57 protein-coding genes and 1 pseudogene (1 of these 58 running past the window's edge) are annotated in these 54938 nt (G+C 60.2%); 28 read left to right on the top strand and 30 right to left on the bottom strand.

Translation table 11 applies throughout. The features are described 5' to 3' along the window. Window positions 1–14, top strand: partial view of a threonine/homoserine exporter RhtA gene (gene rhtA, locus ACODSJ_RS20115; protein ID WP_489103394.1) — the 3' end only. The gene continues 874 nt to the left of window position 1, outside the view; only the last 14 of its 888 coding nucleotides appear in the window; its start codon lies off the left edge, out of view; its stop codon occupies window positions 12–14. Between the two features lie 168 nt (window positions 15–182). Then, window positions 183–464, top strand: a complete 282-nt coding sequence (locus tag ACODSJ_RS20110; protein WP_489103393.1) for a hypothetical protein — start codon at window positions 183–185, stop codon at window positions 462–464. Window positions 465–520: 56 nt separating this feature from the next. Here ACODSJ_RS20110 and ACODSJ_RS20105 read toward each other — a convergent pair whose 3' ends face one another. The 3 genes from ACODSJ_RS20105 to ACODSJ_RS20095 form a co-directional block, all read right to left on the bottom strand. Further along, the gene (locus ACODSJ_RS20105; RefSeq protein WP_489103392.1) at window positions 521–2329 is read right to left on the bottom strand and encodes an aminopeptidase P family protein; all 1809 of its coding nucleotides are present in this window, start codon (window positions 2327–2329) and stop codon (window positions 521–523) included. A 61-nt stretch (window positions 2330–2390) separates the two neighbouring features. Then, a complete protein-coding gene (locus tag ACODSJ_RS20100) occupies window positions 2391–3005 on the bottom strand; it encodes a LysE family translocator (protein WP_489103391.1) in 615 nt (204 codons plus the stop codon). A 102-nt stretch (window positions 3006–3107) separates the two neighbouring features. Next, window positions 3108–3368 (bottom strand): hypothetical protein, encoded by a 261-nt coding sequence (locus ACODSJ_RS20095; RefSeq protein WP_489103390.1) that lies wholly within the window; start codon window positions 3366–3368, stop codon window positions 3108–3110. A gap of 265 nt (window positions 3369–3633) precedes the next feature. Here ACODSJ_RS20095 and ACODSJ_RS20090 point away from each other — a divergent pair, with 265 nt between their 5' ends. Next, window positions 3634–4095, top strand: coding sequence for a VOC family protein (locus tag ACODSJ_RS20090; protein ID WP_489103389.1), 462 nt, complete (start codon window positions 3634–3636; stop codon window positions 4093–4095). Window positions 4096–4229: 134 nt separating this feature from the next. Here the strand turns inward: ACODSJ_RS20090 and prpF are convergent, their stop codons facing one another. The 5 genes from prpF to ACODSJ_RS20065 form a co-directional block, all read right to left on the bottom strand. Next, window positions 4230–5423 (bottom strand): 2-methylaconitate cis-trans isomerase PrpF, encoded by a 1194-nt coding sequence (gene prpF / locus ACODSJ_RS20085; protein WP_489103388.1) that lies wholly within the window; start codon window positions 5421–5423, stop codon window positions 4230–4232. Between the two features lie 64 nt (window positions 5424–5487). Next, window positions 5488–8079 carry a Fe/S-dependent 2-methylisocitrate dehydratase AcnD gene (acnD, locus tag ACODSJ_RS20080; RefSeq protein WP_489103387.1) on the bottom strand — a complete coding sequence of 864 codons (2592 nt, stop codon included), beginning with the start codon at window positions 8077–8079 and terminating at the stop codon, window positions 5488–5490. A 137-nt stretch (window positions 8080–8216) separates the two neighbouring features. Next, a complete protein-coding gene (gene prpC, locus ACODSJ_RS20075; RefSeq protein ID WP_489103386.1) occupies window positions 8217–9344 on the bottom strand; it encodes a bifunctional 2-methylcitrate synthase/citrate synthase in 1128 nt (375 codons plus the stop codon). Between the two features lie 42 nt (window positions 9345–9386). Then, a complete protein-coding gene (prpB, locus tag ACODSJ_RS20070) occupies window positions 9387–10277 on the bottom strand; it encodes a methylisocitrate lyase (RefSeq protein ID WP_489103385.1) in 891 nt (296 codons plus the stop codon). After that, on the bottom strand, window positions 10274–10987 hold the full coding sequence (locus tag ACODSJ_RS20065; protein WP_489103384.1) for a GntR family transcriptional regulator: 714 nt from the start codon (window positions 10985–10987) through the stop codon (window positions 10274–10276). The genes prpB and ACODSJ_RS20065 overlap by 4 nt, the downstream gene beginning before the upstream one ends. Window positions 10988–11288: 301 nt before the next feature. Between ACODSJ_RS20065 and rloA the strand changes: the two genes are divergently transcribed. The 4 genes from rloA (at window position 11289) to pabB (ending at window position 15953) form a co-directional block, all read left to right on the top strand. After that, window positions 11289–11825 carry a retropepsin-like aspartic peptidase RloA gene (gene rloA / locus ACODSJ_RS20060; RefSeq protein ID WP_489103383.1) on the top strand — a complete coding sequence of 179 codons (537 nt, stop codon included), beginning with the start codon at window positions 11289–11291 and terminating at the stop codon, window positions 11823–11825. Between the two features lie 5 nt (window positions 11826–11830). Next, window positions 11831–13363: an osmotic stress tolerance membrane protein RloB gene (gene rloB / locus ACODSJ_RS20055; RefSeq protein WP_489103382.1), complete on the top strand. Its 1533-nt coding sequence runs from the start codon at window positions 11831–11833 to the stop codon at window positions 13361–13363. Continuing rightward, a complete protein-coding gene (locus tag ACODSJ_RS20050) occupies window positions 13363–14349 on the top strand; it encodes an alpha-L-glutamate ligase-like protein (protein WP_489103381.1) in 987 nt (328 codons plus the stop codon). Before rloB ends, ACODSJ_RS20050 begins: the two co-directional genes overlap by 1 nt. A gap of 260 nt (window positions 14350–14609) precedes the next feature. Continuing rightward, on the top strand, window positions 14610–15953 hold the full coding sequence (pabB, locus tag ACODSJ_RS20045; RefSeq protein WP_489103380.1) for an aminodeoxychorismate synthase component I: 1344 nt from the start codon (window positions 14610–14612) through the stop codon (window positions 15951–15953). A gap of 46 nt (window positions 15954–15999) precedes the next feature. Here pabB and thrH read toward each other — a convergent pair whose 3' ends face one another. Further along, on the bottom strand, window positions 16000–16617 hold the full coding sequence (gene thrH / locus ACODSJ_RS20040) for a bifunctional phosphoserine phosphatase/homoserine phosphotransferase ThrH (protein WP_489103379.1): 618 nt from the start codon (window positions 16615–16617) through the stop codon (window positions 16000–16002). Between the two features lie 172 nt (window positions 16618–16789). Between thrH and ACODSJ_RS20035 the strand changes: the two genes are divergently transcribed. The 3 genes from ACODSJ_RS20035 (at window position 16790) to ACODSJ_RS20025 (ending at window position 20298) form a co-directional block, all read left to right on the top strand. Beyond that, a complete protein-coding gene (locus ACODSJ_RS20035) occupies window positions 16790–17533 on the top strand; it encodes a phosphoadenylyl-sulfate reductase (RefSeq protein ID WP_489103378.1) in 744 nt (247 codons plus the stop codon). A gap of 452 nt (window positions 17534–17985) precedes the next feature. Continuing rightward, a complete protein-coding gene (locus ACODSJ_RS20030) occupies window positions 17986–19509 on the top strand; it encodes an NCS1 family nucleobase:cation symporter-1 (protein WP_489103377.1) in 1524 nt (507 codons plus the stop codon). A gap of 60 nt (window positions 19510–19569) precedes the next feature. Beyond that, a complete protein-coding gene (locus ACODSJ_RS20025; RefSeq protein ID WP_489103376.1) occupies window positions 19570–20298 on the top strand; it encodes an aspartate/glutamate racemase family protein in 729 nt (242 codons plus the stop codon). Window positions 20299–20445: 147 nt separating this feature from the next. Here the strand turns inward: ACODSJ_RS20025 and ACODSJ_RS20020 are convergent, their stop codons facing one another. Then, complete coding sequence (locus ACODSJ_RS20020; protein ID WP_489103375.1) at window positions 20446–21369, bottom strand: LysR family transcriptional regulator; 924 nt, start codon at window positions 21367–21369, stop codon at window positions 20446–20448. A 127-nt stretch (window positions 21370–21496) separates the two neighbouring features. Here ACODSJ_RS20020 and ACODSJ_RS20015 point away from each other — a divergent pair, with 127 nt between their 5' ends. Further along, window positions 21497–22243, top strand: coding sequence for a 3-oxoacyl-ACP reductase family protein (locus tag ACODSJ_RS20015; RefSeq protein WP_489103374.1), 747 nt, complete (start codon window positions 21497–21499; stop codon window positions 22241–22243). A gap of 83 nt (window positions 22244–22326) precedes the next feature. Here the strand turns inward: ACODSJ_RS20015 and ACODSJ_RS20010 are convergent, their stop codons facing one another. The 4 genes from ACODSJ_RS20010 to ACODSJ_RS19995 form a co-directional block, all read right to left on the bottom strand. Next, window positions 22327–23022, bottom strand: a complete 696-nt coding sequence (locus ACODSJ_RS20010; protein ID WP_489103373.1) for an HAD-IA family hydrolase — start codon at window positions 23020–23022, stop codon at window positions 22327–22329. A gap of 337 nt (window positions 23023–23359) precedes the next feature. Further along, window positions 23360–23563: a hypothetical protein gene (locus ACODSJ_RS20005; protein ID WP_489103397.1), complete on the bottom strand. Its 204-nt coding sequence runs from the start codon at window positions 23561–23563 to the stop codon at window positions 23360–23362. Window positions 23564–23963: 400 nt separating this feature from the next. Further along, window positions 23964–24374 carry a glycine zipper domain-containing protein gene (locus tag ACODSJ_RS20000; RefSeq protein WP_489103372.1) on the bottom strand — a complete coding sequence of 137 codons (411 nt, stop codon included), beginning with the start codon at window positions 24372–24374 and terminating at the stop codon, window positions 23964–23966. Between the two features lie 628 nt (window positions 24375–25002). Then, window positions 25003–27192, bottom strand: coding sequence for a GAF domain-containing hybrid sensor histidine kinase/response regulator (locus tag ACODSJ_RS19995; RefSeq protein ID WP_489103371.1), 2190 nt, complete (start codon window positions 27190–27192; stop codon window positions 25003–25005). Between the two features lie 310 nt (window positions 27193–27502). On the opposite strand from ACODSJ_RS19995, the gene ACODSJ_RS19990 reads away from it, so the two are divergent. Then, window positions 27503–27781: a short-chain dehydrogenase gene (locus ACODSJ_RS19990; protein ID WP_489103370.1), complete on the top strand. Its 279-nt coding sequence runs from the start codon at window positions 27503–27505 to the stop codon at window positions 27779–27781. A 196-nt stretch (window positions 27782–27977) separates the two neighbouring features. On the opposite strand, the gene ACODSJ_RS19985 is transcribed toward ACODSJ_RS19990, so the two are convergent. The 11 genes and pseudogenes from ACODSJ_RS19985 to ACODSJ_RS19935 all read right to left on the bottom strand — a co-directional run bounded on the left by ACODSJ_RS19985 (window position 27978) and on the right by ACODSJ_RS19935 (window position 36719). Continuing rightward, window positions 27978–28523, bottom strand: coding sequence for a DinB family protein (locus ACODSJ_RS19985; protein ID WP_489103369.1), 546 nt, complete (start codon window positions 28521–28523; stop codon window positions 27978–27980). Between the two features lie 146 nt (window positions 28524–28669). Further along, window positions 28670–29293, bottom strand: coding sequence for an SMI1/KNR4 family protein (locus ACODSJ_RS19980; RefSeq protein WP_489103368.1), 624 nt, complete (start codon window positions 29291–29293; stop codon window positions 28670–28672). Between the two features lie 83 nt (window positions 29294–29376). Continuing rightward, on the bottom strand, window positions 29377–29784 hold the full coding sequence (locus ACODSJ_RS19975) for an alpha/beta fold hydrolase (RefSeq protein WP_489103367.1): 408 nt from the start codon (window positions 29782–29784) through the stop codon (window positions 29377–29379). Window positions 29785–29835: 51 nt separating this feature from the next. After that, window positions 29836–30324: pseudogene (locus ACODSJ_RS19970) on the bottom strand (GNAT family N-acetyltransferase). Next, complete coding sequence (locus tag ACODSJ_RS19965) at window positions 30321–31349, bottom strand: sterol desaturase family protein (RefSeq protein ID WP_489103366.1); 1029 nt, start codon at window positions 31347–31349, stop codon at window positions 30321–30323. The pseudogene ACODSJ_RS19970 and the gene ACODSJ_RS19965 overlap by 4 nt, the downstream one beginning before the upstream one ends. Window positions 31350–31452: 103 nt before the next feature. Further along, complete coding sequence (locus tag ACODSJ_RS19960) at window positions 31453–32016, bottom strand: GNAT family N-acetyltransferase (protein WP_489103365.1); 564 nt, start codon at window positions 32014–32016, stop codon at window positions 31453–31455. Between the two features lie 3 nt (window positions 32017–32019). Then, on the bottom strand, window positions 32020–32715 hold the full coding sequence (locus tag ACODSJ_RS19955) for a tRNA (adenine(22)-N(1))-methyltransferase (RefSeq protein WP_489103364.1): 696 nt from the start codon (window positions 32713–32715) through the stop codon (window positions 32020–32022). A gap of 86 nt (window positions 32716–32801) precedes the next feature. Next, entirely contained in the window at window positions 32802–33758 is a 957-nt protein-coding gene (locus ACODSJ_RS19950; RefSeq protein ID WP_489103363.1) for a 2-hydroxyacid dehydrogenase, read from the bottom strand. A 32-nt stretch (window positions 33759–33790) separates the two neighbouring features. After that, window positions 33791–34549 carry an SDR family oxidoreductase gene (locus tag ACODSJ_RS19945; protein ID WP_489103362.1) on the bottom strand — a complete coding sequence of 253 codons (759 nt, stop codon included), beginning with the start codon at window positions 34547–34549 and terminating at the stop codon, window positions 33791–33793. Window positions 34550–34576: 27 nt separating this feature from the next. Next, complete coding sequence (locus tag ACODSJ_RS19940) at window positions 34577–35269, bottom strand: fumarylacetoacetate hydrolase family protein (RefSeq protein WP_489103361.1); 693 nt, start codon at window positions 35267–35269, stop codon at window positions 34577–34579. Window positions 35270–35369: 100 nt separating this feature from the next. Further along, window positions 35370–36719 carry an MFS transporter gene (locus ACODSJ_RS19935; RefSeq protein ID WP_489103360.1) on the bottom strand — a complete coding sequence of 450 codons (1350 nt, stop codon included), beginning with the start codon at window positions 36717–36719 and terminating at the stop codon, window positions 35370–35372. A 565-nt stretch (window positions 36720–37284) separates the two neighbouring features. Here ACODSJ_RS19935 and ACODSJ_RS19930 point away from each other — a divergent pair. Beyond that, window positions 37285–38217 (top strand): helix-turn-helix transcriptional regulator, encoded by a 933-nt coding sequence (locus tag ACODSJ_RS19930; protein WP_489103359.1) that lies wholly within the window; start codon window positions 37285–37287, stop codon window positions 38215–38217. Between the two features lie 54 nt (window positions 38218–38271). On the opposite strand, the gene ACODSJ_RS19925 is transcribed toward ACODSJ_RS19930, so the two are convergent. Both ACODSJ_RS19925 and ACODSJ_RS19920 read right to left on the bottom strand, forming a co-directional pair. Further along, a complete protein-coding gene (locus ACODSJ_RS19925; RefSeq protein WP_489103358.1) occupies window positions 38272–38901 on the bottom strand; it encodes a hypothetical protein in 630 nt (209 codons plus the stop codon). Between the two features lie 183 nt (window positions 38902–39084). Further along, complete coding sequence (locus ACODSJ_RS19920; protein ID WP_489103396.1) at window positions 39085–40284, bottom strand: MFS transporter; 1200 nt, start codon at window positions 40282–40284, stop codon at window positions 39085–39087. A 1224-nt stretch (window positions 40285–41508) separates the two neighbouring features. On the opposite strand from ACODSJ_RS19920, the gene ACODSJ_RS19915 reads away from it, so the two are divergent. The 3 genes from ACODSJ_RS19915 to ACODSJ_RS19905 are packed head-to-tail and all read left to right on the top strand — an operon-like array spanning window position 41509 to window position 42678. Then, on the top strand, window positions 41509–41772 hold the full coding sequence (locus tag ACODSJ_RS19915) for a type II toxin-antitoxin system HicA family toxin (protein WP_489103357.1): 264 nt from the start codon (window positions 41509–41511) through the stop codon (window positions 41770–41772). After that, window positions 41762–42208: a type II toxin-antitoxin system HicB family antitoxin gene (locus tag ACODSJ_RS19910; RefSeq protein ID WP_489103356.1), complete on the top strand. Its 447-nt coding sequence runs from the start codon at window positions 41762–41764 to the stop codon at window positions 42206–42208. Before ACODSJ_RS19915 ends, ACODSJ_RS19910 begins: the two co-directional genes overlap by 11 nt. After that, window positions 42205–42678, top strand: coding sequence for a hypothetical protein (locus tag ACODSJ_RS19905; RefSeq protein ID WP_489103355.1), 474 nt, complete (start codon window positions 42205–42207; stop codon window positions 42676–42678). The genes ACODSJ_RS19910 and ACODSJ_RS19905 overlap by 4 nt, the downstream gene beginning before the upstream one ends. Before the next feature lie 108 nt (window positions 42679–42786). Here ACODSJ_RS19905 and ACODSJ_RS19900 read toward each other — a convergent pair whose 3' ends face one another. Both ACODSJ_RS19900 and ACODSJ_RS19895 read right to left on the bottom strand, forming a co-directional pair. Beyond that, window positions 42787–43809: a phage portal protein gene (locus tag ACODSJ_RS19900; protein ID WP_489103354.1), complete on the bottom strand. Its 1023-nt coding sequence runs from the start codon at window positions 43807–43809 to the stop codon at window positions 42787–42789. After that, window positions 43806–45563: a terminase ATPase subunit family protein gene (locus ACODSJ_RS19895; protein ID WP_489103353.1), complete on the bottom strand. Its 1758-nt coding sequence runs from the start codon at window positions 45561–45563 to the stop codon at window positions 43806–43808. The genes ACODSJ_RS19900 and ACODSJ_RS19895 overlap by 4 nt, the downstream gene beginning before the upstream one ends. Window positions 45564–45706: 143 nt before the next feature. Here ACODSJ_RS19895 and ACODSJ_RS19890 point away from each other — a divergent pair, with 143 nt between their 5' ends. The 7 genes from ACODSJ_RS19890 (at window position 45707) to ACODSJ_RS19860 (ending at window position 50019) form a co-directional block, all read left to right on the top strand. Continuing rightward, entirely contained in the window at window positions 45707–46537 is an 831-nt protein-coding gene (locus ACODSJ_RS19890) for a GPO family capsid scaffolding protein (protein ID WP_489103352.1), read from the top strand. 31 nt (window positions 46538–46568) lie between these two features. Next, window positions 46569–47576 (top strand): phage major capsid protein, P2 family, encoded by a 1008-nt coding sequence (locus ACODSJ_RS19885; protein ID WP_489103351.1) that lies wholly within the window; start codon window positions 46569–46571, stop codon window positions 47574–47576. A gap of 10 nt (window positions 47577–47586) precedes the next feature. Next, complete coding sequence (locus ACODSJ_RS19880) at window positions 47587–48285, top strand: phage terminase small subunit (protein ID WP_489103350.1); 699 nt, start codon at window positions 47587–47589, stop codon at window positions 48283–48285. A 104-nt stretch (window positions 48286–48389) separates the two neighbouring features. Further along, window positions 48390–48851: a head completion/stabilization protein gene (locus ACODSJ_RS19875; RefSeq protein ID WP_489103349.1), complete on the top strand. Its 462-nt coding sequence runs from the start codon at window positions 48390–48392 to the stop codon at window positions 48849–48851. Beyond that, window positions 48851–49063: a tail protein X gene (locus tag ACODSJ_RS19870; RefSeq protein ID WP_489103348.1), complete on the top strand. Its 213-nt coding sequence runs from the start codon at window positions 48851–48853 to the stop codon at window positions 49061–49063. The genes ACODSJ_RS19875 and ACODSJ_RS19870 overlap by 1 nt, the downstream gene beginning before the upstream one ends. Window positions 49064–49087: 24 nt before the next feature. Then, window positions 49088–49564 (top strand): phage tail protein, encoded by a 477-nt coding sequence (locus tag ACODSJ_RS19865; protein ID WP_489103347.1) that lies wholly within the window; start codon window positions 49088–49090, stop codon window positions 49562–49564. After that, entirely contained in the window at window positions 49561–50019 is a 459-nt protein-coding gene (locus ACODSJ_RS19860) for a phage virion morphogenesis protein (RefSeq protein WP_489103346.1), read from the top strand. The genes ACODSJ_RS19865 and ACODSJ_RS19860 overlap by 4 nt, the downstream gene beginning before the upstream one ends. A gap of 32 nt (window positions 50020–50051) precedes the next feature. On the opposite strand, the gene ACODSJ_RS19855 is transcribed toward ACODSJ_RS19860, so the two are convergent. After that, window positions 50052–50882 (bottom strand): hypothetical protein, encoded by an 831-nt coding sequence (locus tag ACODSJ_RS19855; RefSeq protein WP_489103345.1) that lies wholly within the window; start codon window positions 50880–50882, stop codon window positions 50052–50054. 248 nt (window positions 50883–51130) lie between these two features. Between ACODSJ_RS19855 and ACODSJ_RS19850 the strand changes: the two genes are divergently transcribed. From ACODSJ_RS19850 to ACODSJ_RS19830, 5 genes are read left to right on the top strand one after another with little or no spacing between them, the layout of a single operon-like run. Further along, window positions 51131–51703 (top strand): phage baseplate assembly protein V, encoded by a 573-nt coding sequence (locus ACODSJ_RS19850; RefSeq protein ID WP_489103344.1) that lies wholly within the window; start codon window positions 51131–51133, stop codon window positions 51701–51703. Further along, window positions 51700–52044, top strand: a complete 345-nt coding sequence (locus tag ACODSJ_RS19845; RefSeq protein WP_489103343.1) for a GPW/gp25 family protein — start codon at window positions 51700–51702, stop codon at window positions 52042–52044. Before ACODSJ_RS19850 ends, ACODSJ_RS19845 begins: the two co-directional genes overlap by 4 nt. Beyond that, a complete protein-coding gene (locus ACODSJ_RS19840; RefSeq protein WP_489103342.1) occupies window positions 52041–52952 on the top strand; it encodes a baseplate J/gp47 family protein in 912 nt (303 codons plus the stop codon). Before ACODSJ_RS19845 ends, ACODSJ_RS19840 begins: the two co-directional genes overlap by 4 nt. Continuing rightward, window positions 52952–53578 (top strand): phage tail protein I, encoded by a 627-nt coding sequence (locus ACODSJ_RS19835; RefSeq protein ID WP_489103395.1) that lies wholly within the window; start codon window positions 52952–52954, stop codon window positions 53576–53578. The genes ACODSJ_RS19840 and ACODSJ_RS19835 overlap by 1 nt, the downstream gene beginning before the upstream one ends. Beyond that, window positions 53568–54785 carry a phage tail protein gene (locus ACODSJ_RS19830; RefSeq protein ID WP_489103341.1) on the top strand — a complete coding sequence of 406 codons (1218 nt, stop codon included), beginning with the start codon at window positions 53568–53570 and terminating at the stop codon, window positions 54783–54785. Before ACODSJ_RS19835 ends, ACODSJ_RS19830 begins: the two co-directional genes overlap by 11 nt. Window positions 54786–54938: the final 153 nt, after the last annotated feature.

Here is a 54938-nt window from a genome sequence, read left to right as displayed (position 1 = left end):
TCCCGGCAGATTGAGACAGGATTTAACGTAGCTCTGGCATTTGCCCCGCATTTAGGCCATGTTTAGGCCGGTAACCTAATGTCAGACATGGATTTTTTCATACAGGACGTCATGAACGCTTCAAGCAAGAGCGAGCACAATCGTACGTGGACATCAGATTTGCGGCGATTATAAGGACGGGAATGAAACGAATTTTGCTATTGGTCGTCGTGCTGGCAGTGGCGGGTTGTGCGGCGACAACGAAAACTGAAGTCAAGCGTGGCAAAAAAGGCTTGCACATCGACTGCTCCGGTTTGTCCTCCTCATGGGGTCAGTGCGCGGCCAGCGCGGCCAACTCATGCGCTCCCAAGGGCTACAAGGTGATCGCAAAATCCGGAGACTCCGTTGAGGAACCCGGAGACTACCCCTTCGGACTCAATCCTGCGGGCTACACCAGCCGCAGTATGATCGTCATCTGCAAATAGTCAGCGGGCGATCCCCGCTGACTATTTCTGTACCTTGCCCCCAAACCCGCAACGGGTTAGATGGCAGTTGTCCGCTCGTTCAACCATTGCAAGGCCTCGCCCGCCAGCAATGGGCTCAATCGGCGCCGGACCTCAGCGTGGTAGGCGTTGAACCAGTCTTTTTCTTCCCGGGTCAGCAGCGAAGCCTCCAGGCAGCGGGTGTCGATCGGGCATAGGGTTAGGGTTTCGAACTCAAGGAACTCACCAAACTCACTGTTCCCCGCTTCACGGTTCAACACCAGGTTCTCGATGCGCACGCCCCAGCGGCCCGGACGATAAGTGCCCGGCTCGATGGAGGTGATCATTCCAGGCTGCATGGCGGTTTGTGGTGCGGCAGCGGCTTGATAGGCAATCACCTGCGGGCCTTCATGGACGTTGAGGAAATAGCCAACGCCATGACCGGTGCCATGACCGTAATCCACCTGCTCGGCCCAGATCGGCGCACGGGCGATGGCATCGAGCAACGGCGAGAGAATGCCCCGTGGGAATTTGGCGCGGGATAAGGCGATCACGCCCTTGAGTACGCGGGTGCAATCGCGTTTCTGCTCAGCAGTTGGAGTTCCCACCGGCACCATGCGGGTGATGTCAGTGGTGCCACCCAAGTACTGGCCGCCGGAATCGATCAGCAACAAACCGTCTCCTTCGATGACGGCGTGGGCCTCTGGCGTCGCGTGGTAATGGGGCATGGCGCCATTGGCGTTGAACGCGGCAATGGTATTGAAGCTCAAGGAAACAAAATCCGGCCGGCGAGTACGGGCTGCGGTCAGGTGCTCATCGATCGTCAGCTCGGTAATGCGCTCGCGCGCCCAGGCACTTTCCAGCCAGGCAAAGAACTCACAAAGCGCGGCCCCGTCCTGCTCCATCGCACGACGGATATGTTCGGCGTCGGCCAGGCTTTTTCGCGACTTAGCCAGCGTCGTCGGGTTAAGCCCCTCGATCAGCTTTACGTCACTGCCCAGGTTATCCAACAAACCAACAGTAACCCGGGCTGGATCGATCTGCAGGCTCGCACCGCCGGGCACCTCCCGCAGCGCACTGGCCGCCTCGCTGTAGTCACGCACGCTCACGCCGTCTTGCTCAAGAGCGGCACGCAGTGACGCATCAACCTTGTCCAGCGCCACGAACAGCGTCGCCTGCTGCTGATTGATCAAGGCGAAGGAGACAAACACCGGATTGAACGACACGTCCGCGCCACGCAGGTTGAACAGCCAGGCGATGTCATCCAGGGTCGCGATGAAATGCCAGTCGGCACCGCGCTCCTTCAGGGATTGGCGCAGCATGGACAGCTTCTCGACACGGCTGACGGTCGCCTGGGGTGGCAAGTGTGCGTACACCGGTTGATCGGGCAAGCTTGGGCGATCGGTCCAGACCTCCTTCAGCAGGTCGATGTCGGTACGCAATCGCGCGCCGCGTTCCTCGAGCCGGGTGCCAAGGGTACGGGCCGATGCCACGGCCATGACGGCACCGTCGACCGCTACCACTGCGCCTTCAGGTGTCTGCTCGGCCAGCCAATCCAGTGGACCAGGCTGGCCCGGAATCAGTTTAACCAGCTCGATGCCACTGCCGTCGAGCTCCTTGGTGGCCTGCTCCCAGTAGCGGCTGTCGGCCCAGATCCCGGCGAAATCGCCGGTCACGATCAGCGTGCCCACCGAGCCATGGAAGCCCGACAGCCATTGCCGCCCTTGCCAATACCCCGGCAAGTATTCCGACAGGTGCGGGTCAGCCGATGGCACCAGCAACGCATGCACGCCCTCCCGGCGCATCCGTTCGCGGATGTGCGCCAGGCGCTGGGGAATCACTCCGTGAATCAAAGGCTCGGTGCTCATCGTTTCTCCTGCTTATCAGTTATTCCGCGAGCTTAGCAGGCATCGCATCGAAGCTCAGCCCTCAACCGAGGCTTTCGAGCAACAACGGATAGAGCGAGGCAACCAACAGCAACGCCATGCCCCAGTTGAACACCCGCAGCCAGCGGCGATCACGCAACAAGCTGCGCAACAGGCTGCCGCACACCACCCACACGCTCACACTCGGCAGGTTGATCAAGGCAAACACCGCCGCGATCACCACCACATTGAAGAAATAGCCTTGAAGCGGCGTGTAGGTGCTGATGGCACCGATGGCCATGATCCAGGCCTTGGGGTTGACCCATTGGAATGCGGCCGCGCCCCAATAGGTGATCGGTGTGCTTTTCCCCGCCTGGTTTTCCGAGACCGGACCAGATCGGGCAATTTTCCACGCCAGGTACAGCAGGTACGCCGCGCCCAAATAACGCAGGACGGTGTACAGCAACGGATAGGTCTGGAACATCGCGCCCAGGCCAAAGCCCACCGCCAGCACCAGGAAAAAGAAGCCGCAGGTGATACCCAGCATGTGTGGAATGGTGCGGTTGAAACCGAAATTGACGCCGGAAGCCAGCAACATGGTGTTGTTGGGACCGGGCGTGATCGACGTCACGAGGGCAAACAGGGCGAAGCCCAGCAGCAGGTCAACAGAGAGGGTCATGGCGGGTCTAATCCATCGGGCGGTCAGTCAAGCCATGACCCTACCCCACGTCCCCGTCCAAACCTATGAACAGTCAGGCGAAACTTCGAGCAGTACAGTCCCTCAGCTTGACCGGCCCGGCTGCTGCGCGACCTGCTCGGCACTCATCTGGCCCTGCTCGTCGAACACCGTGTTTTTTTGCGCGGTGCCAAGCAGTTCGGCTTTTTTCGCATGGTACTCATCGAACGACAGGCCCCTGCGGTTCAAGGCTTCAAGAGCCAGCTCCCTGGTTTCGTCAGCCGTGTAGGGACGCAGCTCCGGAGACGAAGCGGCACAACCACTCAAGAGGGCGGCCAGCAGCAAAACAGCAAGGGTACGGTTCATGGCGAGTGTCCGGGTTTCTAGCGTTGGGCGATGAACAAAGGCTACGCCCCGGCCCTGCGCAGCAGAAATCAACCCTCTCGATAGTGGCTATTACCTTTGCGGATCAGCCACCAGAAGCCCTGCTCGCCCCTTTCGCTGCGTTGAAGCGCCGCCCCGCCGTCAAGACGTTCGTCGGGACGGGCGCCCCTCCAGGCTTGCAGGCCTATAGTGGAGGACGCAAATGGACGAAGAGCCTCTTCCTCCCATAACAACAAGGAGAAACGTCATGGGCGTCAAAGCCATTCCCGAGGGTTTCCAGAACATCACGCCTTACCTGGGCATTCAAAAAGCTGCCGAAGCCATCGATTTCTACAAAAAAGCCTTCAATGCCACCGAAGTCATGCGCCTGGCCATGCCCGATGGCGGCGTGGGGCATGCCGAACTGCGGATCAACGGTTATCCGATCATGCTCGGCACACCGTGCGATCAAGGCCCGCTGAAGAACCCGGACTCATCGCCATCGGTCGGCCTGCATCTATACGTGGAGGACGTGGATCGCGCCTATGCCCAGGCCATTGCCGCCGGCGGCACGGTGATCTCCGAGGTCAAGGACCAGTTCTACGGTGATCGTACCGGGACCCTCAAGGATCCGTTCGGGCATGTGTGGTTCCTGGCGACGCACAAGGAGGACCTGAGCCAGGATCAGATCGAGCAGCGGGCCAGGGAGATGTTCCAGCAGCAGGGCTGATCATCTCCGACAGGAGGCTGACCTGTGGGCGAGCCGGCTCCGGGCGACGTTCCGACGATGAAGCCGGCACCTTCAACAGTTGCGTTGGCTGCACCACCGCCATCGCGAGCAGGCTCGCTCCCACAGGGTTCAACTCAATTCAGGACTTCTCCCGGCACCCGCACGAACCCTTCCATCAACACCCGAGCGCTGCGGCTCATGATGGCTTTGTTCACGGTCCATTCGCCGTTGACCTGGCTGGCCTCGGCGCCGACGCGCAAGGTGCCGGAGGGGTGGCCGAAGCGTACGGCGTTGCGCTCGGTGCCGCCGGCCGCGAGATTGACCAGCGTGCCGGAAATCGCGGCGGCCGTGCCGATGGCGACGGCGGCGGTGCCCATCATCGCGTGGTGCAGCTTGCCCATGGACAGCGCCCGCACCAGCAGGTCGACGTCCTTGGCCGCCACGGCCTTGCCGCTGGATGAAATGTAATCCGCCGGCGCGGCGACGAACGCCACTTTCGGCGTGTGCTGGCGCTGGGCAGCTTCGTCCAGGTGCTTGATCAGCCCCATGCGCAAGGCGCCGTGGGCACGGATGGTTTCGAACATCGCCAGGGCCTTGGGATCACCATTGATCGCGCCCTGCAACTCGGTGCCGGTGTAGCCGACGTCCCGGGCATTGATGAAAATCGTCGGGATACCCGCGTTGATCAAGGTCGCCTTGAGCGTACCCACGCCCGGCACTTCAAGATCATCCACCAGGTTGCCGGTGGGGAACATCGAGCCGCCACCGCCCTCTTCGTCCGCTGCCGGGTCCATGAATTCCAATTGCACTTCGGCCGCCGGAAAGGTCACACCGTCGAGTTCGAAGTCACCGGTTTCCTGTACCGCGCCCTCGGTGATCGGCACATGGGCGATGATGGTCTTGCCGATGTTGGCCTGCCAGATCCGCACCACGGCCACGCCGTTCTGCGGGATGCGAGCAGCGTCCACCAAGCCGCTGCTGATGGCAAACGAGCCCACCGCCGCCGACAGGTTGCCGCAGTTGCCGCTCCAGTCCACGAAGGGCTTGTCGATGGAGACCTGGCCGAACAGGTAATCCACGTCATGGTCGGCCCGGGTGCTCTTGGACAGGATCACGGTCTTGCTGGTGCTAGACGTCGCGCCGCCCATGCCATCGATCTGCTTCTCGTAGGGGTCGGGGCTGCCGATCACCCGCAGCAACAGCGCATCGCGCGCGGCGCCGGGAACGCGGGCCGCTTCGGGCAGCTCTTGCAGGCTGAAGAACACGCCTTTGCTGGTGCCGCCCCGCATGTAAGTCGCGGGGATCTTGATTTGAGGCGAGTGAGCCATGTGTGCTTGCTCCATTGAAGCCGGCGGCCAAAGGACTCAGGTTCCTTTGGCCGCGCGCAGAGGTTTAAACGGCAACCGCCGATTCGAGGAAGTCCTGGGCAAAGCGCTGCAACACGCCACCGGCCTCGTAGATCGACACTTCTTCGGCGGTGTCGAGGCGGCAGGTCACCGGCACTTCGACGCGCTCGCCGTTCTGGCGGGTGATGACCAGGGTCAGCGTCGCCCGTGGCGTGCGTTCGCCGATCACGTCATAGACCTCGCTACCGTCGATGCCCAGGGTCTTGCGGTCGGTACCGGGCTTGAACTCCAGCGGCAGCACGCCCATGCCCACCAGGTTGGTGCGGTGGATGCGCTCGAACCCTTCGGCGACGATGGCCTCGACACCGGCCAGGCGCACGCCCTTGGCCGCCCAGTCCCGCGACGAGCCCTGGCCGTAGTCGGCGCCCGCGACGATGATCAACGGCTGCTTGCGCTCCATGTAGGTCTCGATGGCCTCCCACATGCGCATGACCTTGCCTTCCGGCTCGACCCGGGCCAGTGAACCCTGCTTGACCTTGCCGTTTTCCTGGACCATTTCGTTGAACAGTTTCGGGTTGGCGAAGGTGGCACGCTGCGCGGTCAGGTGGTCGCCCCGGTGCGTCGCGTAGGAGTTGAAGTCCTCTTCCGGCAGGCCCATTTTCGCCAGGTACTCACCTGCAGCGCTGTCGAGCATGATGGCGTTGGACGGCGACAGGTGATCGGTGGTGATGTTGTCCGGCAGCACCGCCAGCGGACGCATGCCCTTGAGCGGCCGCGCGCCGGCCAACGCGCCTTCCCAATACGGCGGGCGACGGATATAGGTGCTTTGTGGGCGCCAGTCGTACAGCGGCGTCACTTTCGGCCCGGTGTCTTCCTGGATGGCGAACATCGGGATGTACACCTGGCGGAACTGTTCCGGTTTCACCGCGGCCTTGACCACGGCTTCGATTTCCTCGTCGCTCGGCCAGATGTCCTTGAGGCGGATTTCCCGACCGTCCACCACGCCCAGCACATCCTTCTCGATGTCGAAGCGAATGGTCCCGGCGATGGCATAAGCGACCACCAGCGGCGGCGATGCGAGGAATGCCTGCTTGGCGTACGGGTGGATACGACCGTCGAAGTTGCGGTTGCCCGACAACACGGCGGTGGCATAGAGGTCGCGGTCGACGATTTCCTGTTGGATCACCGGGTCCAGCGCACCGGACATCCCGTTGCAGGTGGTGCAGGCGAAGGCCACCACGCCGAAGCCCAATTGCTCAAGCTCAGGCGTCAGGCCGGCCTCGTCGAGGTACAGCGCCACGGTTTTCGAACCCGGTGCCAGCGACGACTTGACCCACGGCTTGCGGGCCAGGCCCAGGCGGTTGGCGTTGCGCGCCAGCAAGCCGGCGGCGATCACGTTGCGCGGGTTGCTGGTGTTGGTGCAACTGGTGATGGCGGCGATGATCACCGCGCCGTCAGGCATTTGCCCCGGCACATCGTCCCACTGACCGGAGATGCCCTTGGCCGCCAGGTCCGACACCGCGACACGGGCGTGCGGGTTGCTCGGGCCGGCCATGTTGCGCACCACCGACGACAGGTCGAAGGTCAGGCCGCGCTCGTACTGGGCGCCCTTGAGGCTGTCGGCCCACAGGCCCACCTGCTTGGCGTAGGTTTCCACCAACTGCACTTGCGCATCTTCGCGGCCGGTGAGTTTCAGGTAATCGATGGTCTGTTGGTCGATGTAGAACATCGCCGCCGTGGCGCCGTATTCCGGGGCCATGTTGGAGATGGTCGCGCGGTCGCCGAGGGTCAGGGCGCGGGCGCCTTCGCCGAAGAACTCCAGCCAGGCGCCGACGACTTTTTGCTTGCGCAGGAATTCGGTCAGCGCCAGCACCATGTCGGTGGCGGTGATGCCCGGTTGCAGCTTGCCGGTCAGCTCGACACCGACAATTTCCGGCAGGCGCATCCACGAGGCACGGCCGAGCATCACGCTCTCGGCTTCCAGGCCACCGACGCCGATGGCGATCACCCCCAGGGCGTCGACATGGGGCGTGTGGCTGTCGGTGCCCACGCAGGTGTCGGGGAACGCCACGCCGTCGCGCTGCTGGATCACCGGGGACATTTTTTCCAGGTTGATCTGGTGCATGATCCCGTTGCCCGGCGGGATCACGTCGACGTTCTTGAAGGCCTTCTTGGTCCAGTTGATGAAATGGAAACGGTCTTCGTTGCGCCGGTCTTCGATGGCGCGGTTCTTGGCGAACGCCTGGGGATCGAAGCCTGCGCTTTCCACCGCCAGGGAGTGGTCGACGATCAACTGGGTCGGCACCACCGGGTTAACCTGCGCCGGGTCGCCGCCCTGCTGGGCAATGGCGTCGCGTAAACCAGCCAGGTCCACCAGGGCGGTCTGGCCGAGGATGTCATGGCACACCACCCGCGCCGGGAACCAGGGGAAGTCCAGGTCACGCTTGCGCTCGATCAGTTGCAGCAGCGACTCGCCCAGTGTCGCCGGCTCGCAGCGGCGCACCAGGTTTTCCGCCAGCACGCGGGAGGTGTACGGCAGGCCGTCGTAGGCGCCGGGACGGATGGCCTCCACGGCCCCGCGAACGTCGAAATAATCCAGCGAAGTGCCGGGCAGCGGTTTGCGAAATTCTGTGTTCATCGTCAGGACTCAGGTCACGGTGGTTTCAGGAGGGGCGCGCAACCCTTGAAGTCAACTCGGGCCCCTGTGGGATCGCCGCACCGCCGCTCCCACAGGGTTTTTCGGTTTCTTCAGTGGTTACGCCAAGCCCCTCCCATTCAGCGGCGTTCGATCGGCACGAACTTGCGCTGTTCGACGCCGGTGTATTCGGCGCTCGGACGGATGATGCGGTTGTTGGCGCGTTGTTCGAACACGTGGGCGGCCCAGCCGGTCAGGCGCGAGCAGACGAAGATCGGCGTGAACAACTTGGTCGGGATGCCCATGAAGTGGTACGCCGAGGCATGGTAGAAATCGGCGTTGGGGAATAGCTTCTTCTGCTCCCACATGGTCTTGTCGATGGCTTCGGAGACCGGGAACAGCACCGTGTCGCCGACTTCAGCGGCGAGTTTCTTCGACCAGCCCTTGATCACCTCGTTGCGCGGGTCGTTGTCCTTATAGATCGCGTGGCCGAAGCCCATGATCTTGTCCTTGCGCGCCAGCATGCCGAGGGTGCCGTCGATGGCCTCCTGGGGTGAGCTGAAACGCTCGATCATTTCCATCGCCGCTTCGTTGGCGCCGCCGTGCAGTGGGCCGCGCAACGAGCCGATGGCCGCGGTGATGCAGGAGAACAGGTCCGACAAGGTCGAGGCACAGACGCGGGCGGTGAAGGTCGAGGCGTTGAATTCGTGCTCGGCGTAGAGGATCAGCGACACGTTCATCACCTTGACGTGCAGCTCGCTCGGCTTCTTGCCATGCAGCAGGTGCAGGAAGTGGCCGCCGATGGAAGGCTCGTCGCTGACGCAGTCGATGCGCAGGCCTTCATGGCTGAAGCGATACCAGTAGCACATGATCGCGGGGAACGCGGCCAGCAGGCGGTCGGTCTTGTCGTGCTGCTGGGAAAAATCCTCTTCGGGCTCCAGGTTGCCCAGGAACGAGCAGCCGGTGCGCATCACGTCCATCGGATGGGCGTCGGCGGGGATGCGCTCCAGCACTTCCTTCAGGGCCTGGGGCAAGTCCCGCAGTTGGCGCAGCTTGCCGATGTAGGCGTCCAGCTGGGCCTGGGTCGGCAGCTCGCCGTACAGCAGCAGGTAGGCCACTTCTTCAAATTGAGCATCCGCCGCCAGATCGCGAACGTCGTAGCCGCGATAGGTCAGGCCGGCGCCCGACTGGCCTACGGTGGACAATGCGGTCTGCCCGGCCACCTGGCCACGGAGCCCGGCGCCACTGAGTACTTTTGCTTCGGCCATTTGCTTGTCTCCATTTCTTGAATTTGTAGGGGGAGTCGCGCCTTACTTCTTCGCCGCGAACAACGCATCGAGCTTCTGCTCGAAGGTGTGGTAGTCGATGCGATCGTAAAGCTCCATGCGGGTCTGCATGGTGTCGATGACATTCTGTTGCGTACCGTCGCGGCGGATCGCGGTGTAGACGTTCTCGGCTGCCTTGTTCATGGCGCGGAAGGCCGACAGCGGGTACAGCACCAGCGACACGTCGGCACCGGCCAGCTGTTCGGTGGTGTACAGCGGGGTCGCGCCGAATTCGGTGATGTTGGCCAGGATCGGCGCTTTCACACGGTTGGCGAACAGCTTGTACATCTCAAGCTCGGTGATGGCTTCCGGGAAAATCATGTCGGCACCGGCCTCGATGCAGGCGGCGGCGCGGTCCAGGGCCGACTCCAGGCCTTCCACAGCCAGGGCATCGGTGCGGGCCATGATCACGAAACTGTCATCGGTGCGCGCATCGACGGCCGCCTTGATGCGGTCGACCATCTCCTGCTGCGAGACGATTTCCTTGTTCGGCCGGTGACCGCAACGCTTGGCGCCGACCTGGTCCTCGATATGAATGGCCGCCGCACCGAACTTGCTCATCGACTTGACCGTGCGCGCCACGTTGAACGCCGAGGAACCGAAACCAGTGTCCACGTCCACCAGCAGCGGCAGGTCACAGACATCGGTGATGCGGCGCACGTCGGTGAGCACGTCATCCAGGCCGGTAATGCCCAGGTCCGGCACGCCGAGGGAACCGGCCGCCACACCGCCACCCGACAGGTAGATCGCCTTGAAACCGGCGCGCTTGGCCAACAACGCATGGTTGGCGTTGATGGTGCCCACCACTTGCAGCGGGTGCTCGGTGGCGACCGCGTCGCGGAAGCGCTGGCCTGGCGTGCTCTTGCTGGAACTCATGACTCACCTCGTTCAGTGGTGGCGCTGTCCTGGTAATGACGCGCGATGTTGCGTTTGGAGGCGCCGATGTGCCGGCGCATCAATAATTCGGCCAGTTCGCCGTCACGGTCGGCGATGGCGTCGAGAATCCGGTGGTGCTCGGCAAAGGCCTGGCGCGGACGGTTGGGCGTGGTGGAAAACTGGATGCGGTACATGCGCACCAGTTGGTACAACTCGCCGCAGAGCATTTGCGTCAGGGTGCGGTTGCCGCTGCCCTGGATGATCCGGTAGTGGAAATCGAAATCGCCTTCCTGCTGGTAATAGCCGACACCGGCCTGGAACGCCGCATCACGCTCGTGGGTTTCCAGCACTTGGCGCAACTCGTCGATTTCTTCCACGCTCATGCGCTCGGCCGCCAGGCGGCAGGCCATGCCTTCGAGGGATTCGCGGATTTCGTAGAGTTCCAGCAGCTCGGCGTGGCTCAGCGACACCACGCGGGCACCGACGTGGGGCACGCGCACCAGCAGGCGCTGACCTTCCAGGCGATGGATCGCCTCGCGCAGCGGCCCACGGCTGATGCCATAGGTGCGGGCCAGCTCGGGCTCGGAGATCTTGCTGCCGGGGGCAATCTCGCCCTTGACGATGGCGGCCTGGATACGCCGGAAGACGTTCTCGGACAGGGTCTCCGAGTCGTCCTGGGCCATCACCGGGGTTTCGAGCTGATCGAGCATATTGTCGACACCTTGAAAATCAATATGGCAAAAACTAACCAATAGCCAGCGATACGTCAAAGCAAAAAACGATATTGTCGACAATCGTCTAATAGAGGGCGCAGTAATAACCGGCTGTCCCCCACCCTCGATAGCGCCCGGCCAGCGCTGGCGCCAGAAAACCACCGTGCTAGAATGCCGCCGCTATATTGGCTGCTCTCCTGCTCGTTCTTTTTATAGGGCATGGAGAAGGCCATCGAAGGAGCTTGTGCAGTAATGCCAGGGCCCGACCCGATACACGGAACGCTGCGCACCAGGATCTATGACACTCAAGCCCTTATCTGCTGCTTTTTATTTCATGTGCCTGCCGGGGCTTGCCGCGGCGGGTGAAAAAACCGTGTACGGTCTCAACGAATACGCCACCTTGCAGGGCATCGACCTGGAGGTCGCCGCCAAGCTCGATACCGGTGCCAAGACCGCCTCACTCAGCGCCCGGGACATCAAGCGTTTCAAGCGCAATGGCGAATCCTGGGTGCGGTTCTACCTGGCCATCGACGCCGCCCATTCGCACCCCATCGAACGCCCCCTCGCCCGTGTCAGCAAGATCAAGCGCCGCGCCGGCGACTACGACCCGGAAGAAGGCAAGAAATACACGGCCCGGCCGGTCATCGAACTGGACATCTGCATGGGCTCGGCCCTGCGCAGCATCGAAGTGAACCTGACCGACCGCAGCGCCTTCCAATACCCGTTGCTGATCGGCTCCGAGGCGCTCAAGCGCTTCGACGCGCTGGTCGACCCCAGTCTTAAATACGCTGCTGGCAAACCCGCCTGCGCCAATGCCGCTCAAATCGCAGAGTAATTCCAATGCGCTCGCTTACCCTCCATTTGAAAATACTGATCGCCATCCTGGTGGTGCTGGGCCTGTCGGTGACGGCCTATCAGATTTTCGTGCTCGGCATTCCAGTGACCGAAGACGCCACCGACGACTTGTGGAACATCGACGCCAAGGTCGAATTCGTACCCAACGCCAAGGATCCGGTGAAGATCCAGATGTTCGTGCCGCCCCTGAGCCGCGACTATGTCAGCCTCAACGAGAGCTTCATTTCCAATAACTACGGGGTGGCGGTCAACCGGGTCGACGGCAACCGCAAGGTGACCTGGTCGGCCCGTCGGGCCAAGGGCAACCAGACGCTGTACTACCGCCTGGTGCTGACCAAGCGCTACAGCGCCGAAAAAACCAAGATCAAGGGCCCGACCTTCCGCGACAGCATCGCCGTCGAAGGCCCTGAAAAGCTGGCCGCCGAAGCCCTGCTCGCGCCCATCCGCCAACATTCGGCCGACGTCGAAACGTTCATCAGCGAAGCGATCAAGCGGGTCAACAACCTCAATGACGACAACGTCAAGCTGTTGCTGGCCGGCGACCCTTCTTCGGTCAACAAGGCCCGAATCGTCGAACTGGTGCTGTCCATCGCCCACGTGCCGGTGGAAAAGGTCCACACCATCCGCCTGGTGGCCGATCAACCGCAGACGCCTGAACTGTGGCTGCGCAGTTTCAACGGCAACGACTGGCTGTACTTCAACCCGGACACTGGCGAACAGGGCCTGCCCACCGACCGCCTGCTGTGGTGGACCGGCGATGAAAACCTGATCACCGTCGATGGCGGCAAGAAAGCCACCGTGACCTTCAGCATGAACAACAGCGAAATGAACGCCATTCGCCTGGCCAAGCTGACGGACGAGAACACCGACGCCAACTTCCTCGAATACTCGCTCTACGGCCTGCCGCTGCAAACCCAGCAGACCTTCATGATCATGGTGATGATCCCGATCGGCGTGCTGGTGATCCTGATCCTGCGCAACCTGATCGGCCTGCAGACCCTGGGCACCTTCACCCCGGTGCTGATCGCCCTGGCTTTTCGCGAGACCCAACTGGGCTTCGGCATCATCCTGTTCACGCTGATCACCACGCTCGGCCTGTCGCTGCGCTCCTACCTCGAACACCTCAAGTTGCAGATGCTGCCGAGGCTTTCGGTGGTCCTGACGTTCGTCGTCGTGCTGATTGCCGCCATCAGCCTGTTCAGCCACAAGCTGGGCCTGGAGCGCGGCCTGTCGGTGGCCCTGTTCCCGATGGTGATCCTGACCATGACCATCGAACGCCTGTCGATCACCTGGGAAGAGCGCGGCGCCGGCCATGCGATGAAAGTCGCCATCGGCACGCTGTTCGCCGCGTCCCTGGCGCACCTGATCATGAGCGTGCCGGAACTGGTGTACTTCGTGTTCACCTTCCCGGCCATCCTGCTGATCCTGGTGGGCTTCATGCTGGCCATGGGTCGCTATCGCGGCTACCGCCTGACCGAGCTGGTGCGGTTCAAGGCCTTCCTCAAGGCTGACTCCTGATGTTCGGCCTCTGGAAGACCTGGAAGGCCCTGGAAGCCCGGGGCATCATGGGCATCAACCGGCGTAACGCCGACTACGTGCTCAAGTACAACAAGCGCAGCCTGTACCCCATCGTCGATGACAAGATCATCACCAAGGAACGGGCCATCGCCGCCGGCATCCACGTGCCGGAACTGTACGGGGTGATCTCCACCGAGAAGGAAATCGACAAGCTCGACGAGATCATCGGCGGGCGCACCGACTTCGTGATCAAGCCGGCCCAGGGCGCTGGCGGCGACGGTATCATCGTCATCGCCGATCGTTTCGAGGGCCGTTATCGCACGGTGTCCGGCAAGATCATCAGCCATGAGGAAATCGAGCACCACGTCTCCAGTATCCTCACCGGCCTGTATTCCCTGGGCGGGCACCGTGACCGGGCGCTGATCGAATACCGAGTCGTGCCGGACCAGATCTTCAAGAGCATCAGCTACGAAGGCGTGCCGGACATCCGTATCATCGTGCTGATGGGCTATCCGGTGATGGCCATGCTGCGCTTGCCGACGCGCCAGTCCGGCGGCAAGGCCAACCTGCACCAGGGCGCCATCGGCGTGGGCGTGGACCTCGCCACCGGCCTGACCCTGCGCGGCACCTGGCTGAACAACATCATCGCCAAGCACCCCGACACCACCAACGCGGTGGACGGTGTGCAACTGCCCTACTGGGACGGTTTCATGAAACTGGCCGCCGGTTGCCATGAACTGTGCGGGCTGGGCTACATCGGCGTGGACATGGTGCTGGACCAGGAAAAAGGCCCATTGATCCTGGAACTCAACGCGCGCCCGGGGCTTAACATCCAGATCGCCAACGACTGCGGCCTGACCCTGCGCACCCATGCAGTGGAAGCCCACCTGGAAAAACTCAAGGCCCGGGGTGTCGTCGAAACCGTGCAAGAGCGCGTGGCGTTTGCCCAGGAGCTGTTTGGGCATATTCCGCCGGTTGAGGGTTGAGGCTGAAGGTTGAACCCTTGTGGCGAGGGAGCTTGTTCCCGCTGGGTTGCGCAGCAACCCTAAAGCCCGACAACTCGGTGTATCAGATTGATCCCACTCAACTGCCCTAGGGGGTCGCTTCGCAACCCAGCGGGAGCAAGCTCCCTCGCCACGGGTCCATTGAGCTTTCGGACGTGTGCAATACCGACATCCCTCTAGGAGCAAATCCTACAGGGGATTACAATCGCTCCCCCCGCCTGAACGGCTGACCCGCCCCGCCCATGCCAACCTGTTCCGTACACCCACTGCCCTACCGCGCCAACCCCGCCGAGTACTTCGCGGCGATCCGCCATGCCCCCGGCAGCGTGCTGCTCGACAGTGGCCGCCCGAGTGCCGAACGCGGTCGCTACGACCTGCTCAGCGCCTGGCCGCTGGAGCAACTGGCGGTACTGCCGAACGAGCGCGGCGGCGCTTTCCTGCAACGTTTGCGCAACCAACTGACACAGCTGGGTGAAGCGGCACTGCCTGCCACGGTGCAATTGCCCTTCGCCGGTGGCCTGATCGGCTACCTGAGCTACGACTTTGGCCGACACCTCGAAGCGCTGCCGTCCCACGCCGTGGACGACCTGCAAATGCCCGACGCGCGTTTCGGTGTGTACGACTGGGCACTGGTCACCGACCACCAGGCCGGCACCAGCCAACTGGTGTTCCACCCCCATTGCGGCGAAAGCGAACGCCAGCGCCTGATCGCCCTGTTCAGCCCGGCCATTGCCGCGCCTGCTGGCACGTTCAGCCTCGCCGGCCCCATGACGCCCGACCTCAGCACCGACGCCTATCGACAGGCGTTCGAGCGCATCCAGGCCTACATCCAGGCCGGTGACTGCTACCAGGTCAACTTCGCCCAACGCTTCCGCGCACCTTGCCAGGGCGACGCCTGGGCCGCTTACCTGGCCCTGCGGGCGGCGTGCCCGACGCCGTTTTCCGGTTTCCAGAGCCTGCCGGACGGCGGCGCGGTGTTGAGCCTGTCGCCGGAACGCTTCGTCAAGGTCAGCCAAGGCCACGTGGAAACCCGGCCCATCAAGGGCACCCGGCCCCGTGGCGTCACGCCCGACGAAGATGCGGCCCACGCCGCCGAGCTGCTGGCCAGCCGCAAGGACCGCGCCGAGAACCTGATGATCGTCGACCTGCTGCGCAACGACCTGGGGCGCACCTGCCGCATCGGCTCAGTGCGCGTGCCGGAGCTGTTCAGCCTGGAAAGCTACCCGAACGTGCATCACCTGGTCAGCAGCGTGACCGGCGAACTGGCCGACGACAAGGATGCCCTGGACCTGATCGCCGGCAGTTTTCCCGGCGGCTCGATCACCGGCGCGCCGAAAATCCGCGCCATGCAGATCATCGACGAACTCGAACCGACCCGGCGCGGGCTCTATTGCGGCTCGTTGCTGTACCTGGACGTGCGCGGGGAAATGGACAGCTCCATCGCCATCCGCAGCCTGTTGGTCAAGGACGGGCAAGTGTGCTGCTGGGGGGGCGGCGGGATTGTCGCGGACTCGGATTGGGCGGCCGAGTATCAGGAGTCGATTACCAAGGTGAAGGTACTGTTGGAGACCTTGCAGAGCCTGTAACCCCGTCATGAATAACACATCCCCCCCTTGTGGGAGCGGGCTGGGTTTACAGGCTCAGGTTGCGGTTCGAAGCCTTGATGAATGCCTGCTTGAGCTCGGCAAAGCTGTGCACCGCCGGGAATTGCGGGAACTCGCGGATCACATTGTCCGGCGCATGGAACAGGATCCCGGCATCGGCTTCGCCCAGCATCGTGGTGTCGTTGTAGGAATCCCCCGCCGCGATCACCCGGTAATACAGGCTCTTGAAGGCCAGGACCGACTGGCGCTTGGGATCTTTCTGACGCAGTTGATAGCCGGTCACCCGCCCGCTGTCGTCGGTAACCAGGCGATGGCAGAGCAACGTCGGGAAGCCCAGTTGGCGCATCAGCGGCTGGGAAAATTCGTAGAAGGTGTCGGACAGGATCACCACCTGGAAGCGCTCGCGCAGCCAATCGACGAATTCGATGGCGCCGTCCAGCGGCTTGAGGGTGGCGATCACTTCCTGGATGTCGGAGAGCTTGAGGCCGTGCTCGTCGAGGACGCGCAACCGCTGCTTCATCAGCACGTCGTAGTCGGGAATGTCCCGAGTGGTGGCCCTGAGGGACTGAATCCCGGTTTTTTCAGCGAAGGCGATCCAGATCTCCGGGACCAGCACACCTTCGAGGTCCAGACAGGCAATTTCCACAGCACACTCCCCTTCTTTTGATGTTTATCGATTGTTCGAACAAGAGCTTGCCGACTCTAGCCATTCGCTTGCGTCCACGCAACGCACAGGGGCGCGCCAGCCCCGACAGCATTTGTTACCATCGGTCCTATATAGAGCGCCCAGCGCCACCGACCTGTAGGAAGCCGCCCTGATGAAGCCATCGTTTGACGTTGTGGAACTCGCCACCACCTATGCCAACAAGTCCGCCCAGGACATCCTCAAGCTGGCCTTCGCCGAATTCGGCGATGACCTGTGGATATCCTTCAGCGGTGCCGAAGACGTGGTGCTGGTGGACATGGCCTGGAAACTGAACAAGAACGTCAAAGTGTTCAGCCTCGACACCGGCCGCCTGCACCCGGAGACCTATCGCTTCATCGATCAGGTGCGCGAGCACTACAAGATCGACATCGAACTGGTCTCGCCGGACCATACGAAACTCGAACCGTTCGTGAAGGAAAAAGGCTTGTTCAGCTTCTACAAGGACGGCCATGGCGAATGCTGCGGTATTCGCAAGATCGAGCCGCTGCGCCGCAAGCTGAGTGATGTCCGCGCCTGGGCCACCGGCCAGCGCCGCGACCAGAGCCCCGGCACCCGCAGCCAGGTGGCCGTGCTGGAGATCGATACCGCGTTTTCCACCCCGGAACGCACCCTGTACAAATTCAACCCGTTGGCACAGATGACCAGCGAGGAGATCTGGGGTTACATCCGCATGCTGGAGCTGCCGTACAACAGCCTGCATGAGCGCGGTTTCATCAGCATTGGCTGCGAACCCTGCACCCGTCCGGTGCTGCCTAACCAGCACGAGCGCGAAGGGCGCTGGTGGTGGGAAGAAGCCACGCAGAAAGAATGCGGGCTTCACGCCGGCAATATCATCGCAAAAACCAAATCCGTGTAATTCCTCGCCGCACACCTGTACACAAAAATGTCACCTCAGGTGGCATTTTTGTGTGCACTCCCTGCCGCTGACGCCCTGAAAAGTTACACCGCTTCGCCTCTCCCGCCCGCCTCTCTCTTCCCCGCCCCGGCGCAAAAAATAAATACCTGTTCAAACGGTCAATTTATAAAGCTTTATTTTCAGTCAGTTACTCAAAACACATAACAAAACGAAATTAGCCATGTCGTCGATAGATCGATAAGTGGCACAGTTCTGGCTTGAGTCGACTCGTGTTTTGTATACAAACATAACAAAACATACACACACTTTAGATCCGACAGCCTGAAGCGCCCTATCCCGTACAGGCTGCAGATGCCCCATAACCAATGATGCTCACCCGCCGCGACGAAGATTTGTCGAGCCTCGCGCTCATGCACAGTCATCGCGGCCCCGAGAATCAGGAGCCTGCCGGAATGCGTACAAGTCTCTCTAATAACATCGCGCTGGATCTGCCCTCTCCCACCACACCGCTTGACGAAACAACGCGACAGACCTTGAGCCCAAGGTTGCACAACCAAGACCTGGCGCCGACCAAGGCCGAAGGTCGCCGCTGGGGTCGCTACAGCATCTTTGCGTTGTGGACTAACGATGTGCACAACATTGCCAACTATTCCTTCGCCATCGGCCTGTACGCCCTGGGCCTGGGGGGCTGGCAGATCCTACTGTCCCTGGGGATCGGGGCGGCGCTGGTGTATGGCTTCATGAACTTGTCCGGCTTCATGGGCCAGAAGACCGGGGTGCCGTTTCCGGTGATCAGCCGGATCAGTTTCGGCATCCACGGGGCGCAAATTCCGGCGCTGATCAGGGCCGTCATCGCCATTGCCTGGTTCGGTATCCAGACTTACCTGGCGTCCGTGGTGTTGCGGGTGCTGCTGACAGCGATTCACCCGGGCTTCGCCGATTACGATCACGACTCGATCCTGGGCCTGTCGAGCCTGGGCTGGGTGTGTTTCGTGGCGATCTGGTTCGTGCAACTGGTGATCCTGGCCTATGGCATGGAAACCGTGCGGCGCTACGAAGGTTTCGCCGGCCCGGTGATCCTGGTGACCGTCGCGGCCCTCGCCGTGTGGATGTACACCCAGGCCGGCGCAACCATTGCCTGGTCGATCCACGAGCCCCTGACCGGTGGCCCGATGTGGCGCAATATCTTCGCCGGCGGCGCGTTGTGGCTGGCGATCTACGGCACCCTGGTGCTCAACTTCTGCGACTTCGCCCGCTCCTCGCCGTGCCGCAAGACCATCGTCGTCGGTAATTTCTGGGGCTTGCCAGTGAACATCCTGGTGTTCGCCGCGATTACCGTCCTGCTCTGCGGCGCGCAGTTCCAGATCAACGGGCAAATCATCGAAAGCCCGACGCAAGTCATCGCCTCGATCCCCAACACCTTCTTCCTGGTGCTCGGCTGCCTGGCCTTCCTGATCGTCACTGTCGCGGTGAACATCATGGCCAACTTCGTCGCCCCGGCCTTCGTGCTCAGCAACCTGGCGCCCAAGTACCTGACCTTCCGCCGCGCCGGCCTGATCAGCGCAGGCATCGCCGTGCTGATCCTGCCATGGAACCTCTATAACAGCCCGCTGGTGATCGTGTATTTCCTCTCCGGCCTCGGCGCCCTGCTTGGGCCGTTGTACGGCGTGATCATGGTCGACTACTGGCTGCTGCGAAAAGGCCGCATCAACGTGCCGCAGTTGTACAGCGAAGACCCCGACGGGGCGTACTACTACAGCAACGGGGTCAACCTGCGCGCGTTGGTGGCGTTCATTCCGGCCGCGCTGATCGCCATCGTCCTGGCGCTGGTGCCCGGTTTCGACAGCGTGTCACCGTTCTCCTGGCTTATCGGCGCGTCGATCGCCGGGTTGTTGTACCTGATCGTCGCCAAGCGCCAGCCGTATTACGAAGACGTCAGCGGTGAGTCCATCGCGGTGGATAACGTCAGTCATTGATTGTTCAAAACGGCCCGCCCGGTGTGGGCCGCTTACTTCTATGCGTTAAGGAAACCGCTCATGCGAATTCTCGTGGTCAACGTCAACACCACCGACTCCATCACCCAGGCCATCGCCCGGCAGGCCCAGGCCGTGGCCGCACCGGGCACCGAGATCGTCGGGCTCACGCCGTATTTCGGCGCCGACTCCGTTGAAGGCAATTTCGAAAGCTACCTGGCCGCCCTGGCGGTGATGGACCGGGTGATGTCCTACGACCAACCGTTCGACGCGGTGATCCAGGCCGGCTACGGGGAGCACGGCCGCGAGGGCCTGCAGGAACTGCTGAACGTACCGGTGGTGGACATCACCGACGCGGGCGCCAGCACGGCCATGTTCCTCGGTCACGCCTATTCGGTGGTCACCACCCTGGACCGCACCGTGCCGCTGATCGAAGACCGCCTCAAGCTCTCCGGCCTGTTCGACCGCTGCGCGTCGGTACGGGCCAGCGGCCTGGCGGTGCTAGAACTGGAACAAGACCCGCAACGGGCGGTGGAAGCCATCGTGCAACAGGCCGAACAGGCCGTCAGCCAGGACAAGGCCGAGGTTATTTGCCTGGGCTGCGGCGGCATGGCCGGGCTCGATGAACAGATCCGCCAGCGCACCGGGGTGCCGGTGGTCGATGGGGTGACAGCGGCGGTGACCATCGCTGAATCGCTGGTACGACTGGGGCTGTCCACCTCGAAAGTGCGCACCTACGCGACGCCTCGGCCCAAGACCATCATCGGTTGGCCGGGGCGGTTTGGGCGGTGAGTTCACAGGTTTAGACCCCGCTGGCCCCTTCGCGAGCAAGCCCGCTCCCACAGCGCGCAGTGCAGCGAACTCACATTGTGTGATCGCCACATATCCCTGTGGGAGCGGGCTTGCTCGCGAATGCCATCACTCGGTCTGGAGCCAGGCTCAAACCGCACTGAACCGCCGCGCTAACCCCTGCTCGGCAAACTGTTCAATGATGAAATCCACGAACGCCCGGGTCTTGCCCGGCAGCAGTTTGTGCTCGGCGTAGTAGATGGAAATGTTGCCGTCGTCGACGTACCAGTCCGGCAGCACCCGCAGCAACGCACCGGATTCCAGATAGGGAACGGCGATCGGCATGCTCACCAGGCCGATGCCCAGCCCTTGGACTGCGGCGGCGCAGTCGGCTTCCGAGTCGCTCATGGTCATGCGTGTCTTGAGCATCAACGGGCTGTGTTGCCGGGCGCGACTGGTCAATTGCCAGGAACGGACGCGCCCGGTTTGTGGCGAGCGGATCAGGATGCCCTGATGCGCGGCCAGGTCCTCCGGCTCGGTCACGGCCGGGTGATCGCGCAGGTAAGCCTCGGACGCCACCAGCACCCGGTGGGCCACCGTCAACTTGCGCGCCACCACGCCCAGGGGCAACTCGAAACCGCCGCCGATAGCGGCGTCGAAACCTTGGCCGATGAGGTCGACCTGACGGTTGTCGAAATGCCAGTCCGGGTTGATCGCCGGGTACCGCCGCAGAAATTCGCCCAGTAGCGGGACGACAAACAAACGCCCGAACGCGGTGCCCATGCTGACCTTCAACGTGCCCGCCGGCTGCCCGCCGACGCTGGCCAGGTTGGCGACGGCGTTCTGGATGGTGTTGAAACTGGTGCTGACTTCCTTGAGGAACAATTGCCCGGCTTCGGTGAGCGTCAGGCTGCGGGTGCTACGCTGGAACAGGCGCACGCCCAGCCGCGCTTCCAGCTTGGCGACGCTTTTACCCACCGCCGCCGGAGTCACGCTCAAGCGGCGCGCGGCTTCGGCAAAGCTGCCGACTTCGGCGCTGCGCACAAAGCATTCGATACTACTGAACGTCTCCATAAGCCAGATTCCATACTTTTGGTTTACACAGACTATATCAACGGCGGCCTACACAGCCCATCGGCAAGACCTGATACTCACGTCCAACAACCGCGGCATCCCGCCCCGGCACTTTTTGGAAAACACCATGAACACTCAACCCTTGAGCGGTAAAGTCGCCTTGATCCAAGGCGGTTCGCGCGGCATCGGCGCCGCCATCGTCAAACGCCTGGCCGCCGAAGGCGCCGCCGTGGCCTTCACCTACGTCAGCTCGGGCGCCAAGTCTGAAGAACTGCAGAACAGCATCACCGCCGCGGGCGGCAAGGCCTTGGCGATCAAGGCCGACAGCGCCGACGCCGACGCCATCCGCAACGCCGTGGCTGCCACCGTCGACGCCTTTGGCCGGTTGGACATCCTGGTCAATAACGCTGGCGTGCTGGCGATGGGCCCGCTGGATGAGTTCAAGCTCGAAGACTTCGACCAGACCCTGGCGATCAACGTGCGCAGCGTGTTCGTCGCCACCCAGGCCGCCGCCCGGCACATGAACGAAGGCGGTCGCATCATCAACATCGGCAGCACCAACGCCGACCGCATGCCCTTCGCCGGCGGTGCCACCTACGCCATGAGCAAATCCGCCCTGGTGGGCCTGACCAAAGGCCTGGCCCGTGACCTGGGGCCACGCGGCATCACCGTCAACAATGTGCAGCCCGGCCCGGTGGACACCGACATGAACCCGGCCGACAGCGATTTCGCCTCCAGCCTGATGTCGCTGATGGCGGTCGGACGCTACGGCCACGTCGATGAAATCGCCAGCTTCGTCAGTTACCTGGCAGGCCCCGAGGCCGGCTACATCACCGGTGCCAGCCTGACCATCGACGGTGGTTTTGGCGCCTGATCCCGGCATCTAGAATGCCAGTCATGCTCCATTCCCTGTGGCGAGGGGATTTATCCCCGCTGGGCTGCACAGCAGCCCTTTTTTCAAGCCCACGCCAATTCCGGCAAACCGCAAAGGCCCGGCTGGAACAGCTTCAACGAGCGGATGATCCCGTCGGCGTGGGCATATTTTTCATCGGCCATGGCCGAGTCCGGAACGGCGATGGCGGTCATGCCCGCCGCCTTGGCCGCCGTCACACCGAACGGGGAATCCTCGAACACCAAGCAATCGCGAGGCGCCACACCCAGACGCCGCGCGGCCGTGAGGAAAATATCCGGCGCCGGTTTTGCCGCGCCCACCTCCGGATCATCCGCCGTCACGATGAAGTCGAACTGCGCGAACCAGTCGCGGTGCAAGGTGGTTTTAAGCGCGAACGTGTGACTGGACGAACTGGTGCCCACCGCAATCGGAACGTCATGGGCCTTGAGATGGCGCACCAGTTGCTCGGCTCCCGGCATGCCCAAAGCGTGGGGAAAACGCTCGCGCATCAAGGGCTCGCGGATGACCAGGAACTCTTCGGGCGTGATCGGCAACTCCAGCGCCTGGACGACGTAGTTGGCCAGGTCCGTGGCCCCGCGCCCGATGATGTTCTGCTTCACGCTCCAGTCGAACATGCGCCCGTAGCGCTCGGCGATGATGGACGTGACCTCGGTGTAGATGCCTTCGGTGTCCAGCAACAAGCCGTCCATGTCGAAAATCACGGCCTTGATCGGGCCAAACTCTTTTAGCGGTGCATTCATCGCATCTGATCCGTTATCAGCACAGGGTTTCAGGGAGGGCTCAGGTGCGGCCGAGGCAGCGTGTTTGCCTTAAAGGTTTCAGCAGCATAACGAGGGCGGATTGGAACAGGCAATGGGGGCGATGCGATCGGTGGAGGATGACTCGTGCGCCCGTAGAAGCTGCCGAAGGCCGCGATCTGTTGCTGCTTGATCCATGGCTCAAGATGCAGTGGGGAGAGGAAAGATCGCCGCCTCGGTGCACTCGGCGGCGCCTACTGGCTCGAACTGCTGCCGCCCGAACTGCCGCCGCTGTCGCTGGTGCCGGTGCCGGTGCCGGGAAATCGACAGGCGGGCCGGATCAGCTCGGTTTGCCGGACGCATCGTCACCGGCGATGTCCGGGTCGTCCGGGGTCGCCTCGACCTCTTCGTCGTCACTGGGCACTGGCTCCGCGCCCTCGTCATCGTCGGGAGGGCGCTGGTCGCGCCCCAGGGAGTTGGTGGGCGATGGCAGCGGGTATTCCGGGGTTTCATCGTCGATCAATGGAACCTGCGCGTCATCCATCAGCGAGCCGGGGTCTTCATTGCCCGGGTCGTTGAGGCCCGGATCATTGATGAAGGGAACGCCCGTCAGCCCTTTTTCTTCCTTGCCTTCGGTTTGCGGCGTCATGGCACACCTCGCAATTGCTGATGAATGTATGAATTCGAAGCTGGCCGGAAGTAAACGTTCAGATAAATACCTTACCCCTCTGGTGGTTGGGGGCAAGGACATTGCCCCCTGTGGCGAGGGAGCTTGCTCCCGCTGGCCTGCGAGGCAGGCCCCTACATAGCCTCAGGCAAATTTGCTCGTCCCCAAAAACGAAGCCCAAAAAAAACGGCGCCTTCCATCTCTGAAAGAAACGCCGTTTTCTCTAAGTGAGCAACACCCCGGCACAACGCCCGGGCTTCTCCACTCAAACATCCAATTAACGATGCCTTCTCTTGTGCTTGTACTTCTTGCCACCTGAGTGACGGTCGTTATCGTTGGACAAGTTGCTCCCCAACGCCCCACCGGCCGCGCCACCGATACCCGCACCAATGGTAGAACCGGTGGACCCGCCCAGACGGTTACCTACAATCGAACCACCCGCCGAACCCAGGCCGCCGCCAATAGCCGCTTCCGTACGGCTGCCCTTGCGAGCACCGACCGCACTGCCGGCTGCGCCGCCGACACCCGCGCCAATCGCGGCGCCTGTGCTGCCGCCCATTTGTTGGCCGACCACATTACCCAACACACCGCCCAGGCCACCGCCAATCGCGGCGGTGCCGTCGCCAGCAGCCATCGCACCCTGAGCAACCACAAGCCCAAGTACCAAGGTGGACAAAGTCAAACGCATGATGAAAACCTCAAAAATGCCGTATCGGCAGGAAGAGCCGGTACACGCGGGCGCGAGTCTACGCCAAACGGAACCAGCCATACCGCTTGGACAGCGAACACAGGGGGAGTTTTATGACAGGCAAAAAAAAGCCCGCTGGGGAAACGGGCAGGTACTGCTTTCTAACGGATGAGCCCAGACTACGTGGCCACTTGTGAAAGAAACGTGAAAGAAACCCACCCTGGAAAAAAGATGAAAAACATTGATCGGCGCCTACAAAGCCAAGCGACAGCCGCTCCGATGCGCCGCTACTTCCTGGCTGGAATCCGGGGCAAGAACTTGGCCTTCTCGCCTCGCTGCACTTTTGGCACTTTGGTGCGGATGGACTTGATCGGCTCGTCGCCGAAGTCTGACCGGTAGGCCGACTGTCCACACTGCAATCCTTCGTTGATTGGATATACGGCTCCGTTCTCCTCGCTGTACGGTGCTCCCATCGCCTTTCCCCTCTCGTTCAGGCCCATACCGGCAACAACCCATTGCCTGAAAAATATCGACCTTTGCCTTTCAGACTAGCCGGTCATCTCCAGACCGAAGGTTCAGATGGCGCCTCGCCGACGAATGGATCCGTGCTGTTTCACGCCCGATACAGTCAGTCGGTGCCCAGCATCGTTCGGCTCAGCACCCGGGAAACCTGGTCTGCCGAATAAGGCTTGGACAGGAATTCAAAGCCTTCATGACCGGTAAAGGCCAATTCCTCGCTGTAGCCGGACGTCAGCACCACCGGCAAGTCCTTGCGACGCTGGCGCAACTCTTTTGCCAGGGCGATGCCACTGATGCCCGGCATGACGACATCGGAAAAGACCGCGTCGAAAGCCATCGCATCCGCACCGACCATTTCCAGCGCCTCCTCGGCGTTGGTCGCCCAGGCCGTCTCGTACCCCAGGTCTTGCAGGATCTGGTTCGCAAAACGCCCCACTTCCAGGTTGTCTTCCACCACCAGGACCCGGCGCTTGCCCTTTTCCAGCACCAGGTGCGAGGTTTCTTCGCGGTCGGGTTCATGGCTCGCTTCGTGCTCGACTTCCGGCAGGTACAAGGTGAACACCGTCCCTTCGCCCACCACGGTCGACACATCCACATTGCCGCCGGACTGCTTGGCAAAACCGAACACCTGGGACAACCCCAGCCCCGTCCCCTTGCCCACTTCCTTGGTGGTAAAGAACGGCTCGAAAATATGCTCCAGCACTTGCGGTGCGATGCCGCTGCCGGTGTCCGCCAGGGTCACGGCCGCAAAGGCTTGCCCGGCCCCGGCATGACCCCGGATCGGCGGCATGCCCTTGCCGCCACTGAGCCGCAGCCACAACGTGCCCTGGCCGTTCATCGCATCGCGGGCGTTGAGGGCCATGTTGATCAGGGCCGTTTCGAACTGGCTCAGGTCCGCCCGGATGTGACAAGGCCGGTCGCACAGCTCGACAATCACCTGGATCCGCGCGCCCGTGACGGTTTGCAGCATGTCCCCCAGGCTCCGCACCTGTTTGCCGACGTCGACGATTTGCGGCTTGAGCGGCTGGCGCCGGGCAAACGCGAGCAACTGGCTGGTCAACTTGGCGGCACGCTCCACCGTCTCGGACACTGCCGTCATGTAGCGCTGCCGACGTTCTTCGGACAGGTTGGGCATGCGCAGGAAGTCAACGGAAGAACGAATGATCGTCAGCAGGTTGTTGAAGTCATGCGCCACGCCGCCGGTAAGCTGGCCGATGGCTTCGAGTTTTTGCGACTGGCGAAGCGCCGCCTCGGTCTGTTTCAGGCGCGCGGTGCGTTCCTCGACGCGCTCCTCCAGCGTCGCGTTCAACTCAGCCAGCGCCGCCAGGCCTTCGCGGACCGCCGCGTCGGCCCGGGCGCGCTCGATGTGGGCCCAGGACCGTTGTGTGACCTCCTTCAACAGCGCCAGGTCGTTGGAAGACCAGACCCGGGGCGCGCTGTCGTGAATGGCCATCAACGCGGTCAAGCGCCCATTCTTGATCAACGGAACGCAAATGGTGGCCGCGATGCCAATGGCCTGGAACGTCGCCGCTTCTTCGGGCGCCAGTTCCTTGAGGTTATCGTTGACCACCAGTGGCTTGCCGGCCCGCAGGTTGGCGACCGCCAGTTGCCCGAAATCCGCCAGGCGATAGTGTCCGACGATATGGGGCGAGCCCTCCCGGGCCCAATCGCCACGAATGGTGAAACCGTCCTCGTCCTCATCCATGTCGGCATAAGCGCAATTGGACAGGTTCAGGCGCGCCGCCAGAATCTGCGTGGTGGTCGCCATGATCGTCTGCGAGTCGCTGGCGTTCGCCACGGCATTGCCAATGGCATCGAGCACCGCCAGGCGCTGGGTCATGAACACCGTCGCCGTGGTCTCGGTGACCGTATCGAGCATGCCCACGACGTTGCCGAACTGATCACGGATGGGGCTGAAGCAAAAGGTGAAATAGGCCGGCTCCGGCCCACCGCCGCGCTCGATCACCAGGGGGAAATTTTCTATAAAAGTCGCTTGCCCGTCGAAGGCACCGCGCGCGATCGGCCCGATCTCGCTCCAGACCTCCTGCCACACCTCATCGAACCGCCGCCCCAACGCCTCGGGCTTGTTGCCGAGGATGGGAGCGAATGCATCGTTGTACAACGTGACCAGCTCCGGCCCCCAAATAATGGCCTGGGGAAAATGAGAGGCAAGGCTCAGCGCGACGGTCGTCTTCAACACATCCGGCCACCGCTCCAGCGGCCCGAGTGACGTCGCCGCCCAATCATGGCGGCGTATCCGTCCGGCCATGTCTCCATAACGCTGAAGCCAATCTGTCATTGCGTCCGATCCTTCTCTGCCGTCCTTACCATCGAAGTAAAGCGCTTGTCCTCAAGCCTGCCAGCATTATCCCGTGGTGGTTGGGAATGCGCGATGGGGTTGTGGGAGGGATAGGGCTGAAAATGACGGCTGGCGGCGGGAAACGGGTGATGAGGCTACGGCAATTTCCTACATATTGTTGGGAATTGGCCTGCCTGCGACGGCCTTGTGTATTTTTTGGGGAAGCGTCTATAGTTTTTGAGTCGCCCCGAGGGCGACCGGGTTTGGCGACCCGATTGACACAATTCCTTCAACAACACAGGGAATTGATATGAACCCGTACATGGGCCTTACCAGCAACGCCGACGACCAACCTCTCTACGTCGACACCACCGCCCCACTACACATCCTGCTCGACTCAGCCGCCTACCGAATCCGCGCCGCGACCCAGTTCCTGGAGAACTTGGCGATGCGCGATGAACAAACCATCGACCCCGCGACCTTGCAAGACCTAGCACAGCTTTGCTGCATCCCACTGCGCGATGGTTGCGATGTGATGGATGTGATTGCACGACGATTGGACGCGGCGCCGGCCGGTTCCACTCTATAAACCTGCCAACCGACAAACCTGTGGCGAGGGAGCTTGCTCCCGCTTGACCGGGCTGGCGCACCAGTGCGAAGCGCTCACAAAAAGGGCCGCTACGCCCGAGGCGTCGGACCGGCCCAGCGGGAGCAAGCTCCCTCGCCACGGGTTCAGCGTTTTCTTGAGCTCGCAGCAATACGACGGCACCGCGACGCTTTCACTTCTATTGAGTGCAGGGCTCGGATGGAATGAGAGCGAGCAGATCCGTACTGCCTACGTCGACACCCGCTTGTGAAAGCAAGGTAGTAACTTGTCCACGGTGATGCGTCTGATGGTTGAAGAAATGCACGAGCAAGCCATAAAAGTTCCTGTTAGCGGGGACTCCCTTCGTGCTTGCGTAATTGAGGGTATGGTCTAAATCCAACTCTGTAATGGCGCGAGACCACTCGACAATTATCTGATCGAGCCATGCTCGATGTGCCGAAAGTTCTCGGATATTCGAGAACAGTAAATGCTCGAGGCTTTGGGGCGTAGGAAGCGGCCGAATCGGCTCCAGAGCAAAGTGGTTCGCTGGATGCGTGGCGAATCGCTTTAGCCAAATAGTGTCCCCGACCACCAAGTGGTTCAACGTCCCGAGAATAGAACCAAAGAATGCTTTCCTATCCACTGAGAGCGCTTCATCGGGCAGGCTTGCGGCCGCCTCATAAACCTTCGCGTTCATCCACTCGTTATAGGTCGCCATCAAGCAGACATGGCTGGTGCGGCTCATCGTGTTCATCCCTTCAGTGAATACTGGATAAGCGGTGTACGCTCATTTTTAAAACGAAAGCAGCCACTACCTGCGAGCCAGCTCCCAGCCAAAACAAGCCTGCTACACACCCCCACGCAAGCAAAACTCCCCCACCCGCTCACCCATCAAATCAACCTCTGCACCACCCTCCCATTCCACAACGCCCGATACCGCTCCCGCCACCCCGGGCTCCCCTTGTCCAGCCACTCCAACGTCGCCTCGATACTGTCAGGGCTGATGATGAAGTGATTGATGTGTTCCTCGATCCGCTCGTGGGAGAGATGCAGCAAATCCAAGTAGCCATTGAAGGAATCCGCCAGCACGACGTATTCATCGCCTTGCTGGCGACGCCCAGTCCAAGCGGGTAAGCCCGCCACCATCGCCGCCACGTCCTGGCGCCCGTCCCGCAGGTCCAGCAGCAGTATGCTCGCGCCGCCGTCGCGGCCGATGGGCAGCAGTCCGGTGGCGGGGAAGTCAGGCTGGGCCTGCAGTTGCTCCAGTTCAAAGGGGTTGGATTCGTATTCTTCGTCCGGATCCAGCCCGTACAGCGAAAAGCTCAGCAGTTCCTCCTCGCCATTGGCGAGGGTGGCCAGCACATCGTATTCCACGTAGGCGCCGTTGCAGGTCTTGAGGAACTGGCGATAGTCGTCCGGCAAGCGGGCGCCCAGCTTGGCTTCCAGCTGCGAGATGGCACGGTCGGTGGCGCCTTGACGGGTGTCTTCGAAGATTAATCCACGATAGTCAGTCATTGGTAGCTCGAAAGGGTTTGGGATCCATGGGTTTATACGAAAGTGCCTGCGCGACGATCAACCGCGTTGAAAACAAACGCCACTCACCTGCTGCTCAGATGCCCGTCGATCAGCCGCGCCGCTTCCTCTGCGTGAGTAAAGCCCAAACTGTGATCGGCGCCCGGGAAAACGTGCAGTTCAGCGCAAGGCAACAGCTGGGCAAGACGCTGGCCGACGCGAACGGGGCTGATCGGATCGGCATCGCCCCAGAGGAGCAGCACGGGCATGCTCAACTCGACCAGGGCTGTGGGTCGGTCGATCTCGGCCAGTACGCGAGTCACCAGGTCCTTCATGCCGGTCACATCAGGCTCAGGCGGCGTGTCGCCAAAACCGGGCCAGCCGATGTGTACTTGCCGCGCCGGATGGGCCAAGCGCTCGGCGACTGGACGCCAGAACTGGGTGTTGCCGGAGGCGCCGGGCAGGAAGATGAGTTTGGCGGGGGATGCGGTCATGGGGTCGTCCTTGAAGGTTCGTCCTTGAAGATGGATTGAAAACGGCAGGTGCTACTGCTTCCCTTCCCTACCGCGACGCATATGAATGAGCGCAACTCTACAATTATCCGGAGAAACTCACTCTTCGATAGCGAAGGGCAAAAAACCCAGTCTCGGATAGAGCAGCAAACCTGCCGTATTTTCGTTGAAGCACGATATCTGCACCTCAGCGGCGGCATAGCGGTCGGACGCCAGCGCCGTCATCGTTTCCACGAGAAAGCTTGCAACGCCTTTGCCTCGGGCCTCTGGGGCAACGATCACATTACCGATACAGCAAACCCCACCCGTTTCAGCCCGATAGAAGTTGGCGAAGCCGACGACGCTGTTTCCTGCCTCAACGACCGTCGAATCGAATCGTTGAGCGATAGCGTTGGACAGCTGGGTCTCTGTCAGAGGGTATTGAGCTTTCGGGAACATGAAAAACAGCTCCCGCGCGTCCTGCACGAAGCTGCAGATGGCTTCGATGTCATCCGCCGTCACTGGCCTGTGTTGCAATATCATGGTGCGTCCTTGAGGGTCGAGTCGGATCGGGAAAACGCGGCCAGGAGCTTGCGCGCCGTCTCGACAAAAGGCGTGACGATCAGGCTATAAACCGTCAGGTAGCGATGATGGTCCTGCTCCCCGGTACCAAAACGCAGAACTTCTGGCTGCGAACGGGTGACGTAGAGCGTGCCGAACATCCAGTCCCACAACGACAGGTTGATGCCGAAATTTCGGTTGAAATGCCGCGGCGCGTCGCTGTGGTGGATCTGGTGCTGGGCCGGGCTGTTCAGCACATGTTCGAGCACCGGGCCAAAGGACAGCCAGACATGGGTGTGCCGCAGGTTGGCCGCCAGGCTATTGAAGATGAACACCAGGTACGTCACGCCGAACAGTGTATAGCGGCTGACCTCCCCGCCACACGCATACCAGAAGCACCCCGCGAAAAGGCCCACGCCAGCGGTGAGGCCGAGCTTTTCGACGATTTTCTCCACGAAATGCACCCGGCTCGCCGTGGCCGGCACCAGCACCGGCGCCGAGTGATGGACCTTGTGGAAAGCCCAGAGCCAACGCGAGTGGAAGACCCGATGCACCCAGTAGTGCACGAAATCCTTCACCAGGAACACGCCCAAGCCATAGAGCAACGCGAGCGAAAGGCCCTCCCCCAGCCGCGGCCGTGCGCCCCAGAGGTTGCTGAAAAACGCCTGGTAATCGCCGGACCGCAGGATGTACGGGTCCACCAGATGGACGATGGGCAAGACCAGGGCCACTTTGAGAATGGCCCGTACGAAGTAGTAGCGATAATCCAGCAGCGCCGAACGATGCAGATTCACCTGGCGACCGCCGATGAATTGCCAGAACGAGCGTGCGTCGGTCAGGCCGCGCTGTTTGCGGAAACGAAACAGGCCATAGGCGACGCCGTAGGACGCGCAGAGAAACAGGATGCCGAACCGGCCGTTGAAATTGAAAATGCCCAGGAACTGGTTGGCAATGGGCGTGATGACCCATGCGCTCAGGTGTTGATAAAAAAGGGAAAGTGCATCCACTGGGGGCCAGCCTCTGCCGAAGGAGCGGTATTGTAAATCAATCGCGTTGGACTGGGTTTGGTAAAGGAGGTTTAAAGGCGGACTCGCCGTATTCGAACACGTCTCAACGCGGCCCTGACACCGCTTTTTTCCCCAACCACTCCTCACGCGTCATTTCCCACACCTCCTTCAGCAGCGCCCCACAAACAAAATCCCCCTGCTGCGTGCCGATCATGCGCATGCCTTCGCGCTCCGAAACCCGCCGCGAAGCCTGGTTGCTCACGGCCTTGGGCACTTGCATGACGGGGCGTCCCAGCGTTTCAAACCAGTAGGTATTGATGACCACGCAGGCTTCGCGCATGTAGCCCCTGCCCTGCCATTGCGGCGCGAGCCAGAAACCTCGGTGGTTGCCGGGCTGGTCGTAGAGGCTGATGCTGCCGATGCGCTGCGTCGGCTCTTCGGCGATGCGGATCATCCAGTGCCACTCGAGCCTGGCTGCCATGGCGGGGAGTGCATGGTCACGAACGTACGTCAGCGCGCCGTCATCCGGATAGGGCCAGGGCACGCGGTTGTCGAGGTAGCGCACCACTTCCCAGTGGGGAAACAGCCGCTGGATCACCGGCGCGTCGGCCAGCTCAAGCGGCGTGAGGATAAGGCGGGGCGTGTGGAACGTGGGTAGGCTTGGCATGATTCAGGCCAGCAAGTCACTGATCCACCGCGCCTGCCGCTCGATCTCTTGAACCTTCTGCTCGGGCACGGCCTGTCGCGCCCGGGCGAAGTGGTTCAGGGTCTTGTGCTTGAGGCGCAGCAGGCGTTGCCACTTGGCCAGGAATGCCGGGCTGCGGACCTGCATTTGCAGAGGGCCGAAGTAGAGTTCTTCGGCGGTGTAGGTCACCGGGTCGGCGCGCTCGGCGACGATGATTTCATAGTCGAAGCGGTTTTCCCGCAGCACTTCCTCGAAGAGGATGCGGTAGCCGTTTTCCATCAGCCATTGGCGCAGGGGTTGCTCGCCGCCGTTGGGTTGCAGGATCAAGCGTTCATGGCCGCTCAAGCGTACCTTGCCGCTGTCGAGAATGTCGCGAATGGTTTCGCCGCCCATGCCGCAGAGGCTGATGGCCGTGATGTTGTCTCCCGGCTCGATGGCGGCCAGGCCATTGGCCCGGCGCACGCTGATCCACGGCTCCAGGCCGTTCTCGCGCACGGTCCGTTCGGCCGCGCGCAGCGGCGTCAGGGCCACTTCGCCGGCCACCGCCGCGACGATGGCACCCCGGCGCAGCAAGGCCACCGGCAAGTAGGCGTGGTCCGAGCCAATATCGGCCAGCCGCGCCCCTGCCGGCACCTGCGCCGCCACGCGTTCCAGGCGCATGGACAATGTCTGTTCGTTCAACGGCGGCCTCTTTTCGCCATCCCATCCGGCCGCCAGTCTAACCCATCACCCTTCCCAGGAATCGCCGAACCTCGTGGCAGTCCGCCTTAGCCCGTTACACAGCCTTGCGGCACCTTTCCGGCAAAACTGTCCACCAGGCTCGCCACCACCATTTCCCCCATCCGCGTGCGGGTTTGCAACGTCGCGCTGGCGCGGTGGGGTTGCAGCACCACGTGCTCGTTGCCAAACAGCGCCTCGGGCACGTTCGGTTCATCGACAAACACATCCAGCGCCGCGCCGGCGATGTCCCCGGCGGTCAGCGCCGCCACCAGGTCGGTCTCGTTGACCAATTTGCCGCGGGCGACGTTGATCAGGTAGCCGCCCTTGCCCAAGGCCTGCAGCACTTGGGCATCGATGATAGCTTTGGCCTGGTCGGCGGCCGCGGCGAGAATGAGAGCGTCGCTCTCGCGGGCCAGTTGCGTGAGGTCGGCGACGAAGGTGTGGCTCACGTCGTTCATGGGCTGCAAATCGGTGTAGCGGATCGGGCAACCGAACGCGGCGGCCCGGGTGGCCACGGCGCGACCGACCCGGCCCATGCCGACGATGCCGATGCGCATGCCGGACACTTGCCGGGCCAGTGGCAGCGGGGCCAGTGGCGTCGGGCTCTGGGGCCACTGGCCCGAGCGTACGTATCGGTCACCGGTGCACAGGCCGCGGCACACGGCGATCAACAGGCCGATGGCCAGGTCGGCGACGTCTTCGGTCAGGGCGCCGATGGTGGCTGTCACGCGGATCCCGCGATCCCGGGCGTAGGCCAGGTCCACCGCATCGGTGCCCACGCCGTTGACCGCCACCACTTCCAGCTTGGGCAGTTGCGCCATCACCGCTTGGCTGATGCCGGTATGCCCACCCGTGATCACGCCACGAATGTGGGCGCCATGTTCTCGCAGGTAGGCGGGTTTGTCGGCCTGTTCGAAATAGCGCCGGATCGTGAACAGCTCGTTGAGTCGGGTGTTGATTTCAGGAATCAGGATCGGGCTGAGTTGCAAGACTTCTGGCTTCATGTGGACCTCGTGTAACGAATGAAAAAACCGGCTCAACCGCGACCGGCAAACGGCATGGCGGTGGCCATGACGGTCATGTTCAGGACGTTGGCCGACAACGGCAGGCCGGCGATGTAGCGCACCGCATCGGCCACGTGCTTGACGTCCACCATCGGCTCCACCGCGACAGTGCCGTTGGCCTGGCGCACGCCTTTGGTCATGCGCACGGACATCTCGGTGAGGGCGTTGCCGATGTCGATCTGGCTGCAGGCGATGTTGTATTCGCGTCCGTCCAGGGCCAGGGATTTGGTCAACCCCAGCACCGCATGTTTGCTGGCGGTGTAGGCGCTGCTGAAGGGGCGTGGGGTGTGGGCCGAGATCGAACCGTTGTTGATGATGCGTCCACCCTGGGGCTGTTGCCGGCGCATCAGGCCGAAGGCGCCCCGGGCGCAGAGGAAAACGCCGTTGAGGTTGGTGTCGATCACGTTGCGCCACTGCTCGAAGCTCAGTTCATCCAGCGGCATGGCAGGCGCATTGACCCCGGCGTTGTTGAACACCACGTCCAGGCGTCCGTAGACCTCTTCAATGCTTGCAAACAGCGCGTCGACACTGGCCGGGTCGCGCACATCGGTGGACACCGCCAAGGCTTCGCGCCCTTCGCTCACGGCCAGGTCGACCAGCGCCTGCAAAGGCTCCAGCCGGCGGCCGGCCAACACCAAGGTGTACCCATCCGCCATCAGCCCCAGGGCCACGGCGCGACCGATGCCGCTGCCGGCGCCGGTCACCAGCGCTACTTTCAACGTGTTGGACATGTTGCTCGTTCCTTTTTCAAAAATGATTCAAGGTCGCTGGCCGACGCGCACTTCCAGTTGGCCGATGCCATCGATGCCGGCGCTGATCACATCCCCCGGTTGCAGCAGATCGACGCCTGCCGGGCTGCCAGTCATGATCAGGTCGCCGGCCCGCAGCGTCACCGATTGGGAGATGCGGCTGATCATCTCGCTGACCGACCAGATCTGGCTGTCGAGGCTGTCGCGCTGGCGCTCCTGGCCGTTCACGTTCAGCCACAACTCGCCTTCGGGGTGCCCGGCCCGCGACACCGGCACGATGGCCGTCATTGGCGCCGCAGCGTCGAACACCTTGGCGCCCTCCCACGGCAGGCCGTCGCGCTTGGCCCGGCGCTGGACATCACGGCGGGTCAGATCCAGGCCGGCGGCATAGCCCCAGACATAGGCCAGCGCCTGGTCCTCGGGGATGTTCGCGCCACCTTCGCCGATGGCGACGACCAGTTCGATTTCATGAACGAACTCCTCGGTCACCGTCGGGAACGGCACTTCACCAACGGCGTCCACCACGCACGTCGAGGGCTTCATGAAGAACACCGGCGGCACCCGGGATTCACCCTGGGTATCAGGCCATGGATAGTTGCGGCCCACACAAAAGACCCGGCCGACGGGAAAGCGCTGCGGGCTGCCGAGCACCGGCAAGGTCACTGGCAGGTCCGGGGTAAAGACGTACTCGGGCATGTTCATCCTGGTAAATATCCTGTTGGAAACGTCAGCGTACGGCGGCAATCCCGGGTGAAGTTGGAGGAATGCCGCCTCATGTTGGAGAAAACGGTTATCTGCGGACTCAGCGCGCCCTGAGCTCGATGCGATACAAGCGGCCAAGCAGCAACGAGTAAGACAAAGTGCCCATCAACGCCACGCCGCCGATGAACCAGAAGGCCAAGGCGAAGGAGCCGGTCTTGTGCACGATCGCGCCGATCACGATGGGGGTGACGATGCCGCCGATGTTGGCCGCCAGGCTGGTGATCCCGCCGGTCAGGCCGATGAGCTCCTTTGGCGCCACTTCCGACACCGCCGCCCACGAGGACGACGCGATGCCCTGGGCAAAGAAGGCAATCGTCAGCACGGCAATGCAGATCAGGTTCGAATCGGTGAAATTCACCAGCACGATGGACATGCCCAGCATCGAGCCCACCACCAGTGGCAACTTGCGGGCGAAGGACAATGAGTAGCCACGACGGATCAACAGGTCGGACACGATCCCGGCCAGCAGGATGCCCACCGTGGCACCGACGAACGGCAGCACGGCGAAGATCCCGACCTTGATGGTGGTCAGGTGCCGCTCCTCGATCAGGTACGTCGGGAACCAGGTGAGAAAGAAGTACAGCGCCGAGGTGCTGGCGAACTTGCCGATACAGATCGCCCAGACCTGCCGATGGCTGAACAGCTCGGCGATCTGCCGCCAGTTGAAGCGGGTGCGCTCCTGGCTGCTCTTGACCAGACCGCCCCCGGCTTCGATGTACTTGAGTTCTTCCTGGCTGACCTTCTTGCAGTTCAGCGGATCGCGGTACAGGTACAGCCAGGCCACGCCGAAAACGATGCCGAGCGCGCCGGTGCTGTAGAACACGTGGCGCCAGTCATAGGTGGTCGCTAGCCACAGCAGCGCGCCGGTAAACAGCGCCGTGCCCAGGTACTGGCCGCACACGTAGATGCTGCTGGCCAGGCCTCGCTCACGGGCCGGAAACCACACCGTGACCGCCCGACTGTTGGCCGGAAACGCCGGCGCTTCCATCGCGCCGACGGCCAGGCGCAGGCCGAACAGCGAGGCAAACCCCGTGGCCAAGCCCTGGCACACGGTGACCGTCGACCAACTGATCAACGACACCCCGTAGGTGAACCGGGAACCGAAGCGGTCGGCGATGAAGCCGGCGGGCACCAGCGCAATCGCGTAGGTCCAGGCGAACGCCGAAAAGATCAGGCCCATTTCGATCTTGTCCAGGCCCAGGTCCTTGGCCAGGAATGGCGCGGCAATCGAGATATTTACCCGGTCGATGTAGTTGATGATCGTCGCGATCAGTAGCAGCGACAGCATGAACCAACGCCGTCGCGACGGCAGGCGCACTGGCGCGGCGGCGTCCCGGGCGCCGGCAATCACCGGTGCGGCGGTGGTCTGGGAGGTGTGTGAGTTCGACATGGATAGACCTCGTTATTGTTAGAAGCGTCGAGATGTTTGCGAGCAGCCGAAATCAATGCCCTCGATGCCGGGGCAGAACAATCGCTACTGGAATGAGAGGGGCCGACGGATGGTGTCAGGTGTGGGAAGCGGCCTTGCGCCAGGATCGGTCGGCGGCGCAATCGGGAGGGTCAGCGAGGTACAGGAACAGGTTCATGGGGTGCGCACCTTTTGATTGTTTTTGGAGAGCAGGAGGGTTGCGTGGCTCCACAGTGGTCGTACAACAGTTCAAAATCAACCGAGGTGTTAGATCATTTTTCCCTGTTGAAACCACGACCAGGAAACCTGTCCAAAAAAATCGACTTGGCTGAGTTTCGTGTTCTATTTTTAGATTTTTAATAACTTATTGTTTTTAAAAGATAATTTTTACATGAGCTGCTGCACGCTTTTTGGACACCCACGCTCCACCGTTGAACGACAGAAAACGGCCCGCCGGCGCCATGTCATCGTATAACTTCTTGAAAATCGGCCAGATGCAACGTCACAATCGTCCTCATCGCCACACACCGCAGAGGATTCCCAGGAGATGTCATCACCGAGCCGAGTCCCCACGTATGTCATGCAGCAACGCAGCGAATTGACGGACTTCTACATCCGCGACAAAAAGGGCCGGCGCGCCGAAACCAGCCCGCATCGCCATGAATACTTCCAGGTCCAGATCAACCTTGGCGGCGATACCGTGCAGCACATCGGCAACGTCGAACGACCGTTTCCGCGCAACACCCTGGCGTTCATCCTGCCCCACCGCGTGCACGTGATTCCGCATCCGGCGGACAGCAATTTCATCGTGATCAATTTCTCCCAGACCTTCCTGCTGCCGCACCTGCAATGCGACCCGATGGACCTGGAGGAAGTCTCGATCCTGCTGGCGCCCGAGCTGTCGCCGTTCCGCTTCCAGGAACACTTGGATTTCATTCTCGAGGACAAGGATTTCAACCAGGTCTGCACCTTGATCGAACAAATGCGCGCCCTGGACGAGAACCGGCAGTTCGGCACCCGCGAAATGCTCAAGGGCTTGCTGCTGCAACTGATCGGCAGCGTGTGTGCCTTGTACGCCGAACCGCTCAAGCGCCTGGCCGAAGAAAATGCCGCCGAAGTCAGCCGCCGCGATGCCTTGGGCCGGATGTCAGAATACCTGCGCAAGAACATCGCCGACCCGGACCTCAACCTGATCAAGGTGGCTGCGGCGACTTACCTATCACCCACGTACCTGACCCACTGGCTGCGCAAGGAGATCGGCAAGACCTTCACCGAGCTGGTGCTTGAGCGCAGGATGCACGCGGCGCGCAACTACCTGCTTAACGGCACGCGGCCCGTGGGCGAAGTGGCGAGGTTGTGCGGGTTTGCCGACGAGGCCTATTTTTCCAGACGTTTTCGCCAGATCCATGGACAGCCGCCGGGGCAATTCCGGCGCCAACAACTGAATCCGGATACGCCGCAGTTGGCGTTGAATACGTGATGAACGGTTCGGCTGGTCAAGCAGCCATCTTATGCAAGCCATTCCCAGCGACGCCTAGCCTGGAATGTGCGTGTTCATGCCGTCGAACCTCTTGTACTTCCAGCTGAACCCGTCTCGCTGCACAGGGGCGAAGCTCTTGAACCAATCCACCCAGTTGCTCGCCGAAGGCATCCACCAGCCCTTGACGGTATTGCCCCAGTGAGCAAGTCCCAACTCGGAAACCAAGTAGTGGCTGTGGCTCACGCAGTTCTGGTATTGGGTTTTGGCATTAGGCAGGTTGGGCCAGAAAGCATCGTAAGTGGTCTTGGTCTTCTTTAACTTGGCTTCAAGCTTGCGGTACTTTTTCACGAACGCCTTGTTCACGCCGATGTAGTAGACGTAAGTGGTCGCACTGCCCGTGGCGCGTGCCCAATCGGTTGAGCCAAGCGCACCTGTCGCGAACTCCCAACCGTCATCACTGATACCCGTCAGGGTGATGTTTCTGCCGTCGATGAGAAAGGTCGTGGCATGCCCATCCTCGACCAGTTTGCCCAAGGTTTTTTTCCAGGAGCCAAGGCTGAAGGGACTGAAACCTTTGCCCACGCCGCTCCATGTGAGTATCGAATAGCAGATGCCAAAAATGCCCGCTGCCCCGGAGATTTTTTCCAGCCCGGCTACCAATTCGGTTCCTTTCTTGTTCGCCATTGCATCGCTCCCTGGCCATTTGTGGCCTTGTTGACCAGAAGGCTAGGACAGGGTCGGTGATGGCGCCAGGCCATAAGCCTGGATGAAAGATCCCTCCGGTCATGACCCGACAGGCCGGCTCAAGAGAAAAGACCGCCTGGTACTGCTGCGAGGCTGCCTGATTCCATCCACCATAAGCCGACGCTATCGCCTTGCCAGTGAAGAGTGCGGCTTGCGCAATTGTCCGGCCAGCCAGCGGCCCGCACTCAGGAGCCAGGCACACAATGCAATCACTTCCACGCCAAGCAACATCCCGTCCACACCGGTGCTGCTGATGAGCTTACCGACGACGAAAGGGAAACCGAATACACCAATGAAATAGGACAGACTGAATAGCAACAGCGCCTGAGCGGTCAGGCCTGGAGGGGCTTCGTTGGCCGCCAGGCCGTTGATTACCGAATAGTTCAGCCCGTAGCCAACCCCGAGCAATGCGGCGGTCACTCCATAGCTGAGACCGTCATGGACCCATGCGCCAAAACCTGTCACGGCGATCAACATGAGAGTGGTCAACAGGCAGGAAGTGGCGAACGGATTGCGCTTGACGACCCAGCCGGCAATCAACAATCGACACGCGATAGCCGCCCCCATGAAACTGATGAAAAACAGCGAATAGTCCAGCCCTTGTTTGCTGGCATAACTGGTTTGGAAACTGCCCAGCCCACCAAAGACCGCCCCTCCCAACCCCACCATCAAAATGGACAACGCAGAGCGAGAGCGCAGTACCGTCGCGGCCGATTTCAGCCCGATCTCGACCTTGTTGCCGATTTGCTCGGCAGACCGTGTTCTGAGCTGCCAGAAATACCCCCCTCCCAATACCGTCGCGACTGCCGCGCAGAAGAATGCGGTTTGGAGGGGCAGCCCGAAATGACTGGCCAACTTGCCGGCGAGTGGCCCGCTGCCGATGCCCGTCAACATGCTGCCCGACAACAACGCGAAGCAATGAGTCCGCCTGGCGGGCTCTACCATCGCGGCCACCATGATGGGACCTAGGGTGTAGAACAGCCCCCATCCAATCCCCAGCATCAAGCCACACACCAGCAGTCCATTGCCGAGCCCGGATGCCAGGGCAAAGCCCATGGACGCGATGGTCAGAAACGCGGCACCGAGAGCAACGCACCGCGCAGCCCCCCAACGCTGCATCAAATGCCCCGCCCCCACCACCGCCGCCAGGGTACTCAACATGGCCACGGCAAACACCTGCCCGGCATCGCGCTCGCTGCCTCCCAGGGAAGTCACCAGCAGCGAGACCAGGAACGTGGCGCCGTAAGAAATGGACAGCAGGAAACTGGCCACGCAAAACAGACCGAACTGCGGGACACTTTTTCGTTGGGAGACCGGTGGCATCTTTTTTTCCACGCGTTGATTGAGACCGATTTCTAGCATGGCCGCGCGTGGGGTTAGTCATTGGAATGACGGAGTCAGGGTTAGGGAAATCGTATCTTTAGCAGGTATTGGAGAGAGACTTGGAAATGGCCTTCCGACACCTAAGCAATCGTGCTACAGCGACTCAACGCGCCATCAAGCAATTTGGCACGCCTTTCTGGCAGTGGGACGGCTAGCATCCATTTTGAATTCTTTTTCGCAAGCAACAAAAAACCCCTGAAGCTCGACACTTCAGGGGTTTCGTTTGTTGCGAATTTGGCGGTGAAGGAGAGATTCGAAAGCACCCGATTGGCATTTTCAGCGAGTGAGGTGCCGTTTTATAAGGCTTTCAGGCCGATAGTTTGCGCGCAAACGTTCCCATGGCAGTCCCATGGATTCTGCGCATAGATAAAAGTCGTGCTGGCGTATAGGGCTTTATACGATTTCTCGGAGCGGCATCGGAAATGAGTATTTTTAGACTTCCGCCGACGGAAACGTCCGCAGAGGCTTGATTCCACTTGGGTTGCACAGGGTCGTCACAAGGTAATCTTTTAGCAGTGTTGAAGTAACCTCATTACTCCTAGCCCAGTAATGTGTCACTCGTAGGAGCATTATACAAATCAATCACTTAAGAAAAAATTACTCACTCTATTACTAAAAATCACTTCCTAACGTACTTCAGAAAATGCGATAGCACCGGGGTTTCGGCCTTGTGGGAGGGCATAAATTCGTACATTACTTTATTCCGACTGTGCTCCTGAAAATCTACGTCGAGAGCTCCACCCAAGCTAACAAGCCCCACCGGGTGCCCCCTTAGACCTCCCTGCCCTTCGCAGAGATTCGCAGGCTTTTGCGCTCAGGTGCATCGGCCCGGCTCAGAATGCACAATCCTGTTCGGAAGGGATGCGGCTATGCAGAAAAAAAGACCTATTTAGCCTGCAGGCGTGGTGGGGGGATGACGGCGCGCGCCAAAATAGCTCCGATAAGCTGCGTGGATGGAACAAGGGCTGAGATAGAGAGGAAGGATTTTAGCCGAGGTGGGCGGGTATCCAGCCAGAACGTTGCGACTGACGGGACAAAATGCCATCATCAGACCAAATGCGATTCAATCGGACGACTGCAGGTAGCACGGATGATACGAAAGCGATTTGCCACCCCGGTGCAACTAGATTATAGTTGCACCCACGAGGCCAAAGGGATCCTCGCATGAGCCAGATCGACAAGCTAATCGAGAAGCTCATCAAAACCCCGGCGCCTAGGGATTTTTCATGGGCGCAGCTTCAAAAGGTCATGAAGCATTTTGGTTATAAGGAATTGGAAGGTAATGGTTCGAGGAAAAAATTTGTGCATCCGGAAACAAAACACAAAGTTTTGTTGCACAAAAGACATCCCGACAGCACATTAATTGGTGCGCAGATCGTAGATATCATTGACGCATTGAAATCACAGGGTTATCTAAATGACGAATAAGACACTTGAGTATAAGGGATTTCAAGGGTCGATCGATTTTGACACTCTCACCTATGAGATGCATGGCAAAATCTTACATATCAACGACCTAGTAACTTACGAAGCAGAAACTCTAAAGGAGTTAGAAGCTGAGTTCCATGAGGCGGTTGATGATTACTTGGAAACCTGTATACAGCTCGGAGTGCCACCTGAAAAACCGTTTTCAGGATCATTCAACGTTAGAATTGGCATAACATTACATAAAGAGCTGGCGAAATTTGCTTCTCGTCATGACGCATTCATTAATGACGTAGTCAAAGAGGCTCTAAGTTGCCACATCATGGGCAAACACAACGAAGTCCATCATCACCATTACGCGCAAGTAGAATATCAGTCCGATGAAATAACTGTTAATACCGCTCGCACAACTCGACCCAAATTGGTGGTAGTTAAATGAGTCTTGAATTGGTAACACTGCGACATGTCAGTGTAAGACATGTGCACGGCGATCGCTTTACATCTGAAGAAATTGGTGAAGAGTCTGCCTTTAAGGCAAGATTTGGGCTCACTATTGAAGTCGAAGAAAACGCAGAAGATGGCGAATTCAGATTCCAAATCGGTCAAAATTTTGAAGCTGTAATACCGAGCACTAACGAGCCTTTTTTCAAAATTGAAATAGCGGGCCACTTTTCGTCAGCTGATAAAGAAACAGTAGGTGCCTGGATAAACACTCGGGAAGGAGCCTACGACCTTGGAGCGACTTTATTCCCTTATTTAAGATCTTTGGCAAAACCCTTACTTGAGGGGTTAGGCGCAGCTCAGATCGAGTTCCCTTGGAGCACACCACAGATTGAGAAGGTATCAGAAATAACTCAGCAAAGAAAAACCAGCACCAAAAAGAAACCAACAAAATCGAGAGAAAGTTAACCATTTAACACATCATGTACTCAGCAAGCTTTCAACCTCGCAAGAAACCTGAAAGACCCGACAGAAAGGGCATTCGAAAGCGGTAAGAACTTATACCGCTTTTCCCTTTTACTTAATCGCAATTTTGTACGATTTAAAATAAATAACATCCTCCTTCAGCCAGTCATTTAACTGCATCATCCGCCTCTGAATAGGCTCCAACTCATTAGCCGCATAAATCTGCGCAGCCTCCCTAATCGATCCAAACCCACCCGCATTCTGCGGCACAATCCCCATCAACTGCGGCGGAATCCGTAAACTCGCCAGCACATCATCCCGAGTCTGGTTCTTAATCGAATTAAATTCATCCTTCGCCGCAACCTCACTGACAGGGATGAGCTGAATCCCATCCTTCTTCCCCGTCGGCGAATACACAAACAAGTTCCGAAAATTCCCCGGCCCCTTGGATTCCTTCAACGCTTTACGCAAAGAGTCGATATCCGCCTCAGTCTGCGCCGCATCAGTCATGTACAAGATGAACCCCGCATGACTCCCGTTCTCGTAATACTTACGCCGAAACAACGTCGCCGACTCATTCAACAGCGCAGACTGCAAGGCACTGATCCACTCCGGCAGCCCATAAATCTCCTGATGCAAATCCGCCTCGCGCAAATGAAAAATGCTGCCCGGCTCAAACGCGTGCTCGTTCTTCCAACCCTGCACCTGATAGAACTGCCCCTCCGGCCCAATCCGCATGTACTTCGCCAACGAAGGCACCAGTTGCCTGGTGCTGCCCAACACCGAGCGGCGTTTCTCCAGATACCCGTTGCCCAGACACAGAAAATCCAGAGCGAACTGTTCAAAAGCCGCCCGGGACAGCATCGGATGCGGGATAAATGTCTTGCTCAACAGATTCCGTTTGAACATCAACCCCGAATGCAAATGCACACTCGCCCCCACCGACCGAGCCAAGCCGTTAAGCGACAACGGCGGCTCATACCACCGCCCGTTAAACCAGCACTCCAGATAATCAAACACCTCCCGCCCCCCCAACACCGGTGTCGGCTCCCCAAAGCTGAACACCTGAGTCCCCGCACTGGCGGCATCAAGGGCGGTCGGCAGTAAATCCTGGCCAGCAACTTGTTCCGTCATGTAAAAATCTCCATCCGCCCAGTATTAGCAGCCGTCTGCCCCTCAAGCGGTTCGTTATGCAATGCGTGAAAGAGCGCCCAAGCCAGATCGGCATGCCCGGTGTTGTCGTTGCGCCCTGCGGTATAGGTGAACTGCCGACCACCTGCAGTGACGGTTTTGCGAATAGCCATAAGCGACTGAGCCATGTCAGTCCAACCCGCGTCGAACTCCAGTCGCCCCTTGTGAATCACGTCGTAGGCCTTCAGCACCAAGCGTGTTTTCACCTCGGGCGAATAGCTGAAGGTGGTCACCGCTGGGAAGAACTGGCGCACCAACTGGGCCACGCCGCTGCCCAGGCCGGTCACGTCGATGCCGATATAGGTCACCCAGTAGCGATCGCACACACCCTTGATGGCAGCAGCCTGGGCGGCGAAGTCCATGCCGCGAAACTGGTGGCGCTCAAGCACACGAAACTTGCCACCCGGCACCAGGGGCGGCGCAACCACCACCAGGCCAGAGCAATCGCCCGTTTCGGCCGGGTCATAACCGACCCACACCTGACGATCCCCGAACGGGCGCATAGCGAAAGGTTTGTAGTCCTCGGCCCACTCCACCCAGCTATCGACCATGCAAGGCTGCAACACCGACAACGGGAAGATACTCGCGCCGTCATCGACGAACTCGCACATCAGCAGGTTGGCGAAAGCCTCGGAGCTGTACTCCCGGCGCAGCTCTTCGATGTCGAACAGATCGCAGCCACCGCGCTCGGCGTCGAGAATCGTGACGATCTGCCGCCACAACCGGTCCTCACAAAACCGACCCTGCTGGAGCGCGCCGTGGGTCACGTCCACTTTCGTGTGCAGCGCAGCGGGCTTGCCCTTGTTGAAGCGCTCGCCCGTCCAGAAGCTGTAAGCCTCATGGGCCATGCTCGACGGGGTAGAGAAATAGGTTTTGCGCCACTTCTTGTGCATCGCCATGCCCGAGGCGACCTTGTTCAACTCCTCGAACTTGAATGTCCAAAAGAACTCGTCGAAGTAGAAATTGCCGTGATAGCCCTGGGCGGTGCGGGCATTGGTACCGAGGAAAAACAGCTCGGCGCCGTTGGGCAGCACAATCGGGTCGCCGGTTAGCTCGACACCGATCACCTCCCGAGCGAAGGCTTGAATGTAACCACGGAACAGGTAGGCCTGGTTCTTCGAAGCCGACAGAAAAATCTGATTGCGCCCGGTGTCCAGCGCATCGATAAACGCCTCGCGGGCAAAGTAATACGTAGCGCCGATCTGCCGGCTCTTGAGGATAACGCGGGTGCGCTGGTTGCCGGCTCGATACCAGTCTTTCTGATAGTCAAAACAGCCGTCGATGAACGCCTCACGAAGCAGCTCAACCTGTTCTTCGCTGATGTCGTTCTTCGGAGATTTCTTCTTCGGCCCCTCGTTACGCTTGGCGAGGTTCGGGTTAAGGTCGGTTTCAGTACCGCCGCCCTGATAGCGCTGAATCCGTGCCTGGCGCTCAAGCTGCCGATGCAGCAGATCGATCTCTTTGAAATCACCGCTGGTCTTGTTGTCCTTGAGGATCAACTGCACCAAACGCGCCTCCAAGGCGCCGCCGATGCGTTCCACACTGTCGGCCCGGTCCCACTCGTCCCGGGCCTTCCAGCTGTGCAATGTTTTCTCTTTTTGCCCCGTCGCTTCCGCAATCTCACAGACGCGCCAACCCATCCAGTACAAAAACTTGGATTGGCGTCGGGGGTCGATGGGCAGCAAGGCAGTGGTCATGGTCGAGATGCTGCCGCCCACACCCGCGACTCAATAGCACCGCCCCTTGTACCCTTCCCGCCTACAACCCCGCCTCATTGCCGCCGCGCGCGCCCGTGTCGACCATCCCCCTCATTGCACCCCCACGCACTGAGATTCCCACCATGAAGAAGTACCGCAGCAACTGGTTCCGCGTCGCCGTCGAGGGCGCGACCTCAGACAAGCGCACCATCAAACGCAGTTGGCTGGAACAGGCCGCCAAGAACTTCAACCCAACCACCTACGGCGCCCGCATCTGGCTTGAACATTTCCGCAGCCTGCTACCCGACAGCCCCTTCAAAGCCTACGGCGACGTGCTGGCAGTGAAGACCGAAGAGGTCGACGTCAACGGCCAGAAAAAACTGGCCTTGTTTGCCAAAGTCGAGCCCACCAGCGACCTCATCGCCATGAACAAGGCCAAGCAGAAGATCTACACCTCCGTTGAGATCGACGAGAGCTTTGCCGACACCGGCGAGGCCTACATCGTGGGGCTGGCCGTCACCGACTCGCCCGCCAGCTTGGGCACGGACGTCCTGACCTTCTCGGCGCAGAAACCCGAATCCAGCCCGTTCCAAGACCGCCACTATTCCGCGACCTCCATGTTCACCGAGGCCGTCGAAACCGAGCTGACATTCCAGGAAGTCGAAGACAAACCCAGCATCGGCGCCCAGCTCTTCAGCAGGGTCCAAGCCTTGTTGACCGGCAAGCAGGCCAAGGACAACAACGAATTCGCGCAAATCGGCGAAGCGGTCGAAGCCATCGCCGAACACGTCAAGGACCTGCCCGACCAACTGGCCGCCGAAAGGCAATTTTCGGCGGGGCTGAAAACCCGACTCGATCAAGTCGGCACCGAATTGACCGAGCTGAAAAACAAGCTCGCAACCACCCAGGATCCCAACCAGAAAACGCGCCCGCAGGTATCCGGCGGCAGCACCCAAGTCATGACCGACTGCTGACAAACAGCCCCGCTCACCAAGGACGATCTACATGCGTAACGACACCCGAGTACTGTTCAACGCCTACCTGAAACAACTGGCGCAATTGCATGGCGTGGCTGACGTCACCACCAAATTCACCGCAGCCCCAAGCGTTGCCCAGACGCTGGAAACCCGCATCCAGGAGTCCAGCGCCTTTCTCAGCGCCATTAATGTTTACCCGGTATCGGAACAGTCGGGTGAGAAGGTTGGCATCGGCATCGACGGCACCATTGCCAGCACCACCGACACCACCACCAAAGACCGCGAGCCCCGCGATCCGAGCGGCCTGGACGACCGTGGCTACACCTGCACCCAAACCAACTTCGATACCAGCCTGCGCTACCAGAAGCTGGACCAATGGGCCAAGTTCAAAGACTTTCAGGCTCGCATCCGCGACGCAATCATTAAGGCCCAAGCCCTCAACCGGATCATGATCGGTTGGAACGGCATCAGTCGCGCCGCGACATCCAACCCGACCACCAACCCACTGTTGCAGGACGTCAACATCGGCTGGCTTCAAAAAATGCGCTTGGAAAACCCGGCACGCGTCATGAGTGAGGTGACGCCAGACAGTGGAAAAATCGAGATCGGCGCCGGCAAAGACTTCGAAAACATCGACGCCCTGGTCATCAGCATGGTCAATGAGTTCATCGAGCCGTGGTATCAGGAAGACACCGAACTGGTGGTCATCTGCGGTCGACGACTGCTGGCCGATAAATATTTCCCGATCATCAACAAGGTGCAGGCGCCGACCGAGATGCTGGCGGCCGACATCGTTACCAGTCAAAAACGCCTCGGCAACCTCCCGGCCGTGCGCGTTCCACACTTCCCGGCCAGTGGCTTGCTGGTGACCCGCCTCGACAACTTGTCGCTGTACTGGCAGGAAGGCACCCGCCGCCGCACCGTCGTAGACAACGCCAAGCGCGACCGCATCGAGAACTTCGAGTCGGTGAACGAAAGCTATGTCATCGAAGACCTGGGCTGCGCCGCCCTGGCCGAAAACATCACCCTGAACTGAGGCGGCCACCATGAGCAACCCCTGCCGCCGTCACTTCGAACGCGTCACCGCCGCTGTCGAAGCGGCGGCCACAGACCCCACCCAAACCATGGCGGGCGCCACCGCTTACGAGCATCAGTTAAATCAGCTCCTGCAAGACCGCTTGCGCCTGAAGCAGGTCCAGTCCAACCAGGGCAAGGCCGAACTCAAACGTCAGCTACTGCCGAGTTACGAATCCTACGTGCAAGGTGTACTGGAGGGCGGCAAAGGCGCCCAGGACGAAGTGATGACCACCGTCATGGTCTGGCGCCTCGATGCCGGCGACTTCACTGGCGGCCTCGACATCGCAGCCTATGTGCTGAAACACCGAATGGTGATGCCCGACCGATTTGCCCGCACCTTGGGCTGTCTGGTCGCCGAAGAAGTCGCGACCGCCGCCTTCAAGGCCCAGAAAATCGGCGAACCGTTCGACCTAGCGATCCTGCACCGCACCGCCGAACTCACGGACGTCGAAGACATGCCCGACCAGGCCCGCGCCAAGCTGTTTCTCGCCATGGGCCGCGCCACGCTTGAAGGCCTCGCCGAAGAAACTCCAGGCCAGCCCGGCCAGCTCCAGGCCGGTGTGGATCTGCTGAAAAAAGCCATCGCCCTGCACGACGCCTGCGGTGGCAAAAAAGACATGGAGCGGGCCGAACGCCTGCTCAACAAACTTGCCGGCACCGCCGGCTAACCGAGCGTCCCCACGCACCCCGCCGGCTCGGGGCGGATCGGCCAGGCCGCTCCTCCTGAACGTGAAGCCCCGACCACCGGCGACCTATTGCAGAGTGCTGTTTCATGAGCGGATTCATAGCCGGCGGCACTGTCGCCAGCGGCCATATCAATACCGATACCTTCTGGCCCTCAATCGATCTGGATCAGTTGCGCGCCACACTGCGGATCGACGCTAGCGTCACCGCGCCACGCCTGGAAACCGCTGCGGTGGCGGCCGCCGTCAGCGTCAACCGCGAGCTGGGTCAATGGCGCGCCACCCAACAAGCGGCAGGCCATACGAAACTCGCCGACATGCCCGGCGAGCGCGTCAACGGCGTACTGGTCAAGGTCCATCTGTATCGCCGCGCCATCGAGGCTGCTACCGGCGCCGAAGTGTGCGAGCGCTACCGCTCCTATGACTCCACGAACAGCGGCCACCAGAACGCAGAAGAACTTACCCCGAACATCGACGATTACCGTCGCGACTTACGCTGGGCGGTGCGTGACTTTCTTGGCATCAACCGCACCACCGTGGAACTGATTTGATGCCAGTCACCGTCCGCGCCCACCAAAACGAAACCGTCGATACCCTTTGCTGGCGTCACTATGGCCGCACCGCTGGCGTGACCGAGGCGGTACTCCAAGCTAACCCCGGTCTGGCCGGCCACGGACCGATTCTGCCCCAAGGCCTGGCCGTGCAAATGCCCGAAGCCCAGACCGCCGCACCACAGCGGCGGGTGCTGAATCTGTGGGACTGACCACCTCTACAAGACATAGACCTCATGAACAAACCGGAAAGCCTGCGCACTCACCTGCTTGCCACCATTGGCGAACTCAAGCACAACCCCGACCGACTGCTGATCTTCATCGACAACGGAAAGATTCGCTGCACCGCGGCCGCCTCGTTGTCGTTCGAATACAGCTTTGATCTGCAGATCATCCTCACCGATTTCGCCGGACATCCCGACAGTGTGATGTTGCCGGTCCTGGGGTGGTTGAAAGTGAATCAAGCCGACTTGCTCGAAAACTTGAATAAATCCGCAGAGGGCATCCAGTTCGAAGCCGACATCCTGGACAACAGCAAGGTGAATCTCAGCGTGACCCTGTCGCTGACCGAGCGAGTGATTGTAGGGATGAACGCCGACGGCATGACAACTATCCACCACCCCGGCGAACCTCAGCGCACTGCCGCGTTTGTCGACCCAGCGTGGATACCCGGTTCTCAGATGCCCTCCAGCGAATGGGTTGTTCCGAAGTGAGCACTCAACTGGAAGCACTGGAAGACTGGGCCGCAGGTCTGCTGGAGCAGCTCAAACCAGCAGCACGCAAAAAACTCACCCGCAGCATCGGGCAGATATTGCGGCGCAGCCAGCAGCAGCGAATCATCGCCCAGCGAAACCCGGACCAGAGTCTATATACCAAGAGAAAGCGGCGCGAAATACGCGGAAAACAGGGACGGTTGAAAAGGAGGATACGGATGTTTCAAAACCTTCGCACTTCGAAATACCTGAAAATCCGAAGCGATAGCAACGCCACCACTGTTGGATTCAATGGGCGAACCTCCCGAATAGCCCGGGTACACCAATTTGGTTTAAAAGACCACCCGACAAAAAATGCACCTGCTGTGACCTACCAGCAACGGGAAATACTCGGCTTCACCGAGGCCGACATTTGTTCAATCCGGGATAGGCTGCTCAATCATTTAGCTACCTAAATCATATACTGATCAAAACTTCACCCTACCTGTTATTTCGGTGCTGCGCCTCCACCCCCAAGAGGGATGGGATTTTGCTCATCATTGGCATTGGATTGGTAGCCAGGAATGGAAAACGTTCTTACAAGTGTATTTCGCTGTTCTGTTAATTGAAGAATAGCAGCCGTTAGCTCTTTTTTCTTTGCAGGATCACTCGAAAAATTAGCATCATTCAACAAGGTCTTGTTCGCTGCAATTGCGCTGTCTAGTCTTTGAATCGAACTGTCCAGATCTAGGGTTTTCACTCCATATTTTTCGTTAGCTCGACTCAGAATTTTGGAGATGGCTATAGGTATCGAACACATCTCGTGATAACCAATCGCATCCGCCACGGCTGCGGAACCGCTGTACACGTCGAGACCTTTTGATTGCAAACTGGTAATTCGAGTAATCTCGGCTTTGCGCATGCCTTGAATCTCTTTCGCCACGGTCGGGATAAGCTCTCCTCCATACATTTCGTTATTAATGGAAGAGCGCATTTCATTAGTTACCGCAGAGGTACCCGCCAGATTCTGCGCCGCTCGACCACCAACTATGGCAGCAGCAGCGGCGGTGGCAGTTGTGATAGAGCTATACCAAACATTGGTGACAGCTCGCCGCCCATAGATCGACGATATGAAATCTCCACAGTAAACATCCGACATCGCAAGCAACTTAAGCTGTTCGTTATTCCGATCCGCAGAATTTTTTATTCTCTTAAGAATATCATCAGTCTCTTCGATCTTTACTTCTGAAACCTCTATTATCGAGTCCGCTCGATTAGGAGGTATAAAATGAGTAGGTCTATTAGAGCAAGCGGAAAGAGCAATCATCATGCTTAACATGAGTCCACCGCCCACCCGCTGAAATTGCGTAATCCCGACTAGTCGCTTACTCAATTGAGTCCCTTCCCTGACCGAAGCAAAGCTTTATGCCTTCCCTTCTTAAAAGATGTATAGCAGCGAAAAGCCATTACGCCAGATGAAAAGGAAAAAATAATCAGCCTATGCATTGCCAACTGTGAACATGTAATTCGACGTCGTACAAACCAATATTGCTGCACGCGTCCGCAAGCACAACCAATATCGGGGCCATGAATAACCTCCCCACCCTCACCCGCCTACTCGAAAACCTCATCCGCTACGGCACCATCGCCGCCGTCCAGATGAAGCCCCCACGCGTACGAGTGAAAACCGGAACCCTAATCACCACCTGGCTCCCCTGGATCGCCCTACGAGCCGGCGCCGACCGCCAGTGGAACCCTCCTACAGAAAACGAACAAGTCCTACTCTTCAGCCCCTCCGGCCAACTCGCCAACGGCGTCGCCCTAACCGGCCTATTCAGCGACCACAACCCAGCCAACGGCGATCGCGAAGGCCTGCACCGTGTCACCTACCGCGACGGCACGGTGATCGAGTACGACAGCATCGCCCGCCACCTCAATGCCACCCTCACCCAGGGCGGTACCACCAGCCTGGTCAGCCCCGGCGGCATCAACCTCGTCGGCGACATTACGCATAAGGGCAATTACACCCAGACCGGCGACCAGAAAGTCACCGGCAAAGTCACCGTCACCGCAGACGTGATAGCAGCCGGCATCAGCCTGGTGAACCACCCGCACGGCGGCGTCATGCCTGGCGGCGGCAAGACGGGGAAACCGGAATGAACCGACACACCGGCGCCGCCATCAGCACCGTGGAGAGCATCGCCCAATCCATAGGCGACATCCTCGGCACGCGCATTGGTACCCGCCTGATGCGCCGCGAATACGGCAGCCTGTTGCCCGAGCTGGTGGACCATCCGTTCAACGACACCACTCGCCTGCAGGTGTACGCGGCCACCGTCATGGCGCTGATGCGCTGGGAACCACGGATCAGTCTCAGTCGTGTGCAGTTCCTGGGTGCCACGCTGCAAGGCCAATCGACGTTGGATATCGAGGGCAGCATCGTCGACACCCACGAACCGCTAAGCCTGAGCGTGCCACTTCACCTTGGGGGCAGCGCATGAACTCATTCGTCGCGATTGACCTGAGCCAGCTACCCACCCCAGAGGTCGTCGAACAGATCGACTACGAGCAGATCCTCGCCGAGCGCAAGGCTTATGCAGTTAGCCTTTGGCCCCTCGAGGAACAGACCGAAATCGCTGCACGTCTTGCACTGGAATCGGAGCCGCTGACCAAGCTGCTACAAGAAAATGCCTACCGCGAAATGATCTGGCGCCAGCGCGTCAATGAGGCCTCGATCGCCAACATGCTGGCCTTGGCAAAGGGCAAAGACCTGGAAAACCTAGCGGCCAATCACAACGTCAGGCGACTACTGATTCAAGCGGCCAACCCCACGGCCATGCCGCCGATTCCGCAACTGATGGAAAGTGACGACAGTCTGCGAGAACGGGCACAGATGGCCTGGGAAGGCTTGAGTACCGCCGGCCCACGCAACAGCTACATCTTCCATGCCCGCTCTGCTGACGGCCTGGTAGCCGATGCCACTGCCGAGAGTCCCTTGCCAGCCGAGGCGGTGATTACCGTGCAATCGAACCAGGGCGACGGCACCGCCTCTCCTGCGCTACTGGCAACGGTCAAGGCCTACCTGAGCGACGACGACCGCCGCCCCGTTGGGGATCGACTGACGGTGCAAAGTGCGCAGATCATCAGCTATCAGGTGAAGGCCAAGCTGTTCTCATCAACGTCCGGCCCTGAAAGCGAACTGAGCCTTGCGGCGGCCAACGCCCGCCTGTTGCGTTTCGTGCACCAGCGCCGCCGACTGGGGCTGGAAGTCTCGGAGTCGATCATTCACGCCTCACTGCATGTCGAGGGCATTCGCAAGGTCGTGCTGGAGGACTGGGTCGATATCGTCGCCACGAAATACCAGGCCCCGTACTGCACCAACATCACACTGACAATGGCGGTCGAATGATGGCCGACGTCTCCCTGCTCCCGAGCAATTCGACACCACTGGAACGCCAAGCAGCACAAGCCCTTATGCAGATCCAACGTGTCCCGATCCCATTGCGCACGTTGTACAACCCAGACCTATGCCCCCTCCCCGTGCTGCCCTATCTGGCCTGGGCTTTTTCGGTGGACCGTTGGGACAGCCAATGGACCGAAGCCGCCAAGCGCGCCGCCATCCGTAGCGCGTACTACATCCATTCCCGCAAGGGCACCCTCGGGTCACTGCGCCGCGTTGTGGAACCGCTGGGGTATCTGGTCGACGTCGTGGAGTGGTGGCAGACCGAACCTGAAGGCCCTCGGGCCACCTTCGCTTTAAAGGTCGGCGTACTGGATACCGGCATCACCGAAGAGATGTATCGGGAGCTGGTCTGGCTCATCGACGACGCAAAACCCCTGACCCGGCACCTGATCGGGCTCGACATCATCTTGGAGACCGCACTAGACGCCTTCGCAGGTCTAGCAATTTACGACGGCGATGAAATCGACGTGTACCCCTGGAGCAACCCCGATATCAACGTGAGCATCAATGGATATACCGGCATGAGCCTCTACACCCTCGACGAACTGGACGTGTACCCACATGGTGGATGAAAAGACTATTTTCGGTGGCATGTTGACCACACTTGGCGCCGCCAAGAAAACCAACTGCGATGCACTCGGCATACCTTGGGAGCCCAAGTACATGCTGATCGGCGACGCCAACGGCACCGACCCGATACCGAGCCCCACACAAACGAAGTTGATCAACCAGGTGTATCGCGCCCAACTTAATCAGCTACGTGTCTCACCGACTGATCCAAACATACTGATCGCTGAGCTGGTATTGCCGCCTGATGTGGGCGGCTGGTGGGTTCGTGAACTGGCGCTTGAAGACAAGGACGGTGTGTTTTGTGCCGTTGGTAATGCGGCGCCTAGCTATAAGCCTCTGTTGACCCAGGGCACAGGTCGTAACCAGATAGTGAGGATGCACATCATCACTACCGGTACCGCGAATATTCAGCTAAAGATCGATCCGTCAGTCGTACTTGCGACTCGTGAATATGTAGATACCAGGATTCAGGAAGAGCTTAATAAACTCGATCACAAACCATCCGTTCGCGTCGCAACCACCGCCAACGTAAAGTTGGCAGGGCTTCACAAGATCGACGGCGTCACCGTGGTTGCAGGTGACCGAGTTTTGGTGAAGGACCAGAAGATAGCCAAAGAAAACGGCATTCATATCGCCTCCAAGGGGGCTTGGCAGCGTGCACCTGATGCCGACAGCAGTGCGAAAGTCACCTCGGCACTCTTTGTATACGTCGAGCAAGGCACCCTCCAAGCCGATACGCTCTGGCAATTGGTGACTGACGACGCCATTGAGCTGGACACCACAAGGCTGACGTTCCAAGAAGTCACGCACAACGATGCGCCCCGTCGACTGGCTACCCAGTCAGAAGTCGATGAAGGGAAGCTTGATACAGTGGCGGTGTCCCCGAAGACAATGCGCTGGGGTTTTGCCGCCTCCCTTCATCCAAACGGCTACATCATTTTTCCTTCTTGGCTCGGTGGTTTCATCATCCAGTGGATGCATGGAGTGATCCCAAAGGGTACAGGTGATGTTCGTGTAAACCTCCCTATAGCCTTTCCTAATAGCTATTTCGTCTCTTCTATATCAGCTTCCTCCACCACACCGGTCATCATAAATCACAATATCCATTCTCAAACCGAGGTCGGCTTACAGACACGATCAGCTAGCAGCTCAGGTCATGAGAAACCAGAAGCGGAAGTCTTCTACGAATTCATCTGCTTAGGGAAATGAACATGCGCAAATATAGTAAAAGCACTGGGACTAGCTACATTGTCGGCCTTCATCAGGACATCCCGTTTGACGCAGTGGAGATCTCAAACGAATGCTATTGGACTTGCCCCTACAAAACCGGACACCAACTCCCCGTTAAATTGATGCCGCCGC

This window comes from Pseudomonas sp. FG6 (assembly GCF_057809015.1).
Note: the sequence above shows the minus strand (reverse complement) of the source record. Positions and strands in the feature narration are given on the sequence as shown.

What these genes read in the sequence shown, in the direction of transcription:
- ACODSJ_RS19865 (WP_489103347.1), top strand. Translation starts at nt 49,088, where the DNA reads ATGAACAAACCGGAAAGCCTGCGCACTCACCTGCTTGCCACCATTGGC.
- ACODSJ_RS20105 (WP_489103392.1), bottom strand. Translation starts at nt 2,329, where the DNA reads ATGAGCACCGAGCCTTTGATTCACGGAGTGATTCCCCAGCGCCTGGCG.
- ACODSJ_RS19980 (WP_489103368.1), bottom strand. Translation starts at nt 29,293, where the DNA reads ATGACTGACTATCGTGGATTAATCTTCGAAGACACCCGTCAAGGCGCC.
- ACODSJ_RS19975 (WP_489103367.1), bottom strand. Translation starts at nt 29,784, where the DNA reads ATGACCGCATCCCCCGCCAAACTCATCTTCCTGCCCGGCGCCTCCGGC.
- ACODSJ_RS20065 (WP_489103384.1), bottom strand. Translation starts at nt 10,987, where the DNA reads ATGCTCGATCAGCTCGAAACCCCGGTGATGGCCCAGGACGACTCGGAG.
- ACODSJ_RS19935 (WP_489103360.1), bottom strand. Translation starts at nt 36,719, where the DNA reads ATGTCGAACTCACACACCTCCCAGACCACCGCCGCACCGGTGATTGCC.
- rloB (WP_489103382.1), top strand. Translation starts at nt 11,831, where the DNA reads ATGCGCTCGCTTACCCTCCATTTGAAAATACTGATCGCCATCCTGGTG.
- ACODSJ_RS19995 (WP_489103371.1), bottom strand. Translation starts at nt 27,192, where the DNA reads ATGACAGATTGGCTTCAGCGTTATGGAGACATGGCCGGACGGATACGC.
- ACODSJ_RS19930 (WP_489103359.1), top strand. Translation starts at nt 37,285, where the DNA reads ATGTCATCACCGAGCCGAGTCCCCACGTATGTCATGCAGCAACGCAGC.
- ACODSJ_RS20005 (WP_489103397.1), bottom strand. Translation starts at nt 23,563, where the DNA reads ATGGATGACGCGCAGGTTCCATTGATCGACGATGAAACCCCGGAATAC.
- ACODSJ_RS19840 (WP_489103342.1), top strand. Translation starts at nt 52,041, where the DNA reads ATGAACTCATTCGTCGCGATTGACCTGAGCCAGCTACCCACCCCAGAG.
- ACODSJ_RS19855 (WP_489103345.1), bottom strand. Translation starts at nt 50,882, where the DNA reads ATGTTAAGCATGATGATTGCTCTTTCCGCTTGCTCTAATAGACCTACT.
- ACODSJ_RS19920 (WP_489103396.1), bottom strand. Translation starts at nt 40,284, where the DNA reads ATGCCACCGGTCTCCCAACGAAAAAGTGTCCCGCAGTTCGGTCTGTTT.
- ACODSJ_RS19830 (WP_489103341.1), top strand. Translation starts at nt 53,568, where the DNA reads ATGGTGGATGAAAAGACTATTTTCGGTGGCATGTTGACCACACTTGGC.
- ACODSJ_RS19835 (WP_489103395.1), top strand. Translation starts at nt 52,952, where the DNA reads ATGGCCGACGTCTCCCTGCTCCCGAGCAATTCGACACCACTGGAACGC.
- ACODSJ_RS20110 (WP_489103393.1), top strand. Translation starts at nt 183, where the DNA reads ATGAAACGAATTTTGCTATTGGTCGTCGTGCTGGCAGTGGCGGGTTGT.
- prpF (WP_489103388.1), bottom strand. Translation starts at nt 5,423, where the DNA reads ATGGCTCACTCGCCTCAAATCAAGATCCCCGCGACTTACATGCGGGGC.
- ACODSJ_RS20035 (WP_489103378.1), top strand. Translation starts at nt 16,790, where the DNA reads ATGAAGCCATCGTTTGACGTTGTGGAACTCGCCACCACCTATGCCAAC.
- ACODSJ_RS20020 (WP_489103375.1), bottom strand. Translation starts at nt 21,369, where the DNA reads ATGGAGACGTTCAGTAGTATCGAATGCTTTGTGCGCAGCGCCGAAGTC.
- ACODSJ_RS19880 (WP_489103350.1), top strand. Translation starts at nt 47,587, where the DNA reads ATGAGCAACCCCTGCCGCCGTCACTTCGAACGCGTCACCGCCGCTGTC.
- ACODSJ_RS19870 (WP_489103348.1), top strand. Translation starts at nt 48,851, where the DNA reads ATGCCAGTCACCGTCCGCGCCCACCAAAACGAAACCGTCGATACCCTT.
- ACODSJ_RS19845 (WP_489103343.1), top strand. Translation starts at nt 51,700, where the DNA reads ATGAACCGACACACCGGCGCCGCCATCAGCACCGTGGAGAGCATCGCC.
- prpB (WP_489103385.1), bottom strand. Translation starts at nt 10,277, where the DNA reads ATGAGTTCCAGCAAGAGCACGCCAGGCCAGCGCTTCCGCGACGCGGTC.
- ACODSJ_RS19850 (WP_489103344.1), top strand. Translation starts at nt 51,131, where the DNA reads ATGAATAACCTCCCCACCCTCACCCGCCTACTCGAAAACCTCATCCGC.
- ACODSJ_RS20100 (WP_489103391.1), bottom strand. Translation starts at nt 3,005, where the DNA reads ATGACCCTCTCTGTTGACCTGCTGCTGGGCTTCGCCCTGTTTGCCCTC.
- ACODSJ_RS19890 (WP_489103352.1), top strand. Translation starts at nt 45,707, where the DNA reads ATGAAGAAGTACCGCAGCAACTGGTTCCGCGTCGCCGTCGAGGGCGCG.
- acnD (WP_489103387.1), bottom strand. Translation starts at nt 8,079, where the DNA reads ATGAACACAGAATTTCGCAAACCGCTGCCCGGCACTTCGCTGGATTAT.
- ACODSJ_RS20000 (WP_489103372.1), bottom strand. Translation starts at nt 24,374, where the DNA reads ATGCGTTTGACTTTGTCCACCTTGGTACTTGGGCTTGTGGTTGCTCAG.
- ACODSJ_RS19985 (WP_489103369.1), bottom strand. Translation starts at nt 28,523, where the DNA reads ATGAGCCGCACCAGCCATGTCTGCTTGATGGCGACCTATAACGAGTGG.
- ACODSJ_RS20015 (WP_489103374.1), top strand. Translation starts at nt 21,497, where the DNA reads ATGAACACTCAACCCTTGAGCGGTAAAGTCGCCTTGATCCAAGGCGGT.
- ACODSJ_RS19875 (WP_489103349.1), top strand. Translation starts at nt 48,390, where the DNA reads ATGAGCGGATTCATAGCCGGCGGCACTGTCGCCAGCGGCCATATCAAT.
- ACODSJ_RS19950 (WP_489103363.1), bottom strand. Translation starts at nt 33,758, where the DNA reads ATGAAGCCAGAAGTCTTGCAACTCAGCCCGATCCTGATTCCTGAAATC.
- ACODSJ_RS19905 (WP_489103355.1), top strand. Translation starts at nt 42,205, where the DNA reads ATGAGTCTTGAATTGGTAACACTGCGACATGTCAGTGTAAGACATGTG.
- ACODSJ_RS20025 (WP_489103376.1), top strand. Translation starts at nt 19,570, where the DNA reads ATGCGAATTCTCGTGGTCAACGTCAACACCACCGACTCCATCACCCAG.
- rloA (WP_489103383.1), top strand. Translation starts at nt 11,289, where the DNA reads ATGACACTCAAGCCCTTATCTGCTGCTTTTTATTTCATGTGCCTGCCG.
- ACODSJ_RS19910 (WP_489103356.1), top strand. Translation starts at nt 41,762, where the DNA reads ATGACGAATAAGACACTTGAGTATAAGGGATTTCAAGGGTCGATCGAT.
- ACODSJ_RS20090 (WP_489103389.1), top strand. Translation starts at nt 3,634, where the DNA reads ATGGGCGTCAAAGCCATTCCCGAGGGTTTCCAGAACATCACGCCTTAC.
- ACODSJ_RS19960 (WP_489103365.1), bottom strand. Translation starts at nt 32,016, where the DNA reads ATGCCAAGCCTACCCACGTTCCACACGCCCCGCCTTATCCTCACGCCG.
- ACODSJ_RS19900 (WP_489103354.1), bottom strand. Translation starts at nt 43,809, where the DNA reads ATGACGGAACAAGTTGCTGGCCAGGATTTACTGCCGACCGCCCTTGAT.
- ACODSJ_RS19885 (WP_489103351.1), top strand. Translation starts at nt 46,569, where the DNA reads ATGCGTAACGACACCCGAGTACTGTTCAACGCCTACCTGAAACAACTG.
- ACODSJ_RS19945 (WP_489103362.1), bottom strand. Translation starts at nt 34,549, where the DNA reads ATGTCCAACACGTTGAAAGTAGCGCTGGTGACCGGCGCCGGCAGCGGC.
- pabB (WP_489103380.1), top strand. Translation starts at nt 14,610, where the DNA reads ATGCCAACCTGTTCCGTACACCCACTGCCCTACCGCGCCAACCCCGCC.
- ACODSJ_RS19990 (WP_489103370.1), top strand. Translation starts at nt 27,503, where the DNA reads ATGAACCCGTACATGGGCCTTACCAGCAACGCCGACGACCAACCTCTC.
- ACODSJ_RS19895 (WP_489103353.1), bottom strand. Translation starts at nt 45,563, where the DNA reads ATGACCACTGCCTTGCTGCCCATCGACCCCCGACGCCAATCCAAGTTT.
- ACODSJ_RS20050 (WP_489103381.1), top strand. Translation starts at nt 13,363, where the DNA reads ATGTTCGGCCTCTGGAAGACCTGGAAGGCCCTGGAAGCCCGGGGCATC.
- ACODSJ_RS19925 (WP_489103358.1), bottom strand. Translation starts at nt 38,901, where the DNA reads ATGGCGAACAAGAAAGGAACCGAATTGGTAGCCGGGCTGGAAAAAATC.
- ACODSJ_RS20030 (WP_489103377.1), top strand. Translation starts at nt 17,986, where the DNA reads ATGCGTACAAGTCTCTCTAATAACATCGCGCTGGATCTGCCCTCTCCC.
- ACODSJ_RS19940 (WP_489103361.1), bottom strand. Translation starts at nt 35,269, where the DNA reads ATGAACATGCCCGAGTACGTCTTTACCCCGGACCTGCCAGTGACCTTG.
- ACODSJ_RS20095 (WP_489103390.1), bottom strand. Translation starts at nt 3,368, where the DNA reads ATGAACCGTACCCTTGCTGTTTTGCTGCTGGCCGCCCTCTTGAGTGGT.
- prpC (WP_489103386.1), bottom strand. Translation starts at nt 9,344, where the DNA reads ATGGCCGAAGCAAAAGTACTCAGTGGCGCCGGGCTCCGTGGCCAGGTG.
- ACODSJ_RS20010 (WP_489103373.1), bottom strand. Translation starts at nt 23,022, where the DNA reads ATGAATGCACCGCTAAAAGAGTTTGGCCCGATCAAGGCCGTGATTTTC.
- ACODSJ_RS19915 (WP_489103357.1), top strand. Translation starts at nt 41,509, where the DNA reads ATGAGCCAGATCGACAAGCTAATCGAGAAGCTCATCAAAACCCCGGCG.